The organism is Elizabethkingia miricola, from assembly GCF_001675285.1.
GTDB lineage: Bacteria > Bacteroidota > Bacteroidia > Flavobacteriales > Weeksellaceae > Elizabethkingia > Elizabethkingia miricola.
The window spans coordinates 1-57,671 of record NZ_LSGQ01000026.1 but is presented as its reverse complement, the minus strand read 5'-3'; the positions used below and the strand labels follow the sequence as shown (position 1 = coordinate 57,671).

Genomic DNA, 57,671 nt, shown 5'->3' with positions numbered 1-57,671 from the left:
CCTGTAAATCTTCTGCTTTTACATTAAAAGTTTTCTTCTGACGAAAAAAATATCCCAAAAACAACCCCAGAACTACTACTCCGGCAAGTGCTAAAAGAATAATTTTGAGTTTAGATCTTTTTTTCTCTATTTTCGTATCCATTACAGCTATTTGATTTTCAATAATATACACGACAAATATGCCATAAAAAGAATTCGTCGGTAAAAGTCTGAAAATTAAACAGTAAAGATTTTAACTCAAAATAAAAGTGTCCGAAATCGAACACTAAGTGTACAAAACTGAACACCCATGCGAAAGAAAACAGCCAAAATATTAATTGTTGACGACGATGAAGACATTCTTTTCTCTGCAAAAGTGTGGCTGAAAAAATTTTTCACCGATGTAAAAACACTTAATAATCCAAAGAAAATTCTTCCGGCACTCACCGAAGAGGCGTTTGATGTTATACTTCTCGATATGAATTTCCGAAAAGGCTTCGAGAACGGACAGGACGGATTATACTGGATGAACGAGGTTAAAGAAGTAGCCCCTGATATTCCTATTATATTAATGACAGCTTATGGAGAGGTAGAACTTGCTGTAGAAGCTTTAAAACTAGGAGCTTCAGACTTTATCCTAAAACCATGGAATAATGAAAAACTGTATGCCTCTGTTAACCTTGCTGTAGATGTTTCGCGCAAGAACAGAAAGTTGCATCAGTGGGAAAATATTCAGCAAAGCGATCAGAATTATATTCTGGAAAGTAACTCGGGAGCTGTACAGAACATTCTCCATACCATAGATAAAATTGCACCTACCGATGCCAATGTACTTTTGCTTGGTGAAAATGGTACTGGTAAATATGTTTTGGCAGAGCAAATCCACAGAAAATCTCCGCGCAATAAAGAACCTTTTGTGCATATCGACCTGGGAAGCTTACCCGAAGGGCTTTTTGAAGCAGAGCTCTTTGGATATAAAAAAGGAGCTTTCACAGATGCGATTGCTGATACTGCAGGAAAAATAGAAAATGCCCAGGGCGGCACCGTTTTTCTGGACGAAATCGGAAACCTGCCACTGCACCTGCAATCTAAACTCCTTACCCTTATTCAGAATAAAAAACTATCCCGTATCGGAGAAACCCGGGAACGGCAGATGGATGTCCGCTTTATTTTCGCAACCAATGAAAACCTTCAGCAGAAAGTAAACGAATTTTTATTCAGAAAAGATCTTTATTTCAGAATCAATACTGTAGAGATTACCATTCCGCCTTTACGGGAACGTCTGGAAGACATGCCTCTGTTTGCACAATATTTTCTTGCAAAATACCAATACAAATACCATAAAACCTTATCTCTTTCTGAGGAAGACATAAAAGAATTATGCAGTTATAATTGGCCGGGAAATATACGTGAACTGGAACATGCTATGGAAAGAAGTGTTATTCTTTCCGATCACGGAATATTACAGCTTTCTTTACCAAAGCCTATGGGGAATACATCCGAGGGATTACCTGATGTACTGAATATTGAGGAAATGGAAGAAATCCTGATTAAGAAAGCTCTAAAGAAACACCAGGGCAATATATCTTCGGCAGCAGAAGATTTAGGACTTTCACGCGCAGCACTTTACCGCAGAATGGAAAAATTCGGAATCTGATGAAGACAAAATTCTATATTATCCAGATAGCTATTTTATTGCTGGGGCTTGTTTTCGGGATACTGGCTTTTGACTGCTATGAATCAGGAAAATGGATTACGGCTTTACTTTTCCTTTGCCTTTCTGTTTTTATGGTTATTCTAAACATCCGAAATGCCCAGCAATCCGGGAAAGAAACAGAACAGATTCTACAGGCAATCAATCATAAAGATTTTTCTTTGTTTCCGGACAAAAAACAAAATGACCCGTTAAAGCAAAAAGCTGTTGACCTTTACTATCAGGAAAAAGAGAAAAATACCGATGTATTGTCGTTCAAAGTTCTGTACGAAAACATTCTGAATCAGCTGGACATAGGCATCATGATACTCAAAGAGAATACTAATGACTGGGAGATATTCTATTCTAATCCAAAGTTTATTGAAATTCTGAAGGTTCCAAAATACAACAGATGGAGTTTATATGAAGAAAAGAGCCCGGAGTTTTTTAAGCTTATAAAAGATACTGATTACAGAGAAAGCCAAGATTTCATGGAAGTCTCCATTAACCAGTCAGGATTTCAGACATATTCCTTACGGACGACACGTCTGGAAACACCACGTGAAGATTTTTGCATTATATCTCTCGAATCTGTACAAAAGATTATAGAACGTAAAGAGAAAATGGCCTGGAATAATCTGATGAAGGTTATTTCTCATGAATTACTGAATACCCTGACCCCTATCAACAGCCTGATAAGGAATATGGAATATATTACCGATCAGGAGGAAATTTCCAGAGATGATCAGGAAGAAATAAAAGAGAGCCTGAAAATTGTTAATAATAAATCCGAGCAATTACTCAACTTTATAAACAATTACCGACAGGTTGCTGAACTTCCTAAGCCCAAGCTTCAGAAAATATCCATCAGGCCTGTTATAGAAAAAGTATTACGGCTGATGGAAAGTGAGTTTCAGAATAAAAATATTATACTTACAGCCAATATTAAAGACTATATGATCCTGGCTGATGAAAAAATGCTGGAACGCAGTCTTATCAATCTTCTTACAAATGCTCTGCATGCTGTGGAAGATTCAGATAATGGAAAAATAAAGATTTCCACCGACCAGCAGAATACCCGAACCGTTATTCAGGTAGAAGATAATGGTATTGGTATCAGTGAGCAGATATCGGATAAAATATTTCTGCCTTTCTTCACCACAAGAAACAGCGGCTCGGGTATCGGACTTACTTTAACCAAAAGCATTATGGAAGCCCATAACGGTTACATTAACTTCCGCAAGCAGCAGCAAGGCAGTATTTTCGAGCTGTGGTTTACTTAGTTTATGATAAAAGGTCAAATTTTAAAAATTAACATGAAAAAAATAGTTTTAAACTTAGCTGTCAGTCTGGATGGTTTTATTGAGGGACCTAATGGAGAAACCGATTGGTGTATTATGGATGATGACATGGACTTTGAAGATTTTCTCCAAAGTATTGACACTATATTTTACGGCAGAGTAAGCTATGACGCCTGGGGTACTTATCAGCCTGAATCTGATGCTGATATTTCAGAAAAAGAGATGTGGAATGAAATACATTCAAAACAAAAATTTGTCTTCTCCCATCAGGACAGATCGGACGAAAATGCAAATTTTATTACCTCTGACATCATTGATCAAGTTAATGAAATCAAAAAGCAGAATGGTAAGGATATATGGTTATACGGAGGAGCTAATCTTATAAAAACATTTATCAGCCTGGGACTTATCGATATCTGTAAAATATCTCTGCATCCCGTTGTATTAGGAAACGGAAAGCCGCTATTCGAAAATTTGAAAAGCCGGATTGGGTTAAAATTACTGGATACCCGAATTTTTAAATCCGGAGTTATAGAGCTTACTTATCAGTCTGAATAAACTTTCAGGAAAGCACAGTTACAGGAAAATAATTCACACAAGTGTTATTTATTAACACAAACTTAATCCTATTCATTCTGTTTTATAAAACAGAATATTTTTTTTATAAATTAATATAGTTTTTTAGTTATAAATATTTAGTTTTTATAATTTTAACTATTATTAACATTAATGAATTAAAAGTTAAAATTAGCTTAAAAATCTCGTAACATAGACCTCTTACTTTTGCCGCTAAAAATAGAGACCATGAATAAGAATGTCAAAAGCCTTTTGGCTCTGGTTCTTACGGGATGTATTACACAGGCTGTTTTTTCCCAAAAGACCAAAGACACAGTAAAGACCAAAGTTATCGACGAGGTTGTTGTAACAGCATTAGGTATCAAAAGAATGAACAAATCTTTAGGATATGCTGCTGAAAACAAGGATTCAAAAATATTTGAAGACACTCAAAACAACAACTGGGCAAATGCTTTGGAAGGAAAAGTGGCAGGTCTAAAAATTCAGACCGCAGGAGCCGGCCCCTTAGGAAGTGCCAGAATCACATTACGGGGTGAAAAGTCTTTTGAAATGGACAACAACCTTACTCTTATTGTGATCGATGGTGTACCCATGGGTAATAACACAACAGGAACCGGAGCAGCTGCATATGGTGCCGGTGCCGGAGGTGATCTTCCAATTGATTACGGAAATGGCATCAACAGTATTAACCCCGACGACATTGCTTCAGTTACTATATTGAAAGGAGCTTCAGCAGCTGCACTATATGGTTCCAGAGCAGCGAACGGAGCTATTATGATTACAACCAAATCAGGTGCAGGCAGCAAAAAACTACGAGTTTCTTTTTCATCCGATACGAGTTTCGACACCGTTTTGAAGTGGCCAGACTACCAATATGAGTATGGACAGGGAACGCTGAATAAAGATAAAAGCGGAAAATTTTATTATTCATATGGTGCTTCTGAAGACGGGGTCAATACAGGAAGTACCAGTAGTGCATTCGGTCCTAAATTCAATGGCCAATCTTATTATCAATATGATCCTAATATTATAGGCCAAAGTCTGGATCGTCAGCTTTGGAGACCTTACAAAAATAACATTAAAGGCTTCTGGCAGGCCGGAGAAACCTATTCCAATAATCTGTCACTGGAAAATTCTAATGACAAAACCAGTTTCAGAACTTCATTGGGTTATGTAAAAAACAACTGGATGATGCCCAATACAGGTTTTAACCGTTTTAATTTCTCTACATCATTAACCCATCAACTTAATGAGAAATTAAAAATTACAACTAAGGTTATGTACTCTAAAATGATGAGTGATAATCTTCCTGCAACCGGATACAATAACCAGTCTATCTCTTATTTTATGATTTTCCAGAATCCTAATGTAGATTTGGCATGGTACCGCCCGATATGGAAACCAGGAAAAGAAAATGTAGACCAGGTTCATCCATTCAGTTCTTATATAGACAATCCTTACCTGATTGCTTATGAAATGCTCAACAGTGCTAATAACAATCAGCTAAATACCAATATAACCTTAAACTACAAGATCAATCGTAGTTTCGATGTGATGTTCCGTTCCGGACTGGAATGGCAAAATGATATCCGTACCCAGCGCAGACCTTTCAGTACTGCCAACTATATGCAAGGCTATTACAGAGAAGAACATATTACCAATCAGGAATACAATAATGATATTCTCTTTACCTACAAAAACGATCAAAAGGAGAGCAAAATAGGAATCAGTGCATCATTAGGAGGAAGCATCAGATATAATGAATATCGTTATGAATCAACAAGTGCTATAGGTCTTAGAAGACCTAATATATATACACTTTCTAATGCACTAGCATTATATAGTAGTATTCCTTCACCAAAGGACAGACAGGAGAACAGTATTTATGGTTTAGTTTCCCTAAACTATGGGAAGTATATCTATTTGGATCTTACCGCCAGAAATGATTGGACCAGTACACTAAGAAAAGGAAACAACTCTTTCTTCTACCCTTCAGCGAGCACCAGTTTTATTCTTTCAGATATATTCGGTATAAAAAATACATTCGATTTCTGGAAATTAAGGCTTTCCATAGCTAAAGTTGGTAATGGAACCAGACCCTACAGACTGGATAAATATTACAGTATGATAGACATACCAGGATCCATAGTTGCCCCAAATGTTCTCAACAACAAGAATCTTTTACCTGAAAAGAATACCAATTATGAGGGAGGTATGGACTTCTCCATGTTTAAAAATAGGCTTAACTTCAACTTTACCTTCTATAAAAATATTACCGAAAACCAAATTGTAGACATTCCTGCCCTTACCGAAAGCGGTTTCAAAAGTCGTATAATTAATTCCGGAAGTGTGGAAAATAAAGGTCTGGAAATTACACTTAATGCTACTCCAATAAAAAAGCCTAATTTTTCGTGGAACATTAATGCCAACTGGTCTGCTAACAGAAATAAGGTAACAAGCCTGGCTGCCGAATTTGAGGGCAATCCATATACGATTGCTTCTGTAGGTGATGTTGTATACTACCAGGCACACATTGGCGGGTCACTTGGAGATATGTATGGTTACAAACTCAAACGTGCTCCGGATGGACAGGTAATTTATGATGCTACAACAGGACTACCTGCCAGAACTTCAGATATTGAATATGTGGGCAATGCATTCCCGGAATGGAGAGCCGGACTTCAGAATGAATTTAAAATTAAAAATTTCCGTATAAGCTTTTCTTTTGACGGCCAGTACAAAGGAATAGCCTACTCCCAATCTCATCATAAAATGAGTGAACAAGGAAAACTAGGTCACACATTATGGGGAAGAGAAAATCCGGACGGAATGGTAATTGGTGAAGGAGTTATACAAAATGCTGACGGAAGCTTCTCTCCGAATACTAAAAAGGTTCTGTTAACCAACTATTACGGAGACTACTATCGCCGTGCCAATGTAGAAACGAACTCATTCGACACTTCTTTTATCAAGCTTAGAGATGCAAGAGTATCTTATACCTTCCCCGATGCCAGCATTGGAAAGCTAAAACTAAAAGAACTTACAATTGCCTTGTATGGTAAAAATCTTTGGATGTGGACCAAGTTCCCGTTATTCGATCCGGAAGCCGCTACACTGAATAATGGTACCATTACACCAGGGTCAGAAGTTGGGCAATTACCTTCTGCCAGAACAATTGGTATGCAGCTTAATGTTAAATTCTAATTTTTTAATTCATGAAATCTTATTTTAAATTCATAATACCCCTAAGTCTTTCTCTGATTGCAGGTTCATGCAGCCGAAATTTCGAACAAATTAATACTGATACCAGCAAAATTATAAATCCAACTTCAGGTAGTCTACTAAATCCTGTACTCTATAACATGTCTTCATATGGTTATAACAGAGCCAATGACTTTACATTTGACCTTATGCAGGTTTCTATTGACTTTCCAAATGAAGGAAACATTACAAGCCGGTATTATATGACCGATAAAACCGGACAAGGCATGTGGAACACCTCCTATCTATGGTTAAAGCAGGTACGGGATATGATGGACATAGCCAAACAGGAAGGCGACAATAACAATCTGGCAGTCGGAACAATTCTTAACGCATGGATCTATGCTAATCTTACAGACAGTTTTGGGGATATTCCGATGACACAGGCTTCTCAATTAGACACAGGCGTAAAGCAGCCTGCATTCGACAGACAAAAAGATATTTATATCAATTTGCTCGATCAGCTGAATCAAGCCAACAGTCTACTGGATGTAAAAAAGAAGCTTGCTGAATCAGATATTCTGTACAAAGGAGAAGCTTCGGTAGATGGCATCATGAAATGGAAAAAATTTGCCAATAGCCTTTCTCTTCGATTATTAACCAGAATTTCTGCTAAAAACGGAGAAATTAACGTTCATGAAAGAATCAGAAAAATTGTAAATGACCCGGTTAATTATCCTGTTTTCACTTCCAATGCAGATAATGCTGCTCTTGACATTTCCGGTATAGCACCATTCCTCCCACCTATTGCCCGTCCACAGGATTTTACAACCGCAAGAGCCGCCGGCGAGTTCTTTGTAAATACTTTGCTGGACAACAACGATCCCAGAATTCCTGTTATCCTGACAAAAGCAAAAGATCTTAAAAATAAGGACATTGGCTATAAAGGTGCCCCAGCAGGTTATCCTTTGGGTACTTATTTCGATTACCAGCCTTCCCAGCTGAGTCAGAATTTAGCCAAAGCACCGATGCGACTGTTTATGATGACCTACTCCGAGGTACAGTTTATTATGGCTGAACTTTCTTATAAAGGCATTATCACCGGAAATACAAAATCTTATTATGAAACAGGTGTAAAAGCTAACCTGGAGCAATGGGGAAGCGAAATGCCGGCCAACTATTTCAGCAATCCTAAAGTTGCCTTTAGCAACAGCTTCGAACAGATCATGCTGCAAAAATATGTTGCTCTTTTCTTTGTAGATCACCAGCAATGGTTTGAACAGCGCAGAACAGGCCTGCCTAAGCTTCCAAATAACGGCGGACTGCAGAATGAGGGTAAATTACCTCAACGGTATATGTACACTACTCAATCCAGAGTATTAAACTCTGAGAATCATCAGAAGGCGGTACAACAGATGGGCGGTGACGATATCAACATTAAAGTATGGTGGAATAAGTAAAACTATAAATCGTAAATAAGATGAAAATTCAATTATTATCAGCTGTTTTATTATGTGGAATACTATCCGCACAAAATATAGCAAAAGGTTATGTTTTTGAAGACAAAAACAATAATGGAATTAAAGACAATAATGAAACCGGAATTTCCAATGTCGCGGTATCCAATGGCATTCAAGTTGTACTAACAGACAATAAAGGCGCCTATCAGCTGCCTGCAGGCGAGGAGAATATCTTCTTTGTTATTAAACCATCCAGCTACCGTACCCCGTTAAATGGTAACAATACACCTAAGTTCTATTACCACCACAATCCGAAAGGAGCTCCGGCACAATTCAAATACAAAGGAATAGGTCCTACAGGAAATCTTCCGGAAACGATTAATTTTCCGCTGGTAAAATCTGAAGACAGAAAAGATTTCAACATCATTGTATTTGGAGATCCGCAGCCTTATACTCAAAAACAGATCGAGTATTTTAAAAGAGGAATTGTACAGGAGGTTAAAAACCTGAAAGAGGATTACACATTCGGAATCAGCCTTGGTGACCTTGTTGGTGATGATCTTAGTCTTCAGCCGCATTATGCTGACGCTGTAAAGGAAATCGGACTTCCATGGTACAACGTGATGGGAAATCACGATATGAACTACGATGCTACAACAGATGAGCAGTCCGATGCAACATTCAAAAAGAATTTTGGTCCCAGCAATTATGCTTTCAACTACGGAAATGTTCACTTTATTATACTGGATGATATCCTCTACCCCGACCCTCGTGACGGGAAAGGTTATTGGGGCGGACTTCGCCCGGATCAGCTAAGCTTTATAGAAAACGATTTAAAACTGGTTGATAAAAACAAACTGGTGGTTATTTCTTTCCATATCCCAATGATTTATGATGAAGAAAATTTCCGAAATGCTGACCGTGAAAAACTATTCAGCCTTTTAAAACCTTTCAAAAAATCATTTTTAATGTCTGCCCATACCCACATTCAGCAGCAACTGACTTATGGGAAAGAACAAGGATGGAATCAGGAAAATAAATTATATGAATTCAATGCCGGAACTACAGCCGGCGATTGGTATTCCGGAACAGCAGATGAATTGGGTGTACCCGCTTCTACTATGCGCGACGGAACTCCAAGAGGATATGCTTTCATTCATTTCAATGATACCGATTATAAGATTAAATATAAGGTAGCCGGAAAACCGAACGATTATCAGATTTCCATATTTGCACCGAAGGTTATTCCATATCCGGGGAAAACATCGGCACAGATTGTTGCTAACTTCTTTATGGGAGCTCCAAATGATAAGGTGGAATACCAGATCGATAATGGCGACTGGAAGCCAATGCACTATCTAAAGGATTACGACCCTAAATATGTAACAGAAGTCCTGAAATGGGATATCAACCCGCAGTTACTGGAAGGAAGAAGACCTTCTAATCCGGAATTTTCTACACACTTATGGAATGCAGAGTTTCCTAAAAAACTGGAAAAAGGTCAGCATAAAATCAATGTCCGGGCTACAGATCGCTTCGGACAGTCTTTTCAAGCTACGGAAACCTTCCGTGTAGAAGAGGCGAAGCTTATTCCTTAATCAATTTTAAACATTTTACTTTACTTTATTTTAGACGGCACAGGCTATTAGCCTGTGTTGTTATTTTTTTATGAAAGTGATTGAAAATTATGTTTTAAATTTAGATTTACAAAAATAACAACAATGGAAAATAATAACCGTTATGCAAAAGCAGAAATGCTAATCAGAAGACCTGTAGCAGAAGTTTACGAAGCTTTTATAAATCCTGAAATCACTACTAAATTCTGGTTTACCAAAAGTTCCGGAAGACTTGATGAAAATAAAAATATTACATGGACATGGGAAATGTACAACGTTGATGTAGATATAGAAGTTACAGAACTTCAGCCCAATCAGAAAATATCGATATTATGGGGTAATTATGAAGAAAAAACTCCGGTTGTGTGGACCTTCTCTGAACATGGAAACAACACTTTTGTTTCTGTAATTAACAGTAATTTTACAGGTGCCGAGGATACAGTTCTCTCTGCTGTCCGCGACTCTACTGAAGGCTTTACTTTAGTACTTGCCGGCCTGAAAGCTTATTTGGAACACGGCATTGAACTCAACCTTGTGAAAGACAGATTCCCGAAATAATTCTTCTGGCCCCGTAGTTTAATGGATAAAATAGAAGTTTCCTAAACTTTAGATAGCAGTTCGATTCTGCTCGGGGCTACAAAATAAGCAGAAAAAAGGCTCAGATTCTAAATCTAAGCCTTTAATATTATTTTAAACTATCCTGTGGAATTGGAAATAATTTCCAGTTCATATAATTAGGGTATTTTCTTTTCATTATTTCATAATAAATATAAAAAGGTTTTGATGGAGCTTCTTTAACAATCTCATTTTCTTTTTTTATCAATTTATTATTTCTATAATAACAGATTAGCGATTTTCCTGATTCATATCCATACACACTAATTGCAAGTATATTATTTTTTTCATTAATATTAAGTAAAAGAAAGTTTTCATTGTTATTTTCTAACATTTCTTTTCCGCTTAGAAACACGTACCTTTTAGTATCACTTACATTTTTATTATTCTCATTTCTATAGAAAAGTACTTTCCCATGAATATTATATTGGAATAAAGTCTTATTAATACAAGTTTCAGTATCATTTTTTTGATAAGAAACAAAAAAATATAAAATTGCAAAAATCAGTTTCATAAATTATTTATTTTTAAATGATATTATATAATCTGCTGCATTCTCTTCAGTTATAACAACTCCGTATACTTCATTTTCAAATAGCTTACCTGCCTCTTTCCCCCCAGCAGGGAAACTACCCGTTACATTATTTCCATAATGAACAAACTCATGTAAAATAGTAACCGCCAATAAAAAAGTAGACGCTTCTATATCAATATCAATACTTGCATTTTCAAGTTTTGAAATATATGTTTCATTCATATATATGGAATTAGGATCTTTATACACAAATTTCCCATACACAATATTACCATTTTTATCTTTCAAGTTTGGAACAACATTTATTGACGGGCCTTTTCCAGTTGTAAGCCTATCTAACACCTGTGTTTTTGTAAGGCCAGATATTTTGATTAATTTTTCTAATATAATAGAATTATTTTGCACATAAGACTTTAGACCTTTTACCATTTCTGTAAATCTTGGATATTTTTGTTGATCAGAAATCTTCATTCTGAAGTTAGGTGATACCCATGTTTCATAATTAGAATAATCACCTCCTCCTCCAGGAGCATCTATACTTGGATCAGAGCAATCTTCATGAGCATTACAACCTCCTCCTCCAGGCTCTATATCGGGTCTCCATCCTGGTTGATCAGGTTTTTCTGGTAATTTAGGCTTACCAGGTACAGTTACACCTGGAATGTTATAATCAGCCACTGGATTTATGCTAGCACTAAGATTAAGATGCTTTATTTGTTGTTTATATTTGTCTAAAGCATCTTGAAAAAGCGAAGCATTTTGTTTGTACCATTCGTTCTGTTCCCCATACACATTGTACTTCACGTAGGTTCCATTTTGTGTAAGTATAGCTGCAACCAGGCCAATAACTTTGCCCCCCTTTACTTTAGGGAAGACAACCCATTTGTCTCCGTTTTCCTTTATTATTATTTCGGATGGAATATTAAATTCAACGTATGATTCAGCATCTTGGAAAATAGAAGCGTTTTTTTCGGTACTGGCACTGAGATTACCAATTATATGCTTATTATTAATTCCAGATAAATTCGTTTTCCGTAATCTATCATATCGTTGCATTAAATAAGCAAAGCCTTTAGCATAATCAATAGTTTCTCCAGTTTTTTTCGGAGTAAAGACTGCAAAGTTTTTGGATGCTTCTTTATTTTGAGTTTGTTGAACGATTGCATCTTCAGAACGACAAGAAGATAAAGACATTGCAAGAATTCCCAATAAAGGGATAAAAAGTATTTTTTTTTTCATAAAGTGTGATTTATTAATTAGTTAATTGTATGTATGAGACTATTTCTTTGTGAAAATTAATTCATAAGTTGCTGGAATATATGATTTAATTTTATCAGCATTTGGACATTTTGTTTTATCAATTGGTTTGTCTTCTGCTATATATTCCCATATTATATGTGTTGGGTCTTTATATGTAAGAGTTATATATCCTTCCCCGATATGACATTCTTCACCAGCGTATTCAATACCGACACTTTTGTTTTCAAAAGAAGCATTTGAACTTTTTAATACCCCTGTATCTGTGATGGTTTTGTGTAGATCTGAGAAAATTTCTTTTCCTTGAGAATCTTTAATGCTATAACGTAGAAATAAAATATCACTATAATAGTTTACTTTTTCTACTGTAAGAGGATGCTTTTCTATCTTTTCAATATTCAATGTCACTTGATTATTGTCATATTTAGCAGTCCATTCCCCTGTAAATTGAAGAAGAATATTGTCTAGGTCTTTTAAATATATTCCTGTATTTATGTCTGTAGCCCCAGAAAGGCGTGCAACTTGGGCATTAATAGAAAGACATGTTAAAAACAATACTGAATATAATATTTTTTTCATAAAATGTGATTGGTAAATTTGATGGTCAAATATATAATAAAATACATTATCTCCAACTACGGGAAACCGCAATTCCATTAGATTATCAGCCATTATCTGTTACAATTACCGAATATTTTAATTAGAAAAATAGCGTAAGAAATTGTAATATAAAATATTATACACCACAATACCTATGTTAAATAATTTTTATTAAAATACTCAGAATATATAATTTTAGCCATTTTAACAACTATATAGATAGCTACAAAGAAGATTGATATAACAAAATTTCAGTTACTTGTTTTAAATAGAGTTATTCGATTATAAAATCCCCCCCATTCTAACCATCTCTGATAAGTATACATCTTTAAGTAGGCCCTCAATATATTTAATGTGATTTTTTGTTTAAAAATATAATATTTTCAGAACCTTTTTGATAATAATTTATATATTAGTATATATTATTGAAAAGAATATAATAAAGAAAAATCCTTCCTTTATAAACTTATAATTATACTAAAATCTAAATATGAGATCAATTTTTATTTTATTTATTTTACTGAATCTGAATTTATATGCTCAAAAGGAATCATATGAGAAAACAAATATTTACAAAACAAAATTTGATGATGCAATACCTGTTTTGAATGTAGCTACTTTTCATATGGGAGAGACTTCTGATGCGAACTCTACAGAGTTTGATGAAAATGACAAAAAAAATCAGATTGAAATAAAAAAACTTGCAAAATTATTAGCAGAATTTAAGCCAACAATAATTGTTATAGAAAGTTTACCAAAATATGACAGTATACGACAATCTTCATATTCAGACTATCTTCAAAATCCAAATAAAAAATTTAAAAATCCCGATGAACGTGAGCTTTTAGCATATGAAGTAGGACGATTAAGTGGTGCTAAAAAAATATATGGAATTGATTTTAAAGAAAGTTATAATTATAACATAAGTGTAAAAAACAGTATAGATAAAACAACTATAAGTAAGTATTGGAAATTGAGTGATGAAAACGAAAATAAAAATCCAGAAAAAGGAATACCATTTTATGATTTATTCAAATTAAATAATCATCCCCAATATTTAGAGAGTTTAATTAATATGAATGCAGATCTATTAACTTATATTTCAAGCAAAGGAAATGCTGAAGGCGCTGATGAAGCTGGCAAATTTTACCATAGAAATTTAGTTATGTTTTCAAATCTAAATCAAATTCCAATAAATAAAAATGATAAAATATTCATCTTAATGGGAGGAACCCATACAGCATTCTTTATGGATTTTTTGAGAAGAAGCCCAAAATATAAAATTGAAAATGTATTTAAATATTTAAAATAAAATTCTAATCAGACTCTATATGAGTATTACATCTTAAATACTATTATGGTGGTTGCTTTTCAACAGTATTGTATTAGCTTCTAAAATAAAAATTATAAGAGCTGCCAACTATTCCCTTTTCTGGAATATAGACAAATCTATCAATACCCCGTAATGATTATCTCTATGCATACTCCACTATGAACCAAGCACCTCCTAAATTGATATTAAAAAAACAAAAAATTTTAAGTTCTCAGATTGAGAACTTAAAAAAACATAAGAGAACGATACCCGAAGCATCACATTCTCAGTAAAATTAATTGAATATGGAAATTTATCCGAAAAGTATTAGTTGAGTGTATAATTGGAAATAACCAGGCTCAAAATAAAGTGAACATAATCTTCGTCAACCGCTTTTCTGTTAATCAGCTTGTTTCTATATTCATATGAACCCAATGCTTTCACTAATCTTTGATACGTCTCGAGTTCATCCCCTTTTATCATAATTCGATTATTGCCATTTTTAGTTTTAATAATAGCATTATCCAATGTTCTGACTTTAAATAACACATGGTGAAATTTCAATTCAGAACGCGCTGACCCAATATGTCTCTCAACAATATTAACTTTGAACGAATCAAATACAATATTGTTAAAAACAAGACTAGAACCTGATCCTTGTGTATTAAGTTCAAGTTTATAATTCATACATTTTATCTTTTATTAATTTATGCAGAAGCAAACATTACAGCACTCGTTCTTGTTTTATATGTTGCAATAGTTTTCACATTATCCTAAAGCAGTCTGTCTAAAACTTTTTCCGAGGAGGAATTCCACCAGCTTCACAATAGCACCTCTACTCTATATTTTGATGTTTTTACACTCAATAAATATATTTCAGGAACGAAGGAATAAAATTACACATAATACTACATTTATGTAGAATTTTTACCAAATATTTTTAAATTTAAAAATATATCAAAGTTTAATTACAAAAGGATCCGGTAGTTTTTTACAGATTAAATATTCTATTGCATAATATATACTGCTGACTTTGTGTTACATCTATACCAACAATCAACTTTGAAAGATTAATATATGCCAGAAATTCTTCCTGATTTTATATTTTTAATTCACCGATTCCTCGATGATACAAGCAATGGAAATTTGTATTTTTAACTCATCTTTAAGAGCGAAAAGAGATAATAAACAGAAATGGCTTCGATGACAAAAATTAAAACTTATCATTTTCTCCCATGCAAGTATGGCCTGGAGTTACTGTTAGATATCGGACGTATTGAGACCTTGAATAATTATGTTTTAGATAATACGCTACACCAACTTAGTTTTTACGAAGTAATTTTTATCGAAGAAGGAAGCGGAACTTTCACATTGGATGAAAATAAAATATTGATCGCTCCGCAAACTATTATCTTTACAAGCCCCGGACAGGTACGCTGCTGGGAAATTGAAGAAAAAGTTAAGGGCTATACTCTATTCTTTGACAAAGACTTTCTTCATCTCTTTTTCTCAGACGAATTATTTCTGTACCGGTTTCAATACTTTCATCAATATTCACATCCCACTGCAATCCGGATATCAGAAGAATCATTTGAAAAATGTCTGGAACTGGTACATGGAATAGAGCAGGAATTTGGCCTGCTTCAGAATGACAGCAATCATTTGATCAGATCACTTTTATATCAGCTACTTGTAATTCTCAATCGATATTACGCCTGTATTCATAATGTTCAGAGGGACACCTATATTCATTCAGATTTTTACAGATTCCGGTCTTTACTGGAGAAGAAATTTGTAGATGACCGAAGTGTTGATGCTTATTCAAAAGCCCTCAATATAAGCACAGGATTTCTGAATAAAATCTGCAGACAGTTTAGCGGATTATCAGCCCAGCAAATGATCCATTACAAGCTGATGTCAGAAATAAAGAAACAGCTTTATCAAAACAAATCTGCAAAAGAAATTGCCTATGAATTTGGATTTTCAGATCCATCTAACTTTAATCGTTTTTTCAAAAAATTCACAGGTATTACCCCACAACAATACCGAAAGAAAATATAAATGACCTTTTTAAAGGTAAAATGACCTTTTTCCAAACTAAGACTGTTCCTAATTTTACAAAAAAAAGGAATATGAAAAAATATGCATTTAGTTTTCTATTGTTTGTAATGAGCATACTCTTGGTACAGGCAGAACAATTATATGTTAATCCCAAGACTGGTAATGACATTAATTCTGGAACAAAGGAACAGCCTTTAAAAACCATTATGGAGGCAGCAAAACGTGTAAACTCAAACAAAAAACCGGAAGCAACTACAATCTTTCTTTCAGAAGGGATACACTTATTAACTCAAACTATTGTATTCAACAATGACAAGTATACCCTGAAAAACCGCCTTACTATTCGTGCAGATATTATGCCTGACGATACCGATTGGACTCCTCAAAAAATGCCGGTCGTAGTAACTGCTATTCTACTTGAACCGGGTGTGGGTGGAGAAGAAGCGAAAGGCATACAGCCAGAGGTAAGCCATGTTACCATTGAAGGCTTACGCTTTACCGGCAGTCCGGATTACTCTTATATAGATGGTGCAAACCTGCGTCGTTCTTATCCTGTCTGGCGGGAAGGAAAAAACCTGGACGATCTGCTCATAACACAATGCCTGTTTGCCGGAAATATCGATGTATTGCCACTGCATGTAGGAGTTATAGCCAATGGTTATGGACTGGTAATCGATCATTGCGTCTTCTTTAACTGTAAAATCCCTGTTGTTTTCTGGAAAAATAATGGCGGAACCGGTAGCCGGAGTGCTATGCGTTATTCATTGGTATATGGTGGTTATTTCTGTGGCGTCTGGACGACACAGGCCACCAATGGAGATCAGTTCGATTTTCATCACAACATCATCGCAAGCACCAGTACAGTATGGGTAAGAGAAAAAGGAAGTAAAAACCAATATAAAGCTACAGACTGTATTTTTACTGACTATAACAAACTGGCAGGATATGGAAGTGGTCCATTAAGTGACAGTGATGCAACTGCAACAGATTTTCTGGAAATGAAAAACGTACAAACTACAGGAACTATAAAAATTGAAAAAGACCAAAGTAAGCGCAATTATCTGCAATTAGCAGAGGGCTCTATTGGTTCAAACTTAATGGCGGGGCTTTTTAAAAAGAATCAATAACATACGAAATTTAATAAAAAATCTTAACAAAAACTTTTTCACAAAGCATCCATAGTATTCTGTTAACTTTGTGCTATGGCTAAAATAAAGAGAATAACTCCTACAGATTTCAGAGGGCAGTATATGCCTGAGATATCCTCTGACTTTGCAATTTTAAAAACTCCTATTCAGGTACATGATATAGCCAAAACATCAGGTTTCATTAAAGTTCCCACGCCACTGCACAGACCCGAATTCAATTTCATCGTGCATATTACCAAAGGAAATGCAAAACAGCAGGTGGACGCTAATCTTGTTCCCATAAAAGAGGATGAAATCTTATTTGTACGGCAGGGCAACGTGACTTCTCTGGTAGAGGTAAGTCCTGATGCTGCCGGCCACATGATCTTATTCGAAGATCAGACACTAAACCAACTCTTGTCCAAACAGGAATTGATTAAGCTTTTCTCTGCGAATGTGGTTATTCACCTGCCGAAGGAAAGCAGTATATGGCTCAACTCTTTATTCGAATTATTAACTACCGAAATTTATCAACCAGATCCAAACCTCGGTATTTGCTATTCTCTTTTTCAGGCGGGTCTTCAGAAAATCTTTACATCCGCTAAGGAGCTCAATAAAAACATGAACCGAAGTGCCGAAATCACTTTCAATTTTAAAGAACTGGTTTATAAAAATTATCTGGAACATAAATCAGTTCTTTTTTATGCCGATGCATTATCTGTTTCTGAAAACTACCTTCACAGGTGTATAAAGGAAACTATTGGTGAGGGACCAAAAGAATGGATCAATAAAGTAAATATCCTGCAAAGCCAATTGCTCTTACAGGATCTTACTAAAAGTATTTCAGAAATTGCTTTTGAACTTAATTATGGTGACCCAAGCTACTTTGGGCGTCTCTTTAAAAAGATAACCGGAGTAACTCCATCTGAATACCGGACAAACTTTATGCAAGATTTGTCCGAGTAAAACGTGATTTAGTTTTAAAGCCGCCTTTGTTTTCAGATCATCTTTGTACCGTTAAATACAAAGAAAATGAAAACATTAATAATTTTCAAAAATGAAAGTCATAAATCTCTTTTTTATGGCATACGCAAAGTACTATCCAAGTCGTCACAACTCTATTTAGCGGCTTTATTTTCAGTCTTCTTTTCAGGTAAAATCCATGCCCAGCTTATTCAGGATATAGGTGGCATATCTGTCACCAGTCATACTAAAGCAACATTTAAAGACTTACCAACCGAAAGTCCGGATAAGGAGAATAAATTCCGACTGAACACCTATGACGCATGGATACCGATTCCTCCCGTTAGAATAGGAAAGACAAGCATTTTGGGTAATCTGAATTACCGGCAGATGGATTTTAATTATGACAACAATAGCATAGAGGATCCTAACCGCCTGAAAAGAATTCAGGAAATAAAACCAACAATAATTATCCGGCATCCTATTTCAGAAAAATGGTCCGTTCTGGCAATTGCTATGCCTGCACTTGCAGGAGAAAAGTCCGTATCTTTCGACAATCTGGTTCTCGACGGAATTCTCGGTGTTTCAAAGAAATTTGGTCCCGAATCAAATTTCGAAATCGGCATTGGCGTACATGCTCTCCATTCTTTTGGTGAAACATTAATTACTCCTGGAATATCAATTGACTATAGAAGTACAAATAATAAGTGGCTTGCTCAGTTTTACTGGCCAAGGCTAAATGTACTCTATAATGTAAGTCCGAATACTCAGATAGGTCTCGCCGGTTCAATAGACTGGACAAGGTTTAAACTAAAAAGCTATCGTGGCTACAATGGTAAGGAAGCCGATTATGCCCAGTTTTCTACGATCCATGGGGGCTTGCAGGTGAATCAGCGTATCGCAGGCGGAATATGGTTACAGGTACAGGGAGGTGCAGGACTCTTTAACAGCTATGAGCTGTTTGATAAAAACCAGAAAACAGTAAACAATTTCTCTGTTTCCAACATGGCTTACGGAAAGGTAACCCTCACCTATCGTATTGGCAAAAATAAATAATCAGTTGAATAATTACATAATGAAAGAGAAAAACAATGTCTCATCAGATTTCAGTCTGCAATCTATGATTGCTGCAGCACTGCCTTCTTATATATTTCCGGCCCTGATGTCTTTTCTATCGGGCTACTTCCTTCAGAAAACAGAACTGATGGCAGCAAGCTACAGCACGATAGGTTTATCATCTTTGATATCAACAATATTAAGCTTCATTATACTTTGGCAGCTAAGTATGAAGCGAATTTTAGTACGAAATAAATCGATAAGATCTTTATTAATTATACTATTAATGATGGCCTTGGGGTTAGTTTTCACCTTTGTAACCAATTTCCCGTCAGAGCGATTCAATATCACTTTTTCAGCTTTTCTGGGCGCATTGATCATAACAGTTCGCCAACAAATAAAAGACTATAGATATGAAAAAAATTAAACCGGTTATCGTTGTTTTTGGCTGTACAGGAACCGTCGGAAGAGAAGTAATGCAGCAACTGAAACACCACGACTGTATTGTACGGGGAGTTCTTAGGAATCCTGAGCGCCCTTATCCTGTACCTATAATCTCATCATCAAATATAACCTACGTAAGTGCCAGTCTTAATTCTATAAAACAACTGAAAGAAGCATGTTCCGGGGCCGATGCTCTGTTTCTGCTCACGGCTACGTCTCCGGATCAGATTGAACATGAAATTAATATAATCAATGCTGCCAGACAAAGCGGTGTAAAAAGAATTGTTAAACTTTCCGCTCCTGTAATTCAGCCATCAGCCGTTGTAAAAGTCAGTCAGTGGCACAATACAATAGATAATTATCTTATAAAAAACACAGATGAATTCTGCTGCCTGAGGCCTCATTCATTTATGCAGAATTGGGAGCGAAACACGTTTACTATTCAGTATTTTGGTAAGATTTACGGGGCTTTAGGTAATGCCAAAAGAAATTACATTGACTGCCGTGATGTAGCTGCAGCAGCAGTCAATTATTTACTAACAACAGAAGAGGTAAAACAACATTCAGTTATTTTGGCAGGCCCGCAAGCCATTACAAATATAGAAATGGCAGAAAAGCTTTCTTATGTAACCGGCCACAAAATAGAATATGTAGATATTACACAAGATGAGCTGTTTAGTCAGCTAACAAAGAAAGCAAAGCTACCGGAATGGCTGGCCTCACATATCGTAGAACTCGATGACTTAGCGATTAAGGTTCCGGAACCTGAGAGCGATACTGTTACAAACTTAATTTTAAGAAAACCACGTATCATGGACGAATACCTACAGGAATCCAGACACCTTTTTAAAAGAAAACCATTATGGAAAATCTTGTTTTAATTATGAAAAATATTGCAAAGCATTACTCTAAAAGAGTAATTCACAGCATATAAACACCAGTCTTTCACAAAAAGATTTACCCCTTGTATATTCCCGGTCTGTTAATTTCCATAAATGATTCAGGTTTTACAGGGGGATTAAATCCAAATTGCCGATACAAATCATGCGCATCCAAAGTTGCCAATAAAATTCTTCTTAAATTATCGGTCCATTCTAAATTCATCATGTGTTCCATAAGCCTTTTGGAAAGTCCTTTACCTCTATGATTTTCCAGTATATAAACATCCGCTAAATAAGCGAAAGTAGTATAATCAGTAATGAGCCTTCCAAAACCAACCTGAACACTACCATAAAAAACACCTGAACAATAAGAATATTTTAAAGATTTTTTTACAGCTTCCAAAGAAATACCACTTGCCCAGTAACTCTTATTACTCAAAAAATCATGAACAGCATTAATATCCATATTCTCGTATCCTGATTCTACTTTATAATCCATAACTGTATCCATACTATTTGCGATATGTATTGTGATATACAAAGTAAAATATAATCTTCATGAAATTCCGGTCACACTTTTTGCATTTCATTGAGACACAGAAGTACTGCATAATATTATTTTTTAGTATCCAAAAAATATAAAGTTCACACCTCTGTAATTTATAACTATTATTAATTTTTATTACAAACAGGCTATTTCAGGCCATTTAGGAACAATATTTGTATGCTTACGCACTGATTTCCAATTCAGAATCATCCGAAAATTTTATCTTAAAATTTACAATCTGAAAAACAGATTTAGCTTTTAGCAGCACAATCAACAGATTTTCTGCAGTTGGAAATAAATTCTCGCATTTAAAGTAATAAATCAGTTATAGTTATGAGAAAAATTTTTATCCCGTTAATGATATGTTTAGGAATGGCAGCCCAGGCTCAGGTAAGCATTGGAGTAAGAGTTAATGCCTTATTCAACACCTCATCTTCCAATTGGAACGCCATCGGTACTACAGCAAAAAATGCCTTTACCAATCCAAAAGATGTAGCCGGTTTTAATATTGGACTTTCTACAAGATTCAAGCTGCCTGCTACTCCAATATTCTTAATGCCAGAGATTTACTATACAAATTTCAAAAGTAAAGTCACTTACGTAGATTATGATAACCGTGACGTTTTTGAAATTTCAGCAAAGAGCCAGAGGATCGATATTCCGATTCTGGCAGGCATTGACATTATTGGACCTGTAAGTATTTTCGCAGGGCCTGTATTATCTACTAACCTGTCAAACAATAAAGAGTCCGGAAATTTTGAGGTAGACGGATCCGGAAAATTATCCGTAGGATACCAATTCGGGGCTAATGTAAAAATCTCTAAAATCATTGTAAACGCCCGATATGAAGGTTCATTTTCCAGAGATGAACGTAAATTCATCAATAAAACAAGCGGTAAAGCTATAAACTATGATAACAGACCTAGCATGCTTCTTCTTGGTTTGGGTTATCAGTTTTAAGTCAATATATCATACGCTTATAAATAAAAAACATCTTTATTCTGAATTCAGGGTAAAGATGTTTTTCATTACACTACATACAGAAATTTAGTTTTAGTAAGTCTAAAGCCGTCTCGCTTTTAGCTCTTCCTGAATTTCTTTCAGCTTTTCAGCATGAAACTGTTCCTCACTACGGTCAACAATTTCAAAATGTATAGTTGCCGCTCCATAGGTATTATACAAATTCTGAAGTTCCGTATTAGAATGTACTCCTGCTTTCAGCATACGGATATGATGTTTTATTTTTTGCCGGACAATAACCGATGCATCTATAAATACATCTTCGGTTACCGAACAGTAAAAAATATAAATTCCGGACACTAACTTCATACTGCAAGCTAAGCATAATTTGGCTTATATAAATTTCCGGGCATTGATACAGAAATAAAAAACCTTCACCGGAATGGTAAAGGTTTTTGTTTTATTAAAGTTTCTATTTACTTCTGTGTAAAAGTCTGATAATGATCTTTTGTTACATATACAAGTCCATCATTACTCATAATCAAACGGTCTGCATTTCTGTTCCCGCAGTTGTAATTAAGATCTGCTTCGTAATAAGTTCTGTTTGTCTTTTTTGGTAAAAGCCCTTCTCTATTCCCGAAGACATCTCCCCCAATCGCTTTACCTGGCAATACAGTACACAGATTTCCTTTTGAAGCTACCCAACCTGCTTTTTGAGCTGCGCTTTTGGTAACATAATAGTTAGGTAATTTTTTGTTCTTTTTTACATAGTCTACCACAACATCTTCATTAGTAAGCTGGTAAATATCTGAAGCCGCTGCAATCTGAGCTTTAGCTTCCGCGCTTAATGCTAGTGTTGATGCATTCGAGTCTGCCCTGCTGTCATCGTTACTACATCCCGTAAAAATTGTGAAAATTGCTAAAATAGCAATGAATAAAAACTTTGCTTTCATAAAATTGTTTTGATGATTTACGCAAAGCTAATCTTATTCTACGGTTTGTAAGTTAATTGAATATTATATTTAAACATTAACCATTCGCGGATCTATAATATCCATTGTAAGCTGCTTTTGTTTCCAGTGTTCCGCTCTGCTTGAATACAGAAAAAACTTGCCTAATTTGTATTTAAATTTTAGATATCCCCGAAATTCTATTCCATCAAAAACTCTGTATGAGATCTCAGGATTCTCTCTTAAACTTGCTTCGATACCTTTTGTATAAGCTGTAGGTCCTGTTGTTTTATGAATATCATTTGGATATCTGTGGTTCTCAATATTATCAACAATATGTTCTAATACTTTTGCCAGAAAAGGATGCCCTTTTTCATAGATCAACGCCCATTGTACAAAAAACTGAGGATGACGTTCTCTGCTTAATACAGCGGTATCATCAGGTCTTATAAGTGCTTTCAGAGGTTTCGAAATACCACTGTCTACATCAAGATATACTCCTCCTTTCTTATAGAGAATAGCATAACGAAAAAAATCTGCCTTCGCAGCTCCGATTGTTAAACGTTTATAAGCTTCAAAATACCGTGCTGGAAATTCTTCCTGTAGAAATTTGTCGATATCATCATCATCGTACAAATGATAAGAATAATCAGGATTCAGTCTTTTAATTTTCCAAATATGAAATTGCGTGAGTAAAGGAAGCTTCTTAGTTTTAAATGTCTGAAAGATGTTTTTTTGTATAGACATGCTAATTAAGGTTTATTAATTTACTATTAGTTTTCTTTAAGTTTTCTTTAAGCTTAGATAAACTTTTGGAAAAGGGGTTAAAAGAAAAAAAACAAGTTTAACATCTATTAACAAACGACTAAACAGATATAATTAACAGGAAATAGCCAAAATAAATAAAATTAATCTATTGAATATTTCAATTGATATGAAATTACTTTTATATATAAAATAATAATAAATCAATATATTGACTAATAAATAGTTTTATTACAAATAGTTATAAATAATTTTTAATAAAAAAGCAATAAAAAAAATAAAGAAACATTAGTGCTCATTTATTTTACTTTCATATAAAATTTTACCAAAATTTGATAAACTATGCTGCAGTATTAAGGTTAATTTTGAAGATCATTTTGATTAAATAATATTAGCAATGAAAACAACACTTAGGAATACATCTCTTATTATTTTCAGTTCTGTCATACTATACGCATGCAACACTGACAAACCAAAGAATGAAACTCAGACACAGACAATGGCAGATCAGATGAAAGCTACATCGTCTGATGGTAAATACGCAAAGGGAGATAAAGTGCCGAATGAAACCGTATGCATGGTAAACGATGCTTATATGGGAAAGAAGCAAATAGAAGTACCCCATGACGGAAAAACTTATTATGGTTGTTGCGAAATGTGTGTGGAGCGTATTCCAAAAGATAAAAGTGTAAGAGAGACCACAGATCCATTCAGTGGAGAAAAAATAGATAAAGCAAATGCTTATATCGTGATGGTTGGTGATAATGGTGAAGTAGCCTATTTTAAAAACGAAGAGAATTACAAAAAGTTCGTAGCTCAAAATTCTTAGAAGAAGCTCATTCATGACTAAAGAATATAAAAAGCCGTATCAAAATTCTTGATACGGCTTTTTTATGATAACTATTTGTATTTTTCAGAGCAGTGTTTTTTACTTTTATCCATCCCCTTCATGGATACCATAATATTTTTCTCCCAGTTTTATTTTCTCCCGGCCATTTTCCATTCTCCATTTGTTAGTATCCCGCAAAGAATAAGCACAGCCGCAATATTCCTGCATATAAAATTGTTCCTGCTTGCTAATTTCCAACATTCTTGCCGAACCGCCTTTCTTTCTCCAGTTATAGGTCCAGTAGGTAATACCTTCATAATGCTCAGCTGCCCGTAGACCACAGTCATTAATCTGTTCCATATTCTTCCATCTGGATATTCCTAAAGAACTGGATATAACGTCAAATCCATTTTCATAAGCGTATAATGCCGTACGTTCAAAACGCATATCAAAACACATTGTACAGCGTACTCCTTTTTCAGGTTCCCATTCCATTCCTTTGGCCCGGGAAAACCAATTATCCACATCATAATCAGCATCTATAAAAGGAATATTATACTTTTCTGCAAAACGTATATTTTCTTCTTTCCGCAAGTCATATTCCTTTTTGGGGTGGATATTGGGGTTGTAAAAGAATATTGTAAACTCTATACCGGAGGCTATTATTGCTTCCATCACTTCTCCTGAGCATGGTGCACAACAAGAATGCAATAACAATTTCTTACCTTCTTCCGGCAGCATCAACTTCTCTCTTATCAAACTCATATATATTATAATCTTTATTTTCCTTTAAAATCAGGACTGCGTTTTTCTATAAAAGCTCCTATGCCTTCATGATGATCCTCCGTATTGAAGAGCTCGCCAAAGAGATAAGCTTCTTGTTTTAATCCTTCATCGAGATGTATTTCAGTTCCTGTATTCAGTGATTGCTTTGCTTTCGCTACTGCAACAGGACCTCTGGAAGCAATGGTTCCAGCAAGCTTACAGGCCTCATCCAACAGATCTTCCGAAGCTGTTACTCGATTGACAAAACCAAATCCTTTGCAGTTTTCCGCGGTATAAAACTCACCCGAAAAAATCATTTCCTTTGCTTTATACAAACCTATTGCTCTTGGAAGACGCTGTGTCCCACCAAAACAAGGTAAAAGCCCCAATGTAACTTCCGGCAGACCAAATCGAGCTTTTTCACTCGCAAGAATAATATCACAGGCCAATGCAAGTTCACAGCCTCCTCCTAAAGCAAAGCCGTTTACCGCAGCTATAACAGCAAATGGCAATGCTTCAATAGCATCGAATACCGCCTGGGCAGTAACCGAGAATCTTTCTGCCTCTTCGGGAGTCATTCCCTGCATTGCTTTTATATCTGCTCCCGCCACAAAAGCTTTATCACCTGCTCCGGTAATAATAAGAGCCCGTATCTCTTTATTTGTTTTAATATAGTCTGTAAACACTTTCAGTTCTTTCAATACATCTGCATTTAAAGCATTCAAAGCCTGTGGACGATTAATTGTTAATATTCCGGTATAACCGTCCTGTGTATAAATTAATGTTTCGAAATTCATAGTCGTTATTGTTTGTTAAGAAACCTGATAATACTGGAGAAATCAATTTTCCCGTTACCGGCATCACTCCACATTCGGTACAAGTTTAGTGCTGTGCTTCCCAGCGGTGTTGCAGTTTTTGTCTCCAGTCCTGCCGCCGCAGCCAGGCCAAGATCTTTTGCCATAAGATCTACAGCAAAACCGCCTGCATAATCTTTTGATGCGGGTGTATTTTCCATCACTCCGGGATAAGGATTGTATACTTCCAGAGACCAGTTCCCGCCTGAGCTCTTTTTCATAATCTCACTCAGAACTTTAGGATCCAGTCCTTGCCTAACTCCCAGATTAATAGCTTCCGAAGTACCAATCATATGAACTGCCAGAAGCATATTATTACACATTTTTGCAACCTGTCCCGCTCCGGATTCTCCGGCATGGAAAATATTCTTTCCCATACATTCTAATACAGGCTTTGCTTTTTCAAAATTATCCAGTGTTCCCCCAACAATAAAGGTTAATGTTCCGGCTTGTGCTCCGCTGGTTCCTCCGGAAACAGGTGCATCTATCATACTACAGCCTTTTAACTGCACTTTATCTGCAACGGCTCTGGCAGTAACAGTATCAATTGTACTGCTGTCTATCAGAAGAGCATATGGTTTCAGATGAGCTATAAACTCGTCAGAATACAAATCGGAAACATGTTTTCCTGAAGGCAGCATTGTAATAACAACATCTGCATCTGCAATAGCTTCTACAGAAGAATCAGCAATATAACCTCCGGCTTCTTTTAAATGATTCAGGGCATCTGCTGAAAGATCAAAACCATTAACATCATAGCCTTTTCTTACAAGATTTGCAGCCATAGGGCCGCCCATATTTCCTAATCCTATAAATGCGATTTTTTTCATGATCATTGATTAATTTATACTTAGATTCTTTAAAGGATGTTCTTCATCATTCCAGACAGAGGAAAAATAACTATCTATCCATTCTTCTGTAACCTCATCCTGCGTCGCCGGAATCCATTTCGGAGACTGGTCTTTATCTACCAGTAAAGCACGTACGCCCTCTGCAAAATCCGGATGCATACAACATTGGCACGATAAGTTAAGTTCTGAGCGAAATACATCTTCCAAACTCAGTTTTACACCCTGTTTCAGCTGTCTGAAAATGATACTTGCAGAACTCGGAGAACCGGATTTAAAAGTTTTAATACCTACATCTACCCATTCATCTTCTCCCTGATATGCTGTTAGAATATCAGTAAACTCTTTTAGAGTATTCACTCCTTCAAATTTCCGGATGAACAACTCACGAGCAGCGGCTTTAGATTCTGGCATTCTGGTACGTGCTGAAAACTTTTCCAGCACCCCCGAAACTGTTTTATAGCGACCGCCACTCCAATCTGCCTGCTCCAAAGCTTTTACCAGATCTTCTTTTGAATCTGACTCTATGTAATAATCTGCCAGCCCCAGAAATCGGCAATCGGCACCATCCAGTCTGGCTCCCGTTAAACCGGAATACAATCCATAAGCAGAAGGCATTCTGTTTAAAAACCAGGTTCCGCCGACATCCGGATACAAACCAATTGTAATTTCCGGCATAGCCAGTTTACTTTTCTCCGTAACAATACGGTGAGAAGCTCCTACCATCAGGCCTATTCCACCACCCATGACAATTCCGCTTCCCCAAACAATTACAGGTTTGGGATACGTATGAATAGCATAATCTACTTTGTATTCTTTAGAGAAAAAATCAAGACATTCCTGCGGAACCTTCTTTGGATCAGTAATCCGTTGTTCAACAATAGCATCATGAAGCTTCCTTACATCGCCTCCGGCACAGAATGCTTTCTCACCGGCACCCTGCAAAAAGATGCAAGAAATTTCATCGGACAACTCCCACTTTTTCAGGGCTACACCCAGTTGCTCGATCATAGGAAGCGAAAGAGAATTAAGGGTCTTTTCTGAATTAAGCGTAATGAAACCGACTTTATTTTTTATTTCTGTATGTATTAAATCCATATTTTTAAGTGAAAATGACGTGATTATAAAGTTAATCTTTATCTGATCCGGAGCGTAGCTCCTTCCTCCAGTATTTTTCTGGAGATTACCAATTTCATAATTTCATTTGTACCCTCTACAACCTGATGTACTCTTGCATCTCGCATTAGTCTCTCTACAGGGAAGTCCTGAGTACAACCATATCCGCCTAGTATCTGTAAGGCCTCATTGCAAATATTAAAACACATATCAGTAGCCAGTCTTTTGGCCATTGCACAATATGTCGCAGCATTAGGATCACTAGAATCCAGTTTAAACGCCGCCAGATGTATCATCTGTCTTGCTGCAACCAACTCTGTTACCATATCTGCAATCTTAAATTGCAATGACTGAAATTGCGCTAAAGATTTCCCGAACTGCTGTCTCTCATGCATATAACGTTGTGCCTGATTAATGGCTCCCTGAGCAGCCCCTACAGAACAGGTTCCGATATTAATACGCCCGCCGTCCAGTCCTTTCAGAGCAATTTTAAAGCCTTCACCCAATGTTCCCAAAAGATGACTTTCATCTACTTCTACCTGATCCAGAAATACAAATCTTGTTGGCTGAGTATTCCATCCCAGTTTTTTTTCGTTTTCGCCAAAGCTTATTCCCGGGCTTTTGGCAGAAACAACAAAAGCACTGATTCCTTTTGAAGAAGCATCTCCTGTACGAGCCATTACAATAAGTACATCACTTTCTCCGGCACCGGAAATAAATGCTTTTGTACCATTTATCAGGTATTTATTACCTTGCTTTACAGCTGTTGTTTTCAGGCTTGCTGCATCTGATCCGGATCCGGGTTCTGTAAGACAATATGATCCCAAAAGATCTCCTGTTGATAATTTGTGACACAATTCTTGTCGGATTTCATCTTTTGCATATTCATCAATCATCCATGAAACCATATTATGAATAGTAATATAGGCCGTAGTAGACGGACATGCTGCTGCCAGTTCTTCAAATATAATCGCAGCATCCAGTCTCGAAAGACCTAAACCCCCGCTCTCCTCACTTGTATAAATACCGCAAAATCCCAGCTCTCCGGCTTTTAAAATAGCTTCTCTGGGGAATATCTTTTTAGCATCCCATTCCGAAGCATACGGCGCTAACTCTTTTTGGGCAAAACTTCTCGCAGCCTCCTGAAAGGCACACTGGTTTTCATTTAGGTTAAACTGCATATTTTATTCGGTTAAAAATTGAGTACTGAACATGATTTTCAGTCCGTTATTTTAAAGCTATAGTCATATTCACATTACCTCCTAGTACATCCTCTTCGAACCAGCGTGCAGTAATGGTCTTGGTTTCTGTATAAAAACGCACCCCTTGCTTTCCATAGGAATGCAGGTCTCCGAAAAACGATTTGCGCCAGCCTGTAAAAGAAAAGAATGGTAAAGGAACCGGTATCGGCAGGTTAATTCCGATCTGACCTACTTCTATTTCGTGTTGAAACTTTCGTGCTGCTGCACCCGAATTGGTAAAAATAGAAGTCCCGTTGCCATAAGGATTAGCATTGATAATTTTTATGGCTTCGTCCAGCGTATCAGCTTTCAGTAACAATAGTGCAGGACCGAAAATCTCCTCTTTATAAATGTCCATATCTGTTGAAACATTACTGAATAATGTTGGCCCTACAAAATATCCGTTTTCATAACCTTCTACAGTACAATTACTGCCATCCAGCAATACTTCTGCTCCCTGATCATATGCACTCCGGATAAGTCTCAGAACCTTTTCTTTGGATTGCTTATTGATCAGCGGACCATAAGCTGCAGATTCATCGGACCAGAAACCAGGTTTAATAGTGCTTAGTGCTTTTTTGATATCATCTATCCAGTTCTGAGCCTCTCCCACCAAAACAGCAACACTAATTGCCATACAGCGCTGTCCTGCTGCTCCACAGGAAGCTCCAACCAGATTATTAATGACCTGCTCTTTATTGGCATCAGGCATTACAACCATATGGTTTTTTGCCCCGCCAAAAGCCTGTACCCGTTTCAGGTTATGGGTTCCTGTTCTGTAAACGTGTTCTGCAACAGGAACAGATCCGACAAAAGAAATAGCTCTTATATCCGGATGATTCAGCAGATGATTCACCTGATCTTTAGCACCATGAACGATATTCAGTACGCCTTTTGGAAAACCCGCTTCATAAAACAACTCCGCCATTCTTACAGAAGTCATTGGTGTCTGCTCCGATGGCTTCAGGATAAAAGTATTGCCACAGGCAATAGCCATAGGAAACATCCATAATGGAATCATTGCCGGAAAGTTGAATGGCGTAATACCCGCACATACACCCAATGGCTGTACATAACTGTAGGTATCTACCGCTCTTGCTACATTTTCCACAGTCTCTCCCATCATCAGTGTAGGAATATTACAAGCATGCTCCACCACCTCTATACCGCGCCATACATCTCCCATAGCATCGGCAAAGGTTTTACCATTTTCTTTGGAAAGTATTTCTGCAAGTTCCTTCTGGTGTTCTTTCAGTAGTTGCTGGTATCTGAGAAAAAGCCTTGCACGTTCGGGAGTAGCAACTTCTTTCCATATTTTAAAAGCTGCAGATGCTGCTTCAATAGCTTCATCGATCTCTGACAGCAAAGTTAACGGAACCTCAGCAATAGTTTCCTGTGTTGCCGGGTTTTCTACAGGTAAGTATTCGGTAGCTTTACTTTCTGTAAAAGCACCGTTTATTAATATTTTGATTTTTTCTGACATTATAAAAAGGATTGGTGTATAGGGAATAAAAACGGAAAGCTAAGGCGGCTGCAATAGCTCCTTAACTTTCCGTTCAGTATTGTTTAGATCACTAGCAAATCAACGAATTCATTTACGTTAAGGTTTACCAGTGTATTATAATCCAGGGAATTTTCCAGTAAAATCCGCTGTTGCTTTTCAGGGAAAATACGGGCCAGATTAACTTTGTATTTTTTAATCAGTTCCGGAATACCTTCTTCTCTCCTGCGTTTGTGCCCAATAGGATATTCAACAACTATTTCTTCCAATACTGTTCCGTCATTTAACTCTACAGTAAGCGCATTGGCAATGGAACGTTTTTCAGGGTCGTGATAATCTTTAGTAAACTGAACATCTTCTACACATTCCATTTTGTCACGTAACACATCTATTCTTGCATCAGATGCTATATTGTCTTCATAATCTGCAGCAGTAAGTCTTCCGAAAATAAGAGGCACCGCAATCATATACTGAAGACAATGATCGCGGTCTGCAGGATTATTCAGAGGTCCTTTTTTATCAATAATACGGATAGCGGCTTCATGGGTACGGATTGTAATCTTCCGGATATCTGCAGTTGTTTTTCCTAATTCATTCAGCTTTTTATGTAATGTCATAGCAGCTTCTACAGCTGTCTGAGAATGGAATTCAGCAGGGAAAGAAATTTTGAATAAAACATTTTCCATAACATAAGAACCATAATCTCTCTGGAACTTAAACTCATTTCCTTTGAAGGAAACATCATAAAAACCCCATGTTTTTGCAGTCAGAACAGAAGGGTAACCCATTTCCCCTGTTTTGGCAATTAGTGCCAGACGTACAGCTCTGGAAGTAGCATCTCCGGCTGCCCAGGATTTGCGACTACCTGTATTAGGTGCGTGGCGGTATGTTCTTAGGGATTGCCCATCTACAAATGCAAGCGAAACAGCATTAATCAGTTCGTCTCTGGTAAGGCCAATCAGCTTTCCGACAACAGCCGTAGACGCCAATTTTACTAACAACACATGATCCAGTCCGACTTTATTAAATGAATTTTCCAGAGCTATTACACCTTGAATCTCATGTGCCATAATCATAGCTTCCAATACCTGTTCCATTTTCAGAGGTTTTTTGCCTTCTGCTATATTCGTTCTGGACAACCAGTCAGCTGTTGCCAAAATTCCGCCCAGATTATCCGAAGGATGTCCCCATTCAGCAGCAAGCCAGGTATCATTAAAATCCAGCCAGCGAATAATAGCGCCTATATTAAAAGCTGCCTGAACCGGATCCAGCTGAAACTGTGTTCCCGGTACTTTAGCACCATTGGGTACAATGGTTCCTTTTACAATTGGTCCCAGCAATTTGGTACATGCCGGATATGTTAATGCCTCCAGACCACATCCTATAGTATCCAATAGACAATAGTGTGCAGTTTTCCAGGCTAGATCATTCTTTATTTCGTAATTCAGTACATAATCCGCAATAGCCGTTAAAACATGATCTGGTTGCGGTCTTTCGTTAGATATATGATTGCTCATTGTAATTTAAAGTTGAATGTTATTTATTATTTAGGTGTTATTTTAAGATCTATTTTCTGTCTTTAATAGAGACAAATTCTTTATTCTCTGGTCCAATATAATTGGCACTTGGTCTGATGATTTTTCCATCCTGCCTCTGTTCGATGATATGTGCACTCCAGCCGGTTACTCTGGAAATAACAAATAATGGCGTGAACATGAGTGTCGGCACTCCCATCTGATGATAAGACACTGCCGAGAACCAATCCAGATTAGGGAACATTTTCTTTTCTTCCCACATTACTGTTTCCAGTCTTTCAGCAATATTAAATAGCAGCATATCGCCAGATTCTTCAGACAGCTCTCTGGCAACTTCCTTAATAACTACATTTCGTGGATCCGATATCGTATATACCGGATGTCCAAAGCCTATAATCACTTCTTTATTAGCAATCCGCTGGCGGATATCTGCTTCGGCTTCATCCGGAGAATTATAGCGGCTTTGTATTTCAAAAGCAACTTCATTGGCACCGCCGTGTTTCGGACCTCTTAATGCACCAATTGCACCTGTAATCGCTGAATAAAAATCCGATCCTGTTCCGGCTATAACCCGGCTTGTAAAAGTAGAAGCATTGAATTCGTGTTCGGCATACAGATTAAGTGAAATCTGCATAGCTTTCACCCAGGATTCAGAAGGTTCCTTACCATGTAATAAATGCAGAAAATGGCCACCAATTGTATCATCATCAGTATTCACTTCTATTTCTTTCCCATTATGACTGTAATGATACCAGTACAGCAATCCTGAACTAAAAGACGCTAATAATTTATCTGCTATATCTCTTGCTCCTGCTACATTATGGTCATCTTTCTCCGGCTGTATACTTCCAATAGCCGATACCATAGATCGCATAACGTCCATTGGGTGTGCAGCTGCCGGAATACTTTTCAGAATATTTCTCACAGAGTTAGGCAGCCCCCGTAGTGACTTTAGTTTGGATTTATAATTTTTTAATTGTGCTTCTGTAGGCAGCTGGCCATATATAAGCAGGTAGGCAACTTCCTCAAACTGAGCTTTCACAGCCAGATCAAGAATATTATAACCTCTGTAATGTAAATCATTTCCACTTTTACCAACACTGCAAAGCGCTGTATTTCCTGCTGTTACCCCCGAAAGAGCCACACTTTTTTTAGGTTTAAAGGTTCCTTCGTTACTTGACATCTTGGTTTGTTTTAAACAGGTTATCTAATTTTTGCTCATAATCGTAGTAGCCAATACTTGCGTACAGCTCTTCTCTGGTCTGCATTGTATCCAGTACATTGGCTTGAGTACCATCCTTGCGGATATGTTCATATACATTGAGGGCTGCTTTGTTCGCAGCACGGAAGGCAGACAACGGGTACAATACCAGTCCTACCCCGGCTGTTTTCAGCTCGTCCACAGTGTACATTTTAATCATTCCGAATTCGGTAATATTTGCCAGAACAGGAATACCTGTAGCATCTACGAATTTTTGATAAACATTAAGATCCGGAACAGCTTCTGCAAAAATAAAGTCGGCTCCCGCCTCTTTATATGCCACAGCACGTTCCAATGTTTTTTCCAGCCCCTCATTAGCAAAAGCATCTGTACGGGCACCGATAACAAAATTGTCGTCTGTACGGGCATCTGTTGCCGCCTTCAGCCTGTCCGACATTTCTTCTTTGCTCACAAGTTCCTTACCCGGACGGTGGCCACAACGTTTTGCGCCAACCTGATCTTCAATGTGCAAAGCTGCTGCTCCGGCTTTAATCAACGAAGTCACTGTACGGGCAATATTAAAGGCAGAAGGGCCGAAACCGGTATCGACATCTACCAGTAAAGGCAGATCGCATACATTGGTAATACGCTGAATGTCTGTAAGTACATCATCCAATGTCGTAATACCCAAATCCGGAACGCCTAATGAACCTGCAGCAACACCACCTCCTGAAAGGTATATTGCATTAAAGCCGGCTTGCTGTGCTAATAATGCATGATTAGCATTAATGGCACCAACGATCTGAAGAGGGTTTTCTTTTTGCATAGCTTCCCGGAATTGTAAGCCGGGAGATCCTAAACTCGCATTTTTACTCATTTCAATACTATTGTTAATTTCATGTTTTTCTATCTGTAAGCCTGTTGCTATTTGTCCTTTGAGACAGCAGAATTTCAAAGTCAGTAAAGAGTCTGATTAAAAACCAGAATCACATTCTTTGTGTACCTTCTAAAAACTTTTACGGAGGAATATTAAGAGGATCAGAATACGGGATATACTACAGAAGATTAGATGACTCTGTGGATATCATTCCTGTGAAATGATAATAATGTTGGGTAATACCAGAATATGCTTCTTTTTTATTATTATCAAAAAACAAAATACGTATCATACCTGACTGTAAGCTTCAGACCGCGAAAGCATCGTCAATTCGAAAAAGGCAGGTCTCCTGACTTGTAACAGTTATCATCGTTCTTCCCATTATGTTATATAAACAGTGAACTTATTTTGATAATAACCTTATATATTGTTACTTACAGTTGCGCGACAGCTCGTGATTCTCACACGATTCCCTTTTAATACACGTCTAAGTGTAACCAATTTCGGTTGATATTAGAAACAAAAGAATTTGTTCCTGTTCTAAATATAGAAAATTTTGCCTATCATTTGTAAATATTTCAGGCTGGGGTCGGAAATTGTTGATATTTTAAAATGATTGAAAAGCTGAATCATCGTCTGTTACGGCATTACCTGTATTTTATATCTATGCTGTAAATAATTTATTTTACCCCGAAACAATATCATTTTCAATCTGATTTTCAGTCTGTGTATTCACCTAAAACCAGCCCAGAAACTAAATATTTTAAACTTTGGCTAAGAATCTTATAAAATATCCTGGTCAGATTTAGCAGACTATAAACTAAAAAAGGCTTCCTTACGGAAGCCTTAATTGGTCATTCAATTCTATTTCTATTTTTTAAAAATCCATTCCTGAAGATTCTTCGGCATATCGTGAATAATCTTCTTTACCTCCTCAATATTGTCACATCTTTCAATATTGACGCTAAACTTGAAGTTTGGCATCAAACATAGACTCACTTTTCCATAGTAATCGGATAGTTTTTGATAAAGTTCCTTTCGGATATTCTCGAAATAAAACTTTGCATCACTGAAATTATCTCCGATACCGGAAACGTTATTATTTACTAACACTATTTCCATAAGGCTATATTTTATAATTACCTAAAAATAAGAATTTTACATAAAATGAAACTGTATTACTTACTAACATTTCCACATTAACGTTCTTAATTTTATTATAATAGAATAGCTGTAAATCAGATATATCCGTATTTTTTCTTATCCACAAATTTGAGAATCTATATAAAAAAAACCGGAGAAATAAATCCTCCGGCCACTTCATAAAAACAGATGTTTTTATATTAACATTATTTTTTGTCTACAACAATTCTGTCTGGTCTGTTTGCCAGATCCCATGCTATAGTGAATACCAGCTGTGTTCTCTTCATCAACAACGGATAGTCTATTTTATCCGGTGTATCTGTAGGCTTGTGATAATCTTCGTGAATACCGTCGAAGAAGAAGGCAATTGGAATATTGTGCTTCGCAAAGTTGTAGTGGTCTGAACGGTAATAGATTCTGTCCGGATCTTTCGGATCATCATATTTATAATCCAAATATAAGTTGTGCGTTGCTTTATTAGCTTTTTCCACGGCTTCTTTCAGCTGAGAGCTTAACATTTCTGAACCTACTACATATACAAAGTTCGGATTATCTTTGTGTAACGGGTCCACTCTTCCTATCATATCGATATTCAGATCCGCTACCGTATTTGCCAATGGGAAAATTGGATTATCTGAATAATAGCTTGATCCGAAAAGACCTTTCTCTTCTCCGGTTACGTGAAGGAATAAAATAGAACGTTTTGGTCCATGTCCGGCTTTCTTAGCCTTATGAAAGGCCTCTGCAATTGCCATAACACCTACAGTTCCGGATCCGTCATCATCGGCACCGTTATAGATCTGACCATTGTTCATTCCTACGTGGTCATAGTGTGCAGAAACTACAATGATTTCATTTGGCTTTTCCGATCCCTCGATGTAAGCAAGAATGTTTTCAGAATCATTGATCTTCTTTCTTTTGCTCATGTATTCTGAAGGAACTTTCTGATAATAAGAACTCATGCTGGGTGGGTGCCCTATCCCGTTCTTTTTGTATTGGTTTATCATATATTCACCGGCTTTCTTCTGTCCCGGAGAACCAGTGTCTCTTCCCTGCATTTCATCACTTGCAATAATATACAAGTCTCGTTTCAGGTTCTCAGCCGAAATACTTTTCAGGGAACTTTCATATACTTTCTGAGGATTCTGAACAGCACATGAAAAAAGAACAAGTGCCGACCCTACAGCCAATACAATTTTCTTCATAAACAATAATTTTTTCCGAAGATAAATAATTATTACAAAAAAACCGATAACTATTTTGAAATATCAAACAGTTATCGGTTATCTATATTTTATTCTCAGTTGTTTTACAAACCTATAATCAGAGTTAGTAAACAAAAGTTAAACCTGCACTCCATCCCATATCACTATCATAATGTGAGGATACCTGCAGCCACTTCTGAAGAATATAACTAAGTCCCAATCGGTATTCACGGTCGGTATTGACCATAAAGTTCCCTCTTATTCTTGGTGTTATCGGAATATCTTCACGCTGCAATACCAATCTTACCTTACCATTCTGGTCAATACTTGCATCTGCTGTTACCAGCCACGGAAGGATATATTGGAAACCAGCGGTAAAAACGTGCCTGTTATTATGCTGTGCCAACTGATTGAACATTGTTCTTCTGGCGTCTCCAGATTCCCGGTCTCTGCTTCTGGTTTGGAATCCGATATACGGATACAGCCATTGGAATTTACCTAAATAACGTCCGAATCTTACTTCCGCTTCGTAACCATTTGTTTTGGTATAACCTGTATGCAGCTCTCCCTGCAGCTCATAACGCGCATCACCTACTCTAAGTGCAGCATGTGTACTTCTGGACTCTAATGCCACAGTAGCTGTATGAGCCCACATATGATTATCTTTCAGGAAGTCCTTCCAGTCTTTCTTAGGATTAGTCAGATTGGGATTAGGCTTTGAGTCTTCATAACTGAAAATCCTTCCCATCCCTGCCATCATGTGATACAATATATGGCAGTGGAAGAACCAGTCTCCATCCTGATTAGCTGGAAACTCTATCGTTACACTCTCCATAGGCATAAGATCCAGTACATTTTTCAATGGAGAATAATCTCCTTTGCTGTTGATTACTCTGAAATCATGCCCGTGAAGGTGCATTGGGTGGCGCATCATGGAGTTGTTATATAAAGTAATACGAACGATCTCACCGCGCTTGATCTTAATTTTATCAGTTTCTACTACTGTTTTATTATCCAGCGACCATACATACCTGCGCATATTTCCTTCCAGTGTAAATTTCAGCTCTTTTACCGGAGCATCTGCAGGTAATGATGTCATTTCTGTAGATGCCAGCATATCATAATTCAGAATAACGGGCTTTTCTTTTGGCATATCGGTCATATTATGCCCCGCATGTTCGTCTGCTTTAGAATCTGAAAGCTGTAATGGAGCATCTTCATTTTTAGTTTCCATATTATGTCCGGCATGCTCATCTGCTTTGGAATCTGAAAGCTTCAACGGCATATCATGACCTGAATGATCTTCTTTTTTAGACTTAGTCTTCTTCGGAGGATTCATCATATCCTTCAGATGCTGCATTGTAGCTTTTCTATCTTCTTCAGGTACTTCCGGATACATAACTGAATTAGCATCCATTCTTTGTAATCCCATTTTCATGTTCATCGGCTTCATATCTCCGTTCATCTTCATCATATTGTTCATGCTTTTCATACCTTCAAAAAGCATCAGCCTTTTTAGCTCCGGAGCTTCAACTTTTTCTCCTTCACCCAGCCATAATGATGAATGTCCGGTTCTGTCCTCAGAAGTTGCCCGAAATTCAAAGCTTTTATTCTCAGGAATTGTCACCTCTACATCATAAGTTTCGGAAATACCAATAATCAGTTTATCGACCTCTACAGGTTCTACATCGTTACCATCATTTCCTACTACAGTCATCTTTCCACCACCGTACGTTAACCAGAAATAAGAAGAAGCTCCTCCATTTGCAATTCTCAATCTTACCTTGTCTCCTGCCTTCAGATTTTTATAAGAAGCTGAAGGCTGTCCATTCAGTAAGAATTTATCATAATAGACATCGCTGATATCCATAGCCTCCATTCGCTTCCATTCGTTCTTTAGCTTGGTAAAGAAATTTCCGGAAGCAATAGCCTCTGAATAACTCTGTACAGATTTCTTTTTTATAGCATACCAGTCAGCAACTCCCATCTGTAACCTACGCATGACCTGATGCGGATGTTCGTCTGTCCATTCACTTAGCATAACAGGAATATCTGCCTGAACTTTTCGGTCTGCTTCAGTTTCACCTCTTTTTCGGAAAACCAGCATACCATACATTCCCATTTGCTCCTGTAATCCCTGATGTGAATGATACCAGTACGTACCGTTCTGTGAGATTTTAAATCTGTAAATGTATGTCTCACCAGGTTTTATAGGCTTTTGGGTAAGAAAAGGAATACCATCTTCTTTATTTTCCAGCATTACCCCATGCCAGTGAAGTGCTGTGTTTTCTTTTTTCAGCCTGTTATGCACATGTATTTCTGCAGTGTCTCCTTCTGTAAAATAGAGTGTTGGAGCAGGAAGCTGCCCATTAATAGCATAAGCATGGCCATGTTTTCCGGTATAATTCACCATGGAATCACTTACATACAGATCATATCGCACAATCTTACCTTCAAAACTCACAAGTCCATTCTTAGGGTTTCTTTTCAGATCCATATCTTCCTGTATCTTCTTTTCCTCTTTTACAGGCACCAGATCCATTCCGCATTTAGGGCATTTTCCGGGTTTATCACTTACCACTTCAGGATGCATAGGACAGGTATATTTCTGTACTGCAGCACTTTGCTGTAAGTTGGCTTTTTGTCCGGAATTTCCTTCATGCTGATGCTGTGCCTGTGAAAGGCTAAAGCCAGACACAAACAATATCAACAGTAATTTCCTCATTTGTTTACTTTTTAATTTCAGACTTTACTGAACCACAAGTAAGCATAGAGTTACCATAATAAGGATTTTTAATTTCCTTTTCATCACTCAGCCACTGCCCTTTTGCCATAGGGCAATATTGTACATAAACAGGAGTTGAGGAAACTTTAAAATGATTGGCTATTGCAGCCATATTATCGGAAAGGTTGAAGAAATAATTTCTTTGTGTTGACAGGTTTTTGGCTTCTATAATAGCGCCTGCATCTTTTCTCAGTTTATTGACATTATCTTCTGATAAAACTTTAAAATCAACTGCAGATGCCGACTGTAAGAATACTTTTGCAGCAGCAGAAGCTTTTGCTGTATCATCCTGAGTCAAGGCATTTTTTATAGCAATATAATTATGGTAAAGTTTTTCAATCTGAGTGTTTGACTTTTGAGCAAAAGCGGTAATAGAAGCAGCCGAGAATAAAAGGCTTAAAAATAATTTTTTCATGTCTGTTGAATTTAGATTTTTATAAAATTTGAATTAAAAAATGGCTATGCCTGCATAGCATTACTGGATACTGCTTCATTAAGAAACAGCTGTTTTTAATCAAATCCTATAATCTAAAATTACAGTTCAGTATAAAAATCGGAAGTTGCCGCAGCTCTGGCGGGGCATTGCTTAGATAATCCTGTCCTTTCTCTTCTTCAGAAAACAGTACATTCTGACTAATAAAAGAAACCTCAGGCAGCAATGCAAATGATGAGGCCAGTTGCAATTGCAGTAATTCTGCATTTTTAGCTACATCGGTTTTTACAAGCTCCAGTTTTGTTTTACAACAATCTGGGATCTTTACAACTTTACATTCGTCGGGCGAAGAAACCGGTGGCGTATGATTCATACCACACGTCATAACTTCCTCTACACAGTAATGCATTTTCACTACTGCACCGGAGGATACCGCAGAGTAGAAAAATGCTAATAATATGAGAATGGTTTTCTTCATGACCCTGACAAAGTTATATATATTTTTTTATCTCAACTTATATTTTTCTGGGTTAATGTTAACAACGGCTATACAAACTGCTGCAACAAGTAAAACCATAAACTGGATTAACACAAAATTCCAGCCGCCATAATGCCAGCAGTTTACACCTAAAACAGTTCCTAAGGCCCCTCCTATAAAATAGCACGTCATATAAACTGTATTGATTCGGCTATTGGCTGATTCATCAAGTGTATAGATTGTTGCAATATTGGTAATCTGCATGGCCTGTACACCAACATCCATTATAAATACAGAAAATACAATCATCCATATATTCGACGGAAATACCATCATTAGGATCACAGAAGCCACTACAACCAGAATACTGTACAAAATACCACGGGCAGGACTTCCTTTGTCGGCCATTCTTCCAACAACCGGAGCAAGCAAAGCACCTCCCAATGCAACAATGCCCAGTAAACCTATTTTATCACTTTTCAGAAAAAATGGCTCTCCGGTAAGGTGAAATGTAATTGTAGTCCAGAATGAGCAAAAAACACCAAATACCAATGCTCCTATAATAGATAATCTTCTCAGTTTCGGGAAACGCTTGTACTGTGCAATGGTACTTTTCAGTAACTCTCCATAGGTTCCACTAAATTGCGTTCCAACATTGGGCAGGGTAAAATACACTAAAACCATCATAACCATTATGACAAAAGCTGAAATCATGTAGATAGACTGCCATCCCCATAATCTGGCACTATAGCCACTTACCACCCTCGCCAGAAGAATTCCGGATAGTAGTCCTGTGAAAACCATTCCCACTATTTTACCTTTATTTTCTGTTGCTAACGTTGCTGCCATAGGCATTACAACCTGAGCTGCAGCTCCCATTGCTCCTATAATCAGACTCATCAGATAAATCCCATAAAGATTATGAATCAAAGCCATTCCAAATAGTGCCAGAACCAGTACAAAAAGCATTAACAGGATTAATTTTTTCCGGTTCATCTTATCGCCATAAGGTGTAATGAAAAAAAGTCCTAACCCATAACCTGCCTGAGCCAAAGCAGGAAGAAGACCTACTTCGTTTTCAGATTTATGTAAAGATTTGGATACCTCATCCAGAATAGGCTGTACATAATACAAACTGGCGACACTAACACCAGCAGTAATGGCCATAATCAGAATCTGTAATCGGGATAATCCTTTTTGTATGCTATTTTCCATACTGCAAATTTAAATCATACGTCATAAAAAAATCCCTTTAACAGGGATTTAGACAATCTATTGTATAAAATATACAAGCATTAATTTTGTGGTGAATAAATCATCAGATTACGGTAATGCTCTTTGAATCCTTTATTCAGGTATAGTAACAATGCATTTTTGTTATGCCTTTCAATTTCCAGCATGACTACTTTCAGCCCCTGATCTTTGGCAAAATCTTTTACAAAATCTACAGCCAGTTTTCCATAGCCTTTACCTCTTGCTTTCTCATTCAGGAAAAGTTCATCCAGAAAAGCTATTCTTCCTCCAAACTCAAAACTGAATATATAAGTCAGAATTACATATCCAATCACCTCATTTCCTTCATTGTACATAACAAAAGCACTTCCCAGGTCCGGATTTTGTACAAACTGGTGGAAGTTAGATCTGGTAAGATCTTCGTTGAAAGGGTATTGATCGATTGCATAAAACTCACGCATCATTGTTACCATCTCTTCTATTTGTCCTTCATCCAGTTTTCTGAAAAATTGATGTTCCATAAATAATCTGTTTGTAACAAAGATAAGCAAAGCTTTCTCAAGAATCAATTTCCAGATCGTAGTTATCTAATAAGCCAACCAGATTGTCTGCTGAAAATTTCGCCTTTTTAACTTTATTTTTTGACAAATCAACAGAAAAGTATTTTGCTGTCCGAAAATCAGTCCGCTCTAATATACTTCCTGAAAATACAGCCCCAGACAAATCACTATTATCGAAAACAACATAGGAAAGATTAGTCTCAGTAAAATCAGTCTCTATAATTCTGCATTTTTTGAACAGCGTTTTGGCAATATTTTGCTGATAAAAGGAAGAATGCAAAATCTGACAATCCTCAAAACGAAATGATAAACCAAAAGGATTGCAATTTTCAAAATGCAGTCCTATAAGTTTGCAGTCATTAAACTTTACATCCTTGAAGCTAGTTCTTCCAAATTTTGTAAGGCTAAAATTACAATTCACAAACTGACACTCTGTAAACGAAACCGAAAATAAATCCGTTTCGGAAAAATCACAGTTATTAAAGCTGCAAAATTCATAATCACCTTTTGGCAAAGGAGTTTCTTTAAAGTTGATCTTTTCGAAGGTTTTATCGAGTTCGTAAACAGACATTGGTCAGAAATTTTAAGAAGCCACAAGTTAGCGAAATTACCAAAGAAAAGTGCAACCTGTACAGGCTGCACTTCCAGATCAAAACATCTCATTTTTTTTGGTTCAACAAAATAAAAAAGGTTTGCCGACGTGCAAACCTTAATTTTTTTCAAAATTTATATTCTCAAATACAATTATGTCGATGAATAATTTCACTTTCTTATTTTCAACATCTTAAAGTTAAGAAAAAAAATATTCCGTTGGTATGAATCAATGTTAATTTTTTGCAATATTTAAATTCTCTTCATCTACTTTGTCTTCCTTGATATTTCCGACATAAATATATATGAACACTGCTATAAGGAGTAAGAAAAGATAGAAACTGTTCTTCAGTAAGTCAGGATAGCTGATTGTATTCTTACTATAACCGGTAAGAATAAGTATCTGTGCACCATAAGGGATAATCCCCTGTACAAAACATGAAAATGTATCTAAAATAGAGGCTGTAACTCTTGGTCTGATCTTATATTCTTCGGTAATTTTTCTGGAAACTTTTCCGGTAATAACAATGGAAATGGTGTTATTTGCTGTTGCTGCATCTGTTACGCCTACGAAGGTTCCGATCCCTAACAATGCAGATTTTGGTCCGTTTATTTTGCTTCTGATCAGTCTTAAAAGATTATCTATTCCTCCGGCTTTTTCAACCATAGCGGCCAACCCGCCTGTAAGTAGGGAAAGCAGGAATATCTCAGTCATACTGGTAAAGCCTTCGTATACCTTTTTACCAAAATCCAGAAAACTAAAATCATGGTAAATAAAACCAAAAATACCACTCAGTATAATACCTATAATCAGTACCAAAAAGACATCCAGTCCAAAAAACGCCAATATAATAACTGCAAGATAAGGAATAACCAAAACAGCAGAAGACATATTAACAGGAGCAGCAGCCTGAGCAACTTCGTTAGTTCCTGCTCCTACATAAATATATATAAAGAATGCTATAATAGCTGCCGGCAGAGCAAATCCTATATTATTGCGGAATTTATCTCGCATATCACAACCTAAAATCTGAGTGGCAGCAATAGTAGTATCTGAAATAATAGATAAATTATCCCCAAACATGGCTCCTCCTAATAATGCTGCTCCTACAACATTAATATCGCAGCCACCAGCATTGGAAAGTCCGACAGCAATAGGTCCCAATGCTACAATTGTCCCTACAGATGTTCCGGAAGCTATTGACAAAAATGAAGCAACAAAGAAAATACCTGCCGGATAATATTGCGGTGAAAGGTTGTTGATGCCAATATTTACAATAGCATCTACGCTGCCTATTGATTTGGATACTGTAGCGAAAGCTCCTGCCAGTATATAAATAATACACATGGTAAGAATATTCCGGTCACCACAACCTTCCAAAAAGGTAGAGGTTTTCTCTTTGATAGTTCCTTTAATTATAATGAAGGCTGATATTATCCCTACAACAATAGCGATAGGTGATGGTAATGCATAAAAATCATTGTAATAAATTCCGGCACCCAGGAATACCAGAATAAAGATAAGAAACGGGATTAGTGATCGTAAAGATGTGCTCTTTTGTGTCGTCATTCAATCTATTTTTTTTAATTATTTTGATCAGCACACTTTCAGAAAATAGAGATGATTTCAACATTTTTTCCGGAAACGGCTTATCGATTTCAGCACCTTGCTTATTGTTGCAGGTTGCTACCCAAATTTTGGGGTTCTTGATAATTTTAGAGTGCAAATATAAATTTTTAATTTAAAAAGTGAAAAATAATTTAAAAACAGAGACAAATCAAATGCACCAAAAATTGTTTTTAAAACGCAAATTGCTTCACAATATTAAACAGTCTTCAATACTCTTTGATATTTCCGTGCCTTAAAAATCCTACCTATTGATACAATAATTGGTGCCTTTGTGTTTATAAATTTTTCTAAACGCAGGTTTTTTGCCTGCCATGCTGTGCTTTAAGAAACGTAATTCAGCTAACGCTTAGCAATTGAAATTTTGCACCACAGGTAACTAATAAAATGAGGTTATTATATATCGGAATACTATCTGTAGTCTGGTAGAATCTAGACTAAAAAACATAACTTTGATAAAAAATAACGATGAAATATAACAGATGTGGCAGAAGCGGAGTATTACTTCCCGCAATATCATTGGGATTATGGCATAACTTCGGATCTGTAGATGTCTTCTCCAATGCTGAAGCTATTATTAAAACCGCTTTTGATAAAGGGGTCACTCATTTTGATCTTGCAAATAATTATGGTCCTGTACCCGGATCTGCTGAAGAAAACTTCGGGAAAATTGTCAGCAGAAATTTCAATGGTTTTCTCAGAGATCAGCTGTTCATTTCTACAAAAGCTGGTTATACTATGTGGGATGGTCCTTATGGTGACTGGGGCTCCAGAAAATATCTTATATCCAGTCTGGACCAGAGCCTGAAACGTATGAATCTGGATTACGTAGACGTCTTTTATTCTCACCGTCCGGACCCTGAAACACCAATAGAGGAAACAATGCAGGCATTGGACTTTGCAGTACGCAGCGGAAGAGCTTTATATGCAGGAATTTCTAATTATAATGCCGAGCAGACTCAACAGGCAGCCAACATACTAAGAGAATTAGGTACGCCATGTCTTATTCATCAGCCTAAATACTCTATGTTTGTACGGTGGACAGAGGAAGGTTTACTCGATGTACTGGAAGATAATGGTGTGGGATGTATCGCATTTTCTCCTTTGGCTCAGGGATTACTGACAGACCGTTATCTAAAAGGTATTCCCGAAAACTCACGTGCAGCAAAAAGCCATGGTTTCCTTCAAAAAAATGATATTACTGAAGAAAGATTACAACAAATTACAGCTCTGAATAATCTGGCGCAGGAAAGAGAACAGACATTGGCACAAATGGCGATTGCATGGTTATTAAAGGATAAAAGGGTAACATCTGTACTTGTCGGAGCCAGTTCGGTTGAGCAACTACAACAGAATCTGGAAAGTATTAACAGTTTGGATTTTTCCCAAAATGAATTACAACAAATTGAAGAAATACTGAAAACAAAATAGCCTGAGGAAAACCTCAGGCTATTTTTATTTTTAAGTGGTAAGGTTAAATTAGAACCACTCTTTTTTACCTTGAACGTAAGTTCTGTCGAACTCTTCATCTGATTTAGTCAAATAGATAATACCTTCTACAAGACCAATCACACTTGCAATACCACATGTAACAAATGTAGCTATAAGTTGAATAATTCCTGCTTTAGTATATCCTAAATAGAATTTATGTATTCCCAAGCTTCCAATTAAAATACCTAAAACGCCTGCTGCAACTTTCTTTTCAGATTTATAAGGTACTTGTTGATTGTAGTTTTGTTGTGTTGTCTCTTCCATAATTTTAATACTTGTGTTTATTATTTAATAATTAATTATTTGCTGTTTATTTACCAAATCCAGGCATTCCGCCACCCATTCCCGGCATACCTTTGCCCATCATAGCCATTAACTGTTTTCCTTGAGGTCCCTGCATCATCTTCATCATTTTACCCATTTGTTCGAACTGCTTCATTAAAGCGTTCACATCCTCAAGTTTGCGTCCTGCTCCTTTGGCAATACGCTGCTTTCTGGACATATTAATAGTGCTTGGTCTTCTTCTTTCTTCCGGAGTCATAGACTGGATAATCGCTTCGATGTGCTTGAAGGCATCATCATTGATATCCACATCTTTTATAGCTTTTCCAACTCCCGGTAACATTCCTAAAAGGTCTTTCATGTTACCCATTTTTTTAATTTGCTGAATTTGCTTTAAGAAATCGTCGAAACCAAATTCGTTCTTAGCAATCTTCTTGTGTAGCTTTTTAGCTTCCTCTTCATCAAACTGCTCCTGAGCCCTTTCTACTAAGGAAACAACATCCCCCATCCCCAGGATTCTGTCTGCCATCCTTTCCGGATAGAAAATATCCAGAGCATCCATTTTCTCACCAGTAGAAATGAACTTAATTGGTTTTTCTACTACCGAACGGATCGTTAATGCTGCACCACCACGGGTATCACCATCTAATTTGGTAAGAACTACACCGTTATAATTAAGGACATCGTTAAAGGCTTTTGCTGTATTCACAGCATCCTGACCCGTCATAGAGTCAACTACGAAAAGAGTTTCTGTAGGTTTTACAGACTGGTGAACATTACGAATTTCGTTCATCATCTCTTCGTCGATAGCCAAACGCCCTGCGGTATCTATAATGATAACATCGTGCTTGTTTTGCTTTGCAAATTCTATTGCATTTTGAGAAATCTGAACCGGATTTAGGTTGCCTTCTTCAGTATATACAGGAACTCCTGTCTGACCACCTAATACTTTTAGCTGATCGATCGCAGCAGGACGATAAACGTCACATGCTACCAATAAAGGGTTTTTGCTCTTTTTCTTCTTCAGGAAGTTTGCTAATTTCCCGGAGAATGTCGTTTTACCAGAACCTTGTAAACCTGCAATTAGTATAATTGTTGGTTTTTCGGAAAGATTAAGTCCTTCATTGGTTCCTCCCATTAAATCCACTAACTCATCGTGAACAATTTTTGTCATCAATTGTCCCGGGGTAATGGATGTTAAAACATTTTGTCCTAAAGCTTTATCCTGAACTCTTTTAGTAAGATCTTTTGCTACCTTAAAGTTAACATCGGCATCTACTAATGCACGACGAATTTCTTTAACGGTTTCGGCAACGTTAATCTCGGTAATCTTACCGCGTCCCTGGATATTTTGTAAAGCTTTATCTAGTTTGTCCTGTAAACTATTGAACATAATTAAATCTATTCTTTGGTAAGTTGCAAAAATAAGGAAAAGATATGAGATATAAAGTATGAAGTTAATATCAAGAGGTAAGATACAAGTTACAAGGCGCAAGATACAAGAGATTAGATAATAGACATTGGTCTTTTAGTCTTATATACTACCTAGTATTATTACAATAAGTCGTTAAACCTTCTAATCAGAGATCAGGCACTGACCAACCGATAACTAATACCCATCAACTAATAGCTGTCAACCAACAACTGTTAGCCGAAAAACCTTTATATTTGCACCTGTCAATGGGGTGCCTTAGTGGCTGAGATGATACCCAGGAAGTTTTTTCCGCACCTGATCCGGATAATGCCGGCGTAGGGATCTGTCATCTCCTCATCAAAATAATTCATTACAATGATGCAGGAAATTATTCAACAAACAACATGGATAGAATGGCTGGGTGTTATTCTTTCAATTTTCCAGGTCGTTTTATCACGACAAAATAATCCGGTAAACTATCTCTTCGGTGTTGTAAGTATTATCCTTACACTAATCGTAATGTTTAATGCGAAACTGTATGCCGAGTTTACACTCAACCTTTATTATCTTGTGATGAGTATCTATGGCTGGCTTTACTGGAAATATGGAAAAGCGAAGCATGAAGCTCCTATTTCTTATACAGACAATACAGATAAGCTAAAAACGGCTGGGATCGTTGTTTTTAGTTTCGGTATTTTTTATTTTGCTCTTACCCACTTTACCAATTCGGATGTACCTATATGGGATGCCAGCGTAAGTGCTTTTGCATGGGCTGGTATGTGGCTGATGGCTAAACGTAAAATTGAAAACTGGATATTATTGAACGTCAGTAACCTGATTTCAATTCCTTTGATGGTTCACAAATCGCTTTACCTGTATGCTATCTTGAGCGTTATTCTATTTAGCGTGGCTGTTTCAGGGTATTTTAACTGGAGAAGGATATTTAGGGAGAGTAAGATCGCATTGGAGAATTAATATTATTTATATCTGTAAGCTGAACTTTATATTTTTTCATAAATTAGTGACTTAATATTTTTACTAACCAGACACAAAAATTATGAAGTTTTTAAATCTACTTTTTATTCCCTTTATTTTAGCAGGCTGTAGCCAGCGCGATGAAAATTCAACATACTCTGAAGAATTCCAAAAGTATACAGGATCTTACAAGATTATTTCCTACATGTCTGATGTAGCAGTAGATTTAAACAATGATAAAATTTTATCGAATGAACTTGTAGATGAAATTTATATTCTGAAAAATAATCAAACTTTTTTAGATATCATACAAAATAAGTCTCAGAATAATATAAAACTTATTTCCATGTTTCTACCTAAAACTCATATTACCTATGAATATCCAAGCAGCCCTGAAGGTGCGGTACAAGATTTTAGCAGGTACGGTTTTCTGTCAGAATTGGAATTTAATCCGGATACTTTTCATTTAATGAAAAATAAATACATAGAGAATGGCACTATAGACAATGTAGAATATAATAAGACTGTATCCATCGACAAACAAATTAAGATAATTAATTCTAAACAGCTACAAGCTTCTGTTGTAAAAGAATACTATGATTTCAATACTAAAAGCTGGAAGGCTTTGAACATCAAAATTATATTTGAGAAGATATACTAATAACTACCTACTTCTTAGAACCCCGGATAAAGCTTCCTGGATTTCTTCTTCATCTTTTAGTTTTACCAAAGTTTTTATTTTACCATAAGCACCGGAGTCAAATTCCAGTACCTTGGCATTGTATTTATTCAGAATAGTAAATATCTGATTCTGGTGGCTGAAGTCAAACTCCAGGGTTAATATCTTTTCGAGTTCCTTGGTTATCATTTCTGCAGAACCCAGAATCTCTTTAGCTGATTCCTTGTAGATTTTCACCAGTCCACCAACACCAAGCTTGGTACCACCATAGTAACGCACCACAACTAATAGTATATTGGTTACATCGTGCCCCAACAACTGATTATAGATTGGCAATCCTGCACTTCCGGAAGGTTCTCCATCGTCATTTGCACGGTAATTCTCTCCTTTCAATCCCAGTCGGAATGCATAGCAATGATGTGTCGCTTTAGGATGTAGAGTTTTGACTTCTTCCAGTCGTTTTTTCACATCATCCTCATCCAGAACCGGATAAGCATAGGAAATGAATTTACTTCCTTTTTCTTTCAGGGTAATATCTAAAATTGGTTTGGCGATCGTATTATAACTGTAGTTGGATTCCAATATTATTTATTTCTGTAAATCTTTAACTGATTATCTCTTAGTTGTTCAATGGTTTGAGCTTCATGCTGAAGTTTCGGTGCTTTTGTACCATGATTCAGGAATAAATTTTCTGCTTTGAACACCCAGGTTTCATCCCAGATATTTTGCGCTATAAACTGATTCAGGGTATATGCACCACCTTCTATAATAACAGACTGTAGCTGATGTTTATATAAAATATGCATAAGATTGGATAAGAAGCTTTCTCCAAAATCAACTTTCAGCCAATGAACACTACCTTCTGATTTTTCTTCTTTTTCATTTATGATAAAGGTTACAGCTTCATCATTGAATACTTTATAGTCAACAGGTACTTTCAACTCTCTGTCTAGTATAATACGTATCGGATTATTCCCGCTTACCTCTCTTACTGTAAGTCCAGGGTTATCATTTAATACAGTTTTTGTACCTACCAGAATGGCCTGCTCATCTGCTCGAAGCTGGTGATTCTTCTGCTGAGAAAGTGCATTGCTAATGGCATACGGCTGAAAATCCTTATCCATAAATCCATCTGCAGATTCAGCCCATTTCAGAATAATATAGGGACGCCGCTTACAATGGTAAGTAAAAAAACGCTTATTTAACTCATCACACTCAGCTTCCAAAATTCCAGTTATTACTTCTGTTCCGACAGCTTCAAGAATTGCTTTTCCCTTTCCATTTACTTTGTCGTGCGGATCCATAGACCCTATAACAGCTCTGGGAATTCCCAATTCTACAATCTTTACAGCACAAGGAGGTGTTTTTCCGTAATGTGCACAAGGCTCCAGCGTTACATATATTGTACTGTCTTTCAGCTGTTCTTTATCCTTTACAGAATTAATCGCGTTGATTTCTGCGTGAGGTTCCCCTGCTTTATGGTGCCACCCTTCTCCTATTATCTTGCCGTTGGAAACAATAACACTACCTACCAACGGATTGGGATAGGTGTTTCCTAAAGCTTTTTTTGCCAGCTGCAACGCTCGCTGCATGTAAATGTAATGCTCTTCCATATTTAATAAAAAATCCAACATTGACAGAAACATCAATGTTGGACAGTTATATTTTTAATGATCTTACTCTTCTGTCGGCTTCTCCTCTTTTTCCTCAGAGGTATCTGCTTTTGGGTGATCGTGTTCTGTAATAATCTGATGTAGTTTGGAGCGAAGTCCTTCCAGTTCTTCTTTTTTAGCATCAAGGCTATCATAAGTAGCTTTTAGCAGAGAATTTTCTCTTGTCGGATTACTAAAGAAGGCCAGGTTATTTTCCAATTTGGATACTTCAGATTCCAGATCTGAAATCTGATTCTTAATCTTACGGGCCTTGTCTGTAAGTTGGGTTTCGGTAAGGTTACCATCAGAAAGCTCATAGTCTTTCATTCTGTTCAGCCTCATCTTACTTCTGAGCGCCTTATTAAATTCAGTATTAATGCTGATTTTATCACGCGGAACTTTACCAATGGCGTTCCATTCGTTTTTGATTCTGTTGATTGCTTCAGCACTATTTTCTCCTTCCTCAATGTCCTTAAGTTCATCCAAAAGTGCCTTTTTCTTTTTGTAATTAGCTCTCCAGTCATCTGTAGCTCCGTCTCCTTTTTCACGAAACTTAGCAAAGAAATGGTTACAGGCATCGCGGAACTCGTCCCACACTCTGTTAGACTGGCTTCTTGGTACATGACCGATAGCTTTCCATTCTTCCTGAAGTTTTTTAAATAAAGGTACTGCAGTATCCCAATCTTCAGAGTCCTGATTGTCTTTCGCAGTCTGAATCAGCTGTAATTTTCTTTCAAGATTCTCCTGCTGATTCTTTTTCAGTCCTTTATAGAAATTGTTTTTTGAAGCATTAAATGCACGAAGTGTTTCTTTAAAATCTGTCCAGTTCTGATTAGAAAGTTTTTTCGGAACACTTCCTAATGAAATAAATTCGTTTCTTAATTCCTCCACTTTTTTAATAGCTGACTGCCAATAAGAATGTGCAGGTTCTTTTTCAGGAGTGGAAAGTTTTTTAAGTTTTTCTATAATCTCATTTTTCTTCTCCAGATTAATTTTCTGATCAGCTTCAATCTGTGCGAATAACTCTGCTTTTCTCTGGTGAATAACATTGGAAATCTCTTTAAACTCGTCCCAGGTACTGTCTCTGAATTCTTCAGCTACAGGTTCTGCTTCTTCTTTCCATAATTTATGAAGATACTGGAGTTCATTTAATGCTTTCTGTACTACAGGCTCATCTTTAAGCTCCTTCGCACGTGCAATAATATGTTGTCTTTTCTCCAGGTTATGAGCATATTCCTGCTCACGGTATTCTTTATTTAGATCCAGCATCTGATAAAACTGATTCAGATGATGGAAATAGTCATTACTAAGTGTTTTAAATTCGGATTTTGCAACCTGACCAGCTTTCTGCCATTCGTCTTTAATCTCTCTAATCGCTTTAAAAAGATTGGTTCCGGCTTCAGTATTGGTATACAGATTTTTCAGCTTGTCAATAATAGCGCGTCTCTGCACTAGGTTTTCTGCATGTTCCTTTTCTACTTCTTTGTGGTAGCTGTCTTGCTTTTCTTTAAAAATATTAGAAAGTGCATTAAATTTAGATTTTAACGGAGACTGATATTCAAAATTATCAGGATCACCACCATCCGCAATATATGCTTCCTTTTTATCTTTTAATTCTTCTTCCCATGCAGCATTGAAAGCATCACGAAGTTCCCCGAATTTTTTGGACTGTGTACCTGCATTTGCAGAGTTCACAATATTTTCGGCTTCCTTGGCTATGTCTTCCATAGACAAATGCGTGTAATCTTCCGCATGAAAATCATGATCAGTTTCTTCGTCATGGTCTGCAGTATGCTCATGATGCTCTGCAACCGGACCTGCCTGTTCAGGATGTTCAGTTGATTGATTCGCCTTTAATTCTTCATTCTGATTGTTGTCTATTGAAGTCATAACAAGTCTTTTTTAGAATACGTAATGTTTCCATTACCTTTAATTGCTATAAATTTATTGTATTTTTAGTCTAAATTCCAAATTTCCCATGCTTTTTCTGCCTGTTGTTCAAGCATATAATAGCCATTTACTGTTTTTGCTCCTTTTTCAGCAGCATTTTTTATGAATTTGGTATAATTGGGATTGTAGATTAAATCGATAATAAGATGTTGTTCCGAAAGTCCTTCAAACGGGAATATAAGACAATCTTCAACATTTGGAAAAGTACCTACCGGTGTGGTCTGAATAATTAAAGTATGCTCCTTTACAATTTCGGGAGTAAGGTTATCAAAATTCAGTTCTGATTTTCTGGAAACCGTTTTATGAGCAATATTATGTTTATCCAAAACATATTTCACAGCCTTTGCAGCTCCCCCGTCTCCCAAAATAAGAGCAGACGTATGATAATCCTTCTTATGGGCAAGCAAAGTCTTTTCAAAACCAAATGCATCTGTATTAAAACCTTTTCTTCTACCATCGGCAAGAACCTTTACTGTATTTACAGCACCTATCTGCCTTGCCTCATCGCTTAATTCGTCAAGAAAAGATATAACCTGTTCTTTATAAGGAATGGTAACATTAAAACCTCTCACATCTGCATCTTCTAACAACTTAGCAACATCATCAATCTGCTGCAGATCGAATAAATCATAAGTATGAGTAGGAAGTATAAGCTTTTTGAATTTCTGTTCAAAATGTTGTTTGGAGAAGGAATAAGAAATATTTTTACCGATTAATCCTAGTTTCACAGGTTTTTCCATACATCAAAGTTAGGGAAAACACAGGGAATAACGAAACACTATTTTTAAAGTTAACAGTTGATTATAATCAGTTTTAAAATTCTTAAAGCTCACGGATAATAAAAGGATGTTTTTAGCTTCTTAGCTGGCGTTTGCTTCCTCTGGAGAATATCCATGAAATAATTATTCCGAATAAAAGTGCTGTAGCAGCTACAATAAGGTAATTCTGCCATTCAATCTTTACCGGAAAAGGTAATGCTGCAGTAGCCTTGAAGAAACCAAAATGTTGCTGCAAATAGCAAATAAGGGATCCTACAACTAGCCCTACTGATACCCCGAACACTACGATGAGTATTCCGGTATTAAAGTAAACCCTTCTGAGTTTTGCCATAGACATCCCCATTGAAATAAGGGATTTTGCCTGCTCTTTTTTATCCAGCTGAATAATGATAATGGCTCCTGCGAGGTTGAAAGTCGTAATAAAAATCACCAATCCAAAAATCAGATAGATCATTAGTTTTTCGGTATTGATCATCTTCCAGAAAGCAGCATTTTCTTCTGCTTTGGTTTTCATTTCCAAACCAGTTCCCAGCTTTTCCATCAGGCGGTTTCTTACCTCATTCGCTTTTGCAGGATCCTTAAGCTTTATAACAATTGAATAGGCTGTATTTTTAGGCATTCCAAGCAGCTCGGCAGACAGCTCCAGCGGAGCTACAATATAACTTGCCATTTGGCTATTGGTAAATACACCTGTTGTAAAAAAGTTCTTTTTGTTGAAGATATCTGTTTCCTTACTGATAAGCCCCACACCCGGGCGCGGCATCAGAATCTGGGCATAATCATCCTCGGATGCTACAGGAATCTCCAGTCTGTTATTCAACTGGGTTTCCATTATAACTTCGTTGGAATATTTAAAAGATGGATATTTCCCATAAAACACTGTTGAATCTATAGGATTTACTTTCGTATAAGCGGAGTCTACTCCCCTTAGGTAAACAATTTCTCCGTTTCCTTTATAGTTAATGTAAGCTTTTTCTTCTATCACTTTAGAAAAGTGCGCAATCTCCTGCTCTTTTGATAAGATCCCGGTAACTTTAGCAATATCCGGAATTACTTTTCCCTTTTCCGGAGATAATGTAAGATCAGCATGGATATCCGAAATCATTTTCTTATTAAGCTCAATAAGCCCGGAAAAAACAGAAACAATAATAAACATTGCTGCCACTGCTACCATCATAGCAAATGCAGACAAGCTTGTAATAAAACTTACAGCCTGACTTCCTTTCTTAGAAATCAGGTAACGTTGTGCTATATAAAACGGAGTAGATTTCAACTCTTATAAAACAGGATTATCGCCTTCGCCTTTTAATTCTTTTTCTATACGTTCTGCATCATCCAGCGAAGTATCCAGAAAGAAACTCAGCTGAGGAATAATACGAACCTGCTTCCCCATCTTTTGTCCCATAAAGTTGCGGTAAACAGCTTTATTTTCTTCAATCTCTTTCATAATATTCTTTCTCAGCTCCGGCGGAAAAATACTTAGGTACACTTTAGCTACTCCTAAATCAGCTGTTACCCGTACACCGGAAACAGTAATTAACAGGTTTTGTCCTGCATTGGCAGCCTGCTGGCGAAAAAGTTCTGCTAAGTCTTCCTGTATAAGTTGTGCTACTTTCCTTTGTCTGTTACTCTCCATAATGCTGCAAATTTACTACTTTTGTTTGAATTGGAGTGTTTCTTATTGATGAATAAGCCTGACTCCCTTGTAGCAACAACTATAGCAAAATAACAAATCTTATGCTGGATAAAATTGAACATCTCGGTATCGCTGTGAAAAGTATGGAAACTTCAGACTCTCTTTTCGCTAAACTTATAGGTAGAGAAGCTTATAAAATGGAGGAAGTGGAACGCGAAGGGGTAAAAACAAGCTTTTACCAGATTGGCGAGAGCAAAATCGAATTACTGGAGAGCACACGTGAAGATAGTCCTATCTCGAAATTCATAGAAAAAAAAGGTGAAGGCGTCCACCATATCGCCTTTGGAGTCGATGATATCTATGCTGAGATAGAAAGATTAAAAAAAGAAGGCTTTGAATTTATTTCCGAAGAACCAAAGGATGGTGCTGATAACAAGATCGTTGTATTCTTACACCCTAAATCCACCAACGGAGTACTGATAGAATTATGCCAAGAAAAGCGCTAAAAGTTTGGTGTTTCCTAAATTTTTATTACATTTGCACACCAATAAAAAACAAAGGCTTTTAAGCCCTGAGTTTTAGGCCCTATAACTCAGTTGGTTAGAGTAGCTGACTCATAATCAGCAAGTCCTTGGTTCGAGCCCAAGTGGGGCCACTCTAAAACAAACCTCGCAAACCCTTTCCCACAATGGGTTTGCAGGTTTTTAAAAATTCACTCAAGACGTGTAGTTGTATTAAAACTCAATACAAACGCTCAATACAGCTACATTATGAAACAATTAAAATTTGGATGCTCTCGTACTGAGATATTCCTTTCCCCAGACTTAGAGAAATTAAGTAAAAAAGAAGCTATGACTAAGAAATGGTTTGTAGAATGTGTTTTCTATGATCCAAGATTTAAAAACGGACTTCCTGTAAGGAAAGAGTTTAATAGGTATAAAACCTATGAAGAACGTTTGGAAGCTTCAAAAATAATGACAAAAAAAATCATCAAACTCTTAGATGAAGATCATTTCAATCCAATTACAAAAAAATTCATGGATGCTCCTGATGAAGAGTATAATGAAGAAATGGACATGATAAGTGCATTGAAACTTGCCGCCTCTCATAAAACAGGTAGTAAAAATCATGTTAGAAATGTAAGGGACTGTGTGAAGCTTATGGAAGGAGTTTTCAAAAAAAACGGATATGATTATCTAAAAATATCAGATGTAAAATTAAAACACGTAAAGTCAGCTCTTGACCAATCCGATCTTACAGACAATACATATAATAAGTATAGAACTTATCTTAGTGGACTATTTAAAGATCTGATCGTTAATTCATGTTTAGAAGTAAATCCATGTACCTACCTTCCTACAAAAATTGTAGTACCTGAGGTCAGATCAACCTTGTCAGATGATAAATTTGAATTAGTATATTGCTATTTAAGAGATTACTATTATGAGTTTTTCAGGTATTTTAATATATTTTTTATGTCGGGAGCTAGAACATCTGAATTATTCAGAGTACAGGTGAAAAATATTGATCTGGAAAAAAGAGAGTATAAAACTCTAGTTATGAAAAGAAGAAGGTATACATGGGTGACGAAAGTTATTGTTAAAGATGTTCTATACCTGTGGGAAGAACTTGTTAATGAATCAAAATCAGGAGAAGATTATTTATTTTCAAAGGGTCTAAAGCCCGGCATTAAATCTATAAGACCTGATCAAATAACAACCAGATGGAGAAGACATGTAAAAGAATCTGAAAAAATAAAAGACAGCAAAGGTAGAATCGTAAAAATAACTGAAGATTTCTACTCCTTAAAACATTTATTCTTGGACAAAGTAGATGAATATTATAGTGAGTTAGCACAATCAATGGCAGATCACTTAAACACTAAAACTACCAGTACATATACTGTATCAAAAGAATTCAGGAAAAGAGAAGCATTGAAAGGAATATCACTGAAAAATATTTTTTAATTAATAAAGGAGGTTATTTAACCTCCTTTATATTTATAAAAGTCCCAATTTCTCGGGATCCACCAAATCACATTCCCATACAATAACCTTCTGGGAATTTATAATACTATTCAAAAGTATATAGA

At 36.6% G+C, this 57,671-nt stretch carries 56 protein-coding genes, 2 tRNA genes and 2 riboswitches (1 of these 60 running past the window's edge); of the genes, 23 read left to right on the top strand and 35 right to left on the bottom strand.

Translation table 11 applies throughout. The annotated features are described in order from the left end of the window. A protein-coding gene (locus tag ATE49_RS11615; protein WP_034871373.1) for an efflux RND transporter periplasmic adaptor subunit crosses the window boundary here: on the bottom strand, positions 1-142 show its beginning. It extends 1,103 nt beyond the left edge of the window; only the first 142 of its 1,245 coding nucleotides appear in the window; its start codon is at positions 140-142; the stop codon falls past the left edge of the window. Between the two features lie 147 nt (positions 143-289). Here ATE49_RS11615 and ATE49_RS11610 point away from each other — a divergent pair, with 147 nt between their 5' ends. From ATE49_RS11610 to ATE49_RS11575, 8 genes are all read left to right on the top strand, one after another. Beyond that, positions 290-1,636: a sigma-54-dependent transcriptional regulator gene (locus ATE49_RS11610; RefSeq protein WP_065082307.1), complete on the top strand. Its 1,347-nt coding sequence runs from the start codon at positions 290-292 to the stop codon at positions 1,634-1,636. Next, positions 1,636-2,955 carry a sensor histidine kinase gene (locus ATE49_RS11605; RefSeq protein ID WP_034871375.1) on the top strand — a complete coding sequence of 440 codons (1,320 nt, stop codon included), beginning with the start codon at positions 1,636-1,638 and terminating at the stop codon, positions 2,953-2,955. The genes ATE49_RS11610 and ATE49_RS11605 overlap by 1 nt, the downstream gene beginning before the upstream one ends. Positions 2,956-2,988: 33 nt before the next feature. After that, positions 2,989-3,531 carry a dihydrofolate reductase family protein gene (locus ATE49_RS11600; protein WP_179195561.1) on the top strand — a complete coding sequence of 181 codons (543 nt, stop codon included), beginning with the start codon at positions 2,989-2,991 and terminating at the stop codon, positions 3,529-3,531. A gap of 246 nt (positions 3,532-3,777) precedes the next feature. Beyond that, positions 3,778-6,753 carry a SusC/RagA family TonB-linked outer membrane protein gene (locus ATE49_RS11595; protein WP_065082306.1) on the top strand — a complete coding sequence of 992 codons (2,976 nt, stop codon included), beginning with the start codon at positions 3,778-3,780 and terminating at the stop codon, positions 6,751-6,753. Positions 6,754-6,764: 11 nt separating this feature from the next. Next, on the top strand, positions 6,765-8,210 hold the full coding sequence (locus ATE49_RS11590; RefSeq protein ID WP_065082305.1) for a SusD/RagB family nutrient-binding outer membrane lipoprotein: 1,446 nt from the start codon (positions 6,765-6,767) through the stop codon (positions 8,208-8,210). A gap of 20 nt (positions 8,211-8,230) precedes the next feature. Next, on the top strand, positions 8,231-9,808 hold the full coding sequence (locus ATE49_RS11585) for a calcineurin-like phosphoesterase C-terminal domain-containing protein (RefSeq protein ID WP_065082304.1): 1,578 nt from the start codon (positions 8,231-8,233) through the stop codon (positions 9,806-9,808). Between the two features lie 123 nt (positions 9,809-9,931). Then, the gene (locus ATE49_RS11580) at positions 9,932-10,384 is read left to right on the top strand and encodes an SRPBCC family protein (RefSeq protein WP_065082303.1); all 453 of its coding nucleotides are present in this window, start codon (positions 9,932-9,934) and stop codon (positions 10,382-10,384) included. A 7-nt stretch (positions 10,385-10,391) separates the two neighbouring features. Beyond that, positions 10,392-10,463 (top strand) — tRNA-Arg (locus tag ATE49_RS11575). Between the two features lie 48 nt (positions 10,464-10,511). On the opposite strand, the gene ATE49_RS11570 is transcribed toward ATE49_RS11575, so the two are convergent. Genes ATE49_RS11570 through ATE49_RS11560 form a run of 3 tightly spaced genes read right to left on the bottom strand, consistent with a single transcriptional unit; the run spans position 10,512 to position 12,812 of the window. After that, complete coding sequence (locus ATE49_RS11570; RefSeq protein WP_065082302.1) at positions 10,512-10,955, bottom strand: hypothetical protein; 444 nt, start codon at positions 10,953-10,955, stop codon at positions 10,512-10,514. Positions 10,956-10,958: 3 nt separating this feature from the next. Beyond that, complete coding sequence (locus ATE49_RS20375) at positions 10,959-12,215, bottom strand: hypothetical protein (RefSeq protein ID WP_065082301.1); 1,257 nt, start codon at positions 12,213-12,215, stop codon at positions 10,959-10,961. A gap of 39 nt (positions 12,216-12,254) precedes the next feature. Then, positions 12,255-12,812: a DUF6705 family protein gene (locus ATE49_RS11560; RefSeq protein WP_065082345.1), complete on the bottom strand. Its 558-nt coding sequence runs from the start codon at positions 12,810-12,812 to the stop codon at positions 12,255-12,257. 511 nt (positions 12,813-13,323) lie between these two features. Between ATE49_RS11560 and ATE49_RS11555 the strand changes: the two genes are divergently transcribed. Further along, positions 13,324-14,145, top strand: a complete 822-nt coding sequence (locus ATE49_RS11555; protein WP_065082300.1) for a DUF5694 domain-containing protein — start codon at positions 13,324-13,326, stop codon at positions 14,143-14,145. Positions 14,146-14,472: 327 nt separating this feature from the next. Here the strand turns inward: ATE49_RS11555 and ATE49_RS11550 are convergent, their stop codons facing one another. Beyond that, positions 14,473-14,832: a hypothetical protein gene (locus tag ATE49_RS11550; RefSeq protein ID WP_059154852.1), complete on the bottom strand. Its 360-nt coding sequence runs from the start codon at positions 14,830-14,832 to the stop codon at positions 14,473-14,475. 516 nt (positions 14,833-15,348) lie between these two features. On the opposite strand from ATE49_RS11550, the gene ATE49_RS11545 reads away from it, so the two are divergent. The 6 genes from ATE49_RS11545 (at position 15,349) to ATE49_RS11520 (ending at position 20,677) form a co-directional block, all read left to right on the top strand. Further along, positions 15,349-16,206, top strand: coding sequence for an AraC family transcriptional regulator (locus tag ATE49_RS11545; RefSeq protein WP_260234346.1), 858 nt, complete (start codon positions 15,349-15,351; stop codon positions 16,204-16,206). 71 nt (positions 16,207-16,277) lie between these two features. Next, on the top strand, positions 16,278-17,333 hold the full coding sequence (locus ATE49_RS11540) for a hypothetical protein (RefSeq protein ID WP_233174345.1): 1,056 nt from the start codon (positions 16,278-16,280) through the stop codon (positions 17,331-17,333). 75 nt (positions 17,334-17,408) lie between these two features. Beyond that, positions 17,409-18,299, top strand: coding sequence for a helix-turn-helix domain-containing protein (locus tag ATE49_RS11535; protein ID WP_065082297.1), 891 nt, complete (start codon positions 17,409-17,411; stop codon positions 18,297-18,299). Positions 18,300-18,365: 66 nt separating this feature from the next. Continuing rightward, positions 18,366-19,352 carry a DUF6268 family outer membrane beta-barrel protein gene (locus ATE49_RS11530; RefSeq protein ID WP_065082296.1) on the top strand — a complete coding sequence of 329 codons (987 nt, stop codon included), beginning with the start codon at positions 18,366-18,368 and terminating at the stop codon, positions 19,350-19,352. A gap of 19 nt (positions 19,353-19,371) precedes the next feature. Further along, positions 19,372-19,779: a hypothetical protein gene (locus ATE49_RS20040; RefSeq protein ID WP_169817116.1), complete on the top strand. Its 408-nt coding sequence runs from the start codon at positions 19,372-19,374 to the stop codon at positions 19,777-19,779. Then, a complete protein-coding gene (locus tag ATE49_RS11520; RefSeq protein ID WP_065082295.1) occupies positions 19,766-20,677 on the top strand; it encodes an NmrA family NAD(P)-binding protein in 912 nt (303 codons plus the stop codon). Before ATE49_RS20040 ends, ATE49_RS11520 begins: the two co-directional genes overlap by 14 nt. Positions 20,678-20,753: 76 nt before the next feature. Here ATE49_RS11520 and ATE49_RS11515 read toward each other — a convergent pair whose 3' ends face one another. Continuing rightward, positions 20,754-21,188 (bottom strand): GNAT family N-acetyltransferase, encoded by a 435-nt coding sequence (locus ATE49_RS11515; RefSeq protein ID WP_065082294.1) that lies wholly within the window; start codon positions 21,186-21,188, stop codon positions 20,754-20,756. Positions 21,189-21,557: 369 nt separating this feature from the next. On the opposite strand from ATE49_RS11515, the gene ATE49_RS11510 reads away from it, so the two are divergent. Further along, positions 21,558-22,184: an outer membrane beta-barrel protein gene (locus ATE49_RS11510; RefSeq protein WP_065082293.1), complete on the top strand. Its 627-nt coding sequence runs from the start codon at positions 21,558-21,560 to the stop codon at positions 22,182-22,184. 102 nt (positions 22,185-22,286) lie between these two features. Here ATE49_RS11510 and ATE49_RS11505 read toward each other — a convergent pair whose 3' ends face one another. From ATE49_RS11505 to ATE49_RS11495, 3 genes are all read right to left on the bottom strand, one after another. Further along, on the bottom strand, positions 22,287-22,553 hold the full coding sequence (locus ATE49_RS11505; protein ID WP_059345230.1) for a GIY-YIG nuclease family protein: 267 nt from the start codon (positions 22,551-22,553) through the stop codon (positions 22,287-22,289). Between the two features lie 107 nt (positions 22,554-22,660). After that, complete coding sequence (locus ATE49_RS11500; RefSeq protein WP_059345229.1) at positions 22,661-23,137, bottom strand: ribonuclease domain-containing protein; 477 nt, start codon at positions 23,135-23,137, stop codon at positions 22,661-22,663. Positions 23,138-23,206: 69 nt separating this feature from the next. Continuing rightward, positions 23,207-23,881: a glycosyltransferase family 32 protein gene (locus ATE49_RS11495; protein WP_065082292.1), complete on the bottom strand. Its 675-nt coding sequence runs from the start codon at positions 23,879-23,881 to the stop codon at positions 23,207-23,209. Between the two features lie 415 nt (positions 23,882-24,296). Between ATE49_RS11495 and ATE49_RS11490 the strand changes: the two genes are divergently transcribed. Further along, positions 24,297-24,728 carry a hypothetical protein gene (locus tag ATE49_RS11490; RefSeq protein ID WP_059345227.1) on the top strand — a complete coding sequence of 144 codons (432 nt, stop codon included), beginning with the start codon at positions 24,297-24,299 and terminating at the stop codon, positions 24,726-24,728. A 105-nt stretch (positions 24,729-24,833) separates the two neighbouring features. Here ATE49_RS11490 and ATE49_RS11485 read toward each other — a convergent pair whose 3' ends face one another. The 18 genes from ATE49_RS11485 to ATE49_RS11395 all read right to left on the bottom strand — a co-directional run bounded on the left by ATE49_RS11485 (position 24,834) and on the right by ATE49_RS11395 (position 44,664). After that, a complete protein-coding gene (locus ATE49_RS11485) occupies positions 24,834-25,493 on the bottom strand; it encodes an epoxyqueuosine reductase QueH (RefSeq protein WP_059345226.1) in 660 nt (219 codons plus the stop codon). A gap of 14 nt (positions 25,494-25,507) precedes the next feature. Then, positions 25,508-26,290, bottom strand: coding sequence for an enoyl-CoA hydratase-related protein (locus tag ATE49_RS11480; protein ID WP_065082291.1), 783 nt, complete (start codon positions 26,288-26,290; stop codon positions 25,508-25,510). A gap of 5 nt (positions 26,291-26,295) precedes the next feature. After that, the gene (gene mmsB, locus ATE49_RS11475) at positions 26,296-27,177 is read right to left on the bottom strand and encodes a 3-hydroxyisobutyrate dehydrogenase (protein WP_065082290.1); all 882 of its coding nucleotides are present in this window, start codon (positions 27,175-27,177) and stop codon (positions 26,296-26,298) included. Between the two features lie 9 nt (positions 27,178-27,186). Beyond that, positions 27,187-28,293 (bottom strand): enoyl-CoA hydratase/isomerase family protein, encoded by a 1,107-nt coding sequence (locus tag ATE49_RS11470; RefSeq protein WP_065082289.1) that lies wholly within the window; start codon positions 28,291-28,293, stop codon positions 27,187-27,189. Between the two features lie 38 nt (positions 28,294-28,331). After that, positions 28,332-29,492 carry an acyl-CoA dehydrogenase family protein gene (locus ATE49_RS11465; RefSeq protein WP_065082288.1) on the bottom strand — a complete coding sequence of 387 codons (1,161 nt, stop codon included), beginning with the start codon at positions 29,490-29,492 and terminating at the stop codon, positions 28,332-28,334. A 46-nt stretch (positions 29,493-29,538) separates the two neighbouring features. Then, positions 29,539-31,035, bottom strand: coding sequence for a CoA-acylating methylmalonate-semialdehyde dehydrogenase (locus ATE49_RS11460; protein WP_065082287.1), 1,497 nt, complete (start codon positions 31,033-31,035; stop codon positions 29,539-29,541). An 83-nt stretch (positions 31,036-31,118) separates the two neighbouring features. Then, entirely contained in the window at positions 31,119-32,570 is a 1,452-nt protein-coding gene (locus ATE49_RS11455) for a bifunctional 2-methylcitrate dehydratase/aconitate hydratase (protein ID WP_065082286.1), read from the bottom strand. Between the two features lie 49 nt (positions 32,571-32,619). Then, on the bottom strand, positions 32,620-33,771 hold the full coding sequence (prpC, locus tag ATE49_RS11450) for a bifunctional 2-methylcitrate synthase/citrate synthase (protein WP_065082285.1): 1,152 nt from the start codon (positions 33,769-33,771) through the stop codon (positions 32,620-32,622). Next, a complete protein-coding gene (gene prpB / locus ATE49_RS11445; RefSeq protein WP_065082344.1) occupies positions 33,761-34,666 on the bottom strand; it encodes a methylisocitrate lyase in 906 nt (301 codons plus the stop codon). The genes prpC and prpB overlap by 11 nt, the downstream gene beginning before the upstream one ends. A 322-nt stretch (positions 34,667-34,988) precedes the next feature. Continuing rightward, a riboswitch (cobalamin riboswitch) is annotated at positions 34,989-35,183 on the bottom strand. Between the two features lie 353 nt (positions 35,184-35,536). Beyond that, on the bottom strand, positions 35,537-35,788 hold the full coding sequence (locus ATE49_RS11440; RefSeq protein WP_034871456.1) for a hypothetical protein: 252 nt from the start codon (positions 35,786-35,788) through the stop codon (positions 35,537-35,539). A gap of 227 nt (positions 35,789-36,015) precedes the next feature. Then, positions 36,016-37,014 (bottom strand): M28 family metallopeptidase, encoded by a 999-nt coding sequence (locus tag ATE49_RS11430; RefSeq protein ID WP_045184013.1) that lies wholly within the window; start codon positions 37,012-37,014, stop codon positions 36,016-36,018. A 124-nt stretch (positions 37,015-37,138) separates the two neighbouring features. Continuing rightward, positions 37,139-39,739 (bottom strand): multicopper oxidase domain-containing protein, encoded by a 2,601-nt coding sequence (locus ATE49_RS11425; RefSeq protein ID WP_065082283.1) that lies wholly within the window; start codon positions 39,737-39,739, stop codon positions 37,139-37,141. 4 nt (positions 39,740-39,743) lie between these two features. After that, positions 39,744-40,214, bottom strand: coding sequence for a DUF3347 domain-containing protein (locus ATE49_RS11420; protein ID WP_021347273.1), 471 nt, complete (start codon positions 40,212-40,214; stop codon positions 39,744-39,746). Positions 40,215-40,320: 106 nt separating this feature from the next. Continuing rightward, a complete protein-coding gene (locus ATE49_RS11415; RefSeq protein WP_065082282.1) occupies positions 40,321-40,710 on the bottom strand; it encodes an HYC_CC_PP family protein in 390 nt (129 codons plus the stop codon). A 27-nt stretch (positions 40,711-40,737) separates the two neighbouring features. After that, a complete protein-coding gene (locus tag ATE49_RS11410) occupies positions 40,738-41,925 on the bottom strand; it encodes an MFS transporter (RefSeq protein WP_179124243.1) in 1,188 nt (395 codons plus the stop codon). An 80-nt stretch (positions 41,926-42,005) separates the two neighbouring features. Continuing rightward, positions 42,006-42,464 (bottom strand): GNAT family N-acetyltransferase, encoded by a 459-nt coding sequence (locus tag ATE49_RS11405; RefSeq protein WP_045185528.1) that lies wholly within the window; start codon positions 42,462-42,464, stop codon positions 42,006-42,008. A gap of 37 nt (positions 42,465-42,501) precedes the next feature. Continuing rightward, complete coding sequence (locus tag ATE49_RS11400) at positions 42,502-43,074, bottom strand: pentapeptide repeat-containing protein (RefSeq protein WP_065082281.1); 573 nt, start codon at positions 43,072-43,074, stop codon at positions 42,502-42,504. Between the two features lie 255 nt (positions 43,075-43,329). Beyond that, positions 43,330-44,664 (bottom strand): Na+/H+ antiporter NhaC family protein, encoded by a 1,335-nt coding sequence (locus ATE49_RS11395; protein WP_065082280.1) that lies wholly within the window; start codon positions 44,662-44,664, stop codon positions 43,330-43,332. A gap of 53 nt (positions 44,665-44,717) precedes the next feature. After that, positions 44,718-44,813: riboswitch (SAM-I-IV-variant riboswitch) on the bottom strand. A gap of 376 nt (positions 44,814-45,189) precedes the next feature. On the opposite strand from ATE49_RS11395, the gene ATE49_RS11390 reads away from it, so the two are divergent. Further along, positions 45,190-46,152: an aldo/keto reductase gene (locus ATE49_RS11390; protein ID WP_065082279.1), complete on the top strand. Its 963-nt coding sequence runs from the start codon at positions 45,190-45,192 to the stop codon at positions 46,150-46,152. A 48-nt stretch (positions 46,153-46,200) separates the two neighbouring features. Here ATE49_RS11390 and ATE49_RS11385 read toward each other — a convergent pair whose 3' ends face one another. Both ATE49_RS11385 and ffh read right to left on the bottom strand, forming a co-directional pair. Then, positions 46,201-46,476, bottom strand: a complete 276-nt coding sequence (locus ATE49_RS11385) for a TM2 domain-containing protein (RefSeq protein ID WP_034871464.1) — start codon at positions 46,474-46,476, stop codon at positions 46,201-46,203. Between the two features lie 46 nt (positions 46,477-46,522). Then, on the bottom strand, positions 46,523-47,887 hold the full coding sequence (ffh, locus tag ATE49_RS11380) for a signal recognition particle protein (protein ID WP_034871465.1): 1,365 nt from the start codon (positions 47,885-47,887) through the stop codon (positions 46,523-46,525). A 396-nt stretch (positions 47,888-48,283) separates the two neighbouring features. Here ffh and pnuC point away from each other — a divergent pair, with 396 nt between their 5' ends. Continuing rightward, positions 48,284-48,883, top strand: coding sequence for a nicotinamide riboside transporter PnuC (gene pnuC, locus ATE49_RS11375; RefSeq protein WP_009089836.1), 600 nt, complete (start codon positions 48,284-48,286; stop codon positions 48,881-48,883). Between the two features lie 82 nt (positions 48,884-48,965). Further along, positions 48,966-49,544 (top strand): hypothetical protein, encoded by a 579-nt coding sequence (locus tag ATE49_RS11370; RefSeq protein ID WP_065082278.1) that lies wholly within the window; start codon positions 48,966-48,968, stop codon positions 49,542-49,544. Between the two features lie 3 nt (positions 49,545-49,547). Here the strand turns inward: ATE49_RS11370 and ATE49_RS11365 are convergent, their stop codons facing one another. The 6 genes from ATE49_RS11365 to rbfA all read right to left on the bottom strand — a co-directional run bounded on the left by ATE49_RS11365 (position 49,548) and on the right by rbfA (position 55,579). Continuing rightward, on the bottom strand, positions 49,548-50,144 hold the full coding sequence (locus ATE49_RS11365) for an IMPACT family protein (protein WP_065082277.1): 597 nt from the start codon (positions 50,142-50,144) through the stop codon (positions 49,548-49,550). Positions 50,145-50,146: 2 nt separating this feature from the next. After that, on the bottom strand, positions 50,147-51,208 hold the full coding sequence (ribD, locus tag ATE49_RS11360) for a bifunctional diaminohydroxyphosphoribosylaminopyrimidine deaminase/5-amino-6-(5-phosphoribosylamino)uracil reductase RibD (protein WP_065082276.1): 1,062 nt from the start codon (positions 51,206-51,208) through the stop codon (positions 50,147-50,149). Between the two features lie 30 nt (positions 51,209-51,238). Beyond that, positions 51,239-53,104: a DUF349 domain-containing protein gene (locus ATE49_RS11355; protein WP_065082275.1), complete on the bottom strand. Its 1,866-nt coding sequence runs from the start codon at positions 53,102-53,104 to the stop codon at positions 51,239-51,241. Positions 53,105-53,169: 65 nt separating this feature from the next. Continuing rightward, positions 53,170-53,904, bottom strand: coding sequence for a shikimate dehydrogenase family protein (locus ATE49_RS11350; RefSeq protein ID WP_059154822.1), 735 nt, complete (start codon positions 53,902-53,904; stop codon positions 53,170-53,172). 112 nt (positions 53,905-54,016) lie between these two features. Continuing rightward, positions 54,017-55,216 (bottom strand): ABC transporter permease, encoded by a 1,200-nt coding sequence (locus ATE49_RS11345; protein ID WP_065082274.1) that lies wholly within the window; start codon positions 55,214-55,216, stop codon positions 54,017-54,019. A 3-nt stretch (positions 55,217-55,219) separates the two neighbouring features. Continuing rightward, positions 55,220-55,579, bottom strand: coding sequence for a 30S ribosome-binding factor RbfA (gene rbfA / locus ATE49_RS11340; RefSeq protein ID WP_009089816.1), 360 nt, complete (start codon positions 55,577-55,579; stop codon positions 55,220-55,222). Positions 55,580-55,680: 101 nt separating this feature from the next. On the opposite strand from rbfA, the gene mce reads away from it, so the two are divergent. From mce to ATE49_RS11325, 3 genes are all read left to right on the top strand, one after another. Beyond that, the gene (gene mce, locus ATE49_RS11335) at positions 55,681-56,085 is read left to right on the top strand and encodes a methylmalonyl-CoA epimerase (protein WP_065082273.1); all 405 of its coding nucleotides are present in this window, start codon (positions 55,681-55,683) and stop codon (positions 56,083-56,085) included. Positions 56,086-56,160: 75 nt separating this feature from the next. Then, positions 56,161-56,234, top strand: a tRNA-Ile gene (locus ATE49_RS11330). A 115-nt stretch (positions 56,235-56,349) separates the two neighbouring features. Then, positions 56,350-57,546: a site-specific integrase gene (locus ATE49_RS11325; protein WP_065082272.1), complete on the top strand. Its 1,197-nt coding sequence runs from the start codon at positions 56,350-56,352 to the stop codon at positions 57,544-57,546. Positions 57,547-57,671: the final 125 nt, after the last annotated feature.

What these genes read in the sequence shown, in the direction of transcription:
- ATE49_RS11470 (WP_065082289.1), bottom strand. Translation starts at nt 28,293, where the DNA reads ATGGATTTAATACATACAGAAATAAAAAATAAAGTCGGTTTCATTACG.
- ATE49_RS11540 (WP_233174345.1), top strand. Translation starts at nt 16,278, where the DNA reads ATGAAAAAATATGCATTTAGTTTTCTATTGTTTGTAATGAGCATACTC.
- ATE49_RS11545 (WP_260234346.1), top strand. Translation starts at nt 15,349, where the DNA reads ATGACAAAAATTAAAACTTATCATTTTCTCCCATGCAAGTATGGCCTG.
- ATE49_RS11495 (WP_065082292.1), bottom strand. Translation starts at nt 23,881, where the DNA reads ATGTCTATACAAAAAAACATCTTTCAGACATTTAAAACTAAGAAGCTT.
- ATE49_RS11400 (WP_065082281.1), bottom strand. Translation starts at nt 43,074, where the DNA reads ATGTCTGTTTACGAACTCGATAAAACCTTCGAAAAGATCAACTTTAAA.
- ATE49_RS20040 (WP_169817116.1), top strand. Translation starts at nt 19,372, where the DNA reads ATGAAAGAGAAAAACAATGTCTCATCAGATTTCAGTCTGCAATCTATG.
- prpB (WP_065082344.1), bottom strand. Translation starts at nt 34,666, where the DNA reads ATGAGTAAAAATGCGAGTTTAGGATCTCCCGGCTTACAATTCCGGGAA.
- rbfA (WP_009089816.1), bottom strand. Translation starts at nt 55,579, where the DNA reads ATGGAGAGTAACAGACAAAGGAAAGTAGCACAACTTATACAGGAAGAC.
- ATE49_RS11410 (WP_179124243.1), bottom strand. Translation starts at nt 41,925, where the DNA reads ATGGAAAATAGCATACAAAAAGGATTATCCCGATTACAGATTCTGATT.
- ATE49_RS11420 (WP_021347273.1), bottom strand. Translation starts at nt 40,214, where the DNA reads ATGAAAAAATTATTTTTAAGCCTTTTATTCTCGGCTGCTTCTATTACC.
- ATE49_RS11570 (WP_065082302.1), bottom strand. Translation starts at nt 10,955, where the DNA reads ATGAAACTGATTTTTGCAATTTTATATTTTTTTGTTTCTTATCAAAAA.
- ATE49_RS11355 (WP_065082275.1), bottom strand. Translation starts at nt 53,104, where the DNA reads ATGACTTCAATAGACAACAATCAGAATGAAGAATTAAAGGCGAATCAA.
- ATE49_RS11325 (WP_065082272.1), top strand. Translation starts at nt 56,350, where the DNA reads ATGAAACAATTAAAATTTGGATGCTCTCGTACTGAGATATTCCTTTCC.
- ATE49_RS11610 (WP_065082307.1), top strand. Translation starts at nt 290, where the DNA reads ATGCGAAAGAAAACAGCCAAAATATTAATTGTTGACGACGATGAAGAC.
- ATE49_RS11505 (WP_059345230.1), bottom strand. Translation starts at nt 22,553, where the DNA reads ATGAAGTTAGTGTCCGGAATTTATATTTTTTACTGTTCGGTAACCGAA.
- pnuC (WP_009089836.1), top strand. Translation starts at nt 48,284, where the DNA reads ATGATGCAGGAAATTATTCAACAAACAACATGGATAGAATGGCTGGGT.
- ATE49_RS11395 (WP_065082280.1), bottom strand. Translation starts at nt 44,664, where the DNA reads ATGACGACACAAAAGAGCACATCTTTACGATCACTAATCCCGTTTCTT.
- ATE49_RS11600 (WP_179195561.1), top strand. Translation starts at nt 2,989, where the DNA reads ATGAAAAAAATAGTTTTAAACTTAGCTGTCAGTCTGGATGGTTTTATT.
- ATE49_RS11440 (WP_034871456.1), bottom strand. Translation starts at nt 35,788, where the DNA reads ATGGAAATAGTGTTAGTAAATAATAACGTTTCCGGTATCGGAGATAAT.
- ATE49_RS11465 (WP_065082288.1), bottom strand. Translation starts at nt 29,492, where the DNA reads ATGCAGTTTAACCTAAATGAAAACCAGTGTGCCTTTCAGGAGGCTGCG.
- ATE49_RS11485 (WP_059345226.1), bottom strand. Translation starts at nt 25,493, where the DNA reads ATGAGTTTGATAAGAGAGAAGTTGATGCTGCCGGAAGAAGGTAAGAAA.
- ATE49_RS11500 (WP_059345229.1), bottom strand. Translation starts at nt 23,137, where the DNA reads ATGAAAGCAAAGTTTTTATTCATTGCTATTTTAGCAATTTTCACAATT.
- ATE49_RS11515 (WP_065082294.1), bottom strand. Translation starts at nt 21,188, where the DNA reads ATGGATACAGTTATGGATTATAAAGTAGAATCAGGATACGAGAATATG.
- ATE49_RS11530 (WP_065082296.1), top strand. Translation starts at nt 18,366, where the DNA reads ATGAAAACATTAATAATTTTCAAAAATGAAAGTCATAAATCTCTTTTT.
- prpC (WP_065082285.1), bottom strand. Translation starts at nt 33,771, where the DNA reads ATGTCAAGTAACGAAGGAACCTTTAAACCTAAAAAAAGTGTGGCTCTT.
- ATE49_RS11390 (WP_065082279.1), top strand. Translation starts at nt 45,190, where the DNA reads ATGAAATATAACAGATGTGGCAGAAGCGGAGTATTACTTCCCGCAATA.
- ATE49_RS11405 (WP_045185528.1), bottom strand. Translation starts at nt 42,464, where the DNA reads ATGGAACATCAATTTTTCAGAAAACTGGATGAAGGACAAATAGAAGAG.
- ATE49_RS11555 (WP_065082300.1), top strand. Translation starts at nt 13,324, where the DNA reads ATGAGATCAATTTTTATTTTATTTATTTTACTGAATCTGAATTTATAT.
- ATE49_RS11520 (WP_065082295.1), top strand. Translation starts at nt 19,766, where the DNA reads ATGAAAAAAATTAAACCGGTTATCGTTGTTTTTGGCTGTACAGGAACC.
- ATE49_RS11455 (WP_065082286.1), bottom strand. Translation starts at nt 32,570, where the DNA reads ATGAGCAATCATATATCTAACGAAAGACCGCAACCAGATCATGTTTTA.
- ATE49_RS11580 (WP_065082303.1), top strand. Translation starts at nt 9,932, where the DNA reads ATGGAAAATAATAACCGTTATGCAAAAGCAGAAATGCTAATCAGAAGA.
- ATE49_RS11550 (WP_059154852.1), bottom strand. Translation starts at nt 14,832, where the DNA reads ATGAATTATAAACTTGAACTTAATACACAAGGATCAGGTTCTAGTCTT.
- ATE49_RS11385 (WP_034871464.1), bottom strand. Translation starts at nt 46,476, where the DNA reads ATGGAAGAGACAACACAACAAAACTACAATCAACAAGTACCTTATAAA.
- ATE49_RS11460 (WP_065082287.1), bottom strand. Translation starts at nt 31,035, where the DNA reads ATGTCAGAAAAAATCAAAATATTAATAAACGGTGCTTTTACAGAAAGT.
- ATE49_RS11605 (WP_034871375.1), top strand. Translation starts at nt 1,636, where the DNA reads ATGAAGACAAAATTCTATATTATCCAGATAGCTATTTTATTGCTGGGG.
- ATE49_RS11480 (WP_065082291.1), bottom strand. Translation starts at nt 26,290, where the DNA reads ATGAATTTCGAAACATTAATTTATACACAGGACGGTTATACCGGAATA.
- ATE49_RS11430 (WP_045184013.1), bottom strand. Translation starts at nt 37,014, where the DNA reads ATGAAGAAAATTGTATTGGCTGTAGGGTCGGCACTTGTTCTTTTTTCA.
- ffh (WP_034871465.1), bottom strand. Translation starts at nt 47,887, where the DNA reads ATGTTCAATAGTTTACAGGACAAACTAGATAAAGCTTTACAAAATATC.
- mmsB (WP_065082290.1), bottom strand. Translation starts at nt 27,177, where the DNA reads ATGAAAAAAATCGCATTTATAGGATTAGGAAATATGGGCGGCCCTATG.
- ATE49_RS11585 (WP_065082304.1), top strand. Translation starts at nt 8,231, where the DNA reads ATGAAAATTCAATTATTATCAGCTGTTTTATTATGTGGAATACTATCC.
- ATE49_RS11590 (WP_065082305.1), top strand. Translation starts at nt 6,765, where the DNA reads ATGAAATCTTATTTTAAATTCATAATACCCCTAAGTCTTTCTCTGATT.
- ATE49_RS20375 (WP_065082301.1), bottom strand. Translation starts at nt 12,215, where the DNA reads ATGAAAAAAAAAATACTTTTTATCCCTTTATTGGGAATTCTTGCAATG.
- ATE49_RS11560 (WP_065082345.1), bottom strand. Translation starts at nt 12,812, where the DNA reads ATGAAAAAAATATTATATTCAGTATTGTTTTTAACATGTCTTTCTATT.
- ATE49_RS11350 (WP_059154822.1), bottom strand. Translation starts at nt 53,904, where the DNA reads ATGGAAAAACCTGTGAAACTAGGATTAATCGGTAAAAATATTTCTTAT.
- ATE49_RS11510 (WP_065082293.1), top strand. Translation starts at nt 21,558, where the DNA reads ATGAGAAAAATTTTTATCCCGTTAATGATATGTTTAGGAATGGCAGCC.
- ribD (WP_065082276.1), bottom strand. Translation starts at nt 51,208, where the DNA reads ATGTTTCTGTCAATGTTGGATTTTTTATTAAATATGGAAGAGCATTAC.
- ATE49_RS11595 (WP_065082306.1), top strand. Translation starts at nt 3,778, where the DNA reads ATGAATAAGAATGTCAAAAGCCTTTTGGCTCTGGTTCTTACGGGATGT.
- ATE49_RS11535 (WP_065082297.1), top strand. Translation starts at nt 17,409, where the DNA reads ATGGCTAAAATAAAGAGAATAACTCCTACAGATTTCAGAGGGCAGTAT.
- ATE49_RS11370 (WP_065082278.1), top strand. Translation starts at nt 48,966, where the DNA reads ATGAAGTTTTTAAATCTACTTTTTATTCCCTTTATTTTAGCAGGCTGT.
- mce (WP_065082273.1), top strand. Translation starts at nt 55,681, where the DNA reads ATGCTGGATAAAATTGAACATCTCGGTATCGCTGTGAAAAGTATGGAA.
- ATE49_RS11415 (WP_065082282.1), bottom strand. Translation starts at nt 40,710, where the DNA reads ATGAAGAAAACCATTCTCATATTATTAGCATTTTTCTACTCTGCGGTA.
- ATE49_RS11425 (WP_065082283.1), bottom strand. Translation starts at nt 39,739, where the DNA reads ATGAGGAAATTACTGTTGATATTGTTTGTGTCTGGCTTTAGCCTTTCA.
- ATE49_RS11490 (WP_059345227.1), top strand. Translation starts at nt 24,297, where the DNA reads ATGAAAACAACACTTAGGAATACATCTCTTATTATTTTCAGTTCTGTC.